Annotated in this window: 43 protein-coding genes (1 of these 43 running past the window's edge); 37 read left to right on the top strand and 6 right to left on the bottom strand. The window is 61.5% G+C overall.

The genetic code is table 11. The features are described from left to right. Positions 1-3,558 carry the 5' portion of a glycoside hydrolase family 9 protein gene (locus VQ071_RS26425; RefSeq protein ID WP_340517489.1) on the bottom strand. 663 nt of this gene lie to the left of the window's left edge, so only the first 3,558 of its 4,221 coding nucleotides appear in the window; the start codon lies at positions 3,556-3,558; its stop codon lies beyond the left edge, outside the window. Between the two features lie 234 nt (positions 3,559-3,792). Here VQ071_RS26425 and VQ071_RS26420 point away from each other — a divergent pair, with 234 nt between their 5' ends. The 12 genes from VQ071_RS26420 (at position 3,793) to VQ071_RS26365 (ending at position 17,646) form a co-directional block, all read left to right on the top strand. Then, on the top strand, positions 3,793-5,439 hold the full coding sequence (locus VQ071_RS26420; protein ID WP_340517487.1) for a response regulator transcription factor: 1,647 nt from the start codon (positions 3,793-3,795) through the stop codon (positions 5,437-5,439). 95 nt (positions 5,440-5,534) lie between these two features. Beyond that, positions 5,535-7,172, top strand: coding sequence for a sensor histidine kinase (locus VQ071_RS26415; RefSeq protein WP_340517485.1), 1,638 nt, complete (start codon positions 5,535-5,537; stop codon positions 7,170-7,172). Between the two features lie 345 nt (positions 7,173-7,517). Beyond that, positions 7,518-8,444 carry an ABC transporter permease gene (locus VQ071_RS26410; RefSeq protein WP_445293343.1) on the top strand — a complete coding sequence of 309 codons (927 nt, stop codon included), beginning with the start codon at positions 7,518-7,520 and terminating at the stop codon, positions 8,442-8,444. Between the two features lie 26 nt (positions 8,445-8,470). Beyond that, complete coding sequence (locus tag VQ071_RS26405) at positions 8,471-9,382, top strand: carbohydrate ABC transporter permease (RefSeq protein ID WP_340517481.1); 912 nt, start codon at positions 8,471-8,473, stop codon at positions 9,380-9,382. Between the two features lie 106 nt (positions 9,383-9,488). Next, entirely contained in the window at positions 9,489-11,105 is a 1,617-nt protein-coding gene (locus VQ071_RS26400) for an ABC transporter substrate-binding protein (protein WP_340517480.1), read from the top strand. A gap of 109 nt (positions 11,106-11,214) precedes the next feature. Beyond that, positions 11,215-12,567 (top strand): hypothetical protein, encoded by a 1,353-nt coding sequence (locus tag VQ071_RS26395; RefSeq protein WP_340517478.1) that lies wholly within the window; start codon positions 11,215-11,217, stop codon positions 12,565-12,567. Between the two features lie 147 nt (positions 12,568-12,714). Beyond that, entirely contained in the window at positions 12,715-14,031 is a 1,317-nt protein-coding gene (locus tag VQ071_RS26390) for a sensor histidine kinase (protein WP_340517476.1), read from the top strand. Positions 14,032-14,046: 15 nt separating this feature from the next. Continuing rightward, positions 14,047-14,691: a response regulator transcription factor gene (locus VQ071_RS26385; protein WP_340517474.1), complete on the top strand. Its 645-nt coding sequence runs from the start codon at positions 14,047-14,049 to the stop codon at positions 14,689-14,691. Positions 14,692-14,727: 36 nt separating this feature from the next. Then, positions 14,728-15,183 carry a GNAT family N-acetyltransferase gene (locus VQ071_RS26380; protein ID WP_340517472.1) on the top strand — a complete coding sequence of 152 codons (456 nt, stop codon included), beginning with the start codon at positions 14,728-14,730 and terminating at the stop codon, positions 15,181-15,183. A gap of 296 nt (positions 15,184-15,479) precedes the next feature. Beyond that, positions 15,480-16,004 (top strand): thiol-disulfide oxidoreductase DCC family protein, encoded by a 525-nt coding sequence (locus tag VQ071_RS26375; RefSeq protein ID WP_340517470.1) that lies wholly within the window; start codon positions 15,480-15,482, stop codon positions 16,002-16,004. Continuing rightward, a complete protein-coding gene (locus VQ071_RS26370) occupies positions 15,998-16,969 on the top strand; it encodes a DoxX-like family protein (protein WP_340517468.1) in 972 nt (323 codons plus the stop codon). Before VQ071_RS26375 ends, VQ071_RS26370 begins: the two co-directional genes overlap by 7 nt. Continuing rightward, the gene (locus tag VQ071_RS26365) at positions 16,966-17,646 is read left to right on the top strand and encodes a DUF4166 domain-containing protein (RefSeq protein WP_340517466.1); all 681 of its coding nucleotides are present in this window, start codon (positions 16,966-16,968) and stop codon (positions 17,644-17,646) included. The genes VQ071_RS26370 and VQ071_RS26365 overlap by 4 nt, the downstream gene beginning before the upstream one ends. Positions 17,647-17,678: 32 nt before the next feature. Here the strand turns inward: VQ071_RS26365 and VQ071_RS26360 are convergent, their stop codons facing one another. After that, complete coding sequence (locus VQ071_RS26360) at positions 17,679-18,119, bottom strand: GNAT family N-acetyltransferase (protein ID WP_340517463.1); 441 nt, start codon at positions 18,117-18,119, stop codon at positions 17,679-17,681. Positions 18,120-18,751: 632 nt separating this feature from the next. On the opposite strand from VQ071_RS26360, the gene ilvB reads away from it, so the two are divergent. From ilvB to VQ071_RS26295, 13 genes are all read left to right on the top strand, one after another. Continuing rightward, the gene (ilvB, locus tag VQ071_RS26355; protein ID WP_340517462.1) at positions 18,752-20,497 is read left to right on the top strand and encodes a biosynthetic-type acetolactate synthase large subunit; all 1,746 of its coding nucleotides are present in this window, start codon (positions 18,752-18,754) and stop codon (positions 20,495-20,497) included. Further along, positions 20,494-20,982, top strand: coding sequence for an acetolactate synthase small subunit (ilvN, locus tag VQ071_RS26350; protein WP_340517461.1), 489 nt, complete (start codon positions 20,494-20,496; stop codon positions 20,980-20,982). The genes ilvB and ilvN overlap by 4 nt, the downstream gene beginning before the upstream one ends. 208 nt (positions 20,983-21,190) lie before the next feature. Further along, positions 21,191-22,183 (top strand): ketol-acid reductoisomerase, encoded by a 993-nt coding sequence (ilvC, locus tag VQ071_RS26345; RefSeq protein WP_340517460.1) that lies wholly within the window; start codon positions 21,191-21,193, stop codon positions 22,181-22,183. A 105-nt stretch (positions 22,184-22,288) separates the two neighbouring features. Beyond that, positions 22,289-23,845, top strand: a complete 1,557-nt coding sequence (locus VQ071_RS26340) for a 2-isopropylmalate synthase (protein ID WP_340517459.1) — start codon at positions 22,289-22,291, stop codon at positions 23,843-23,845. Between the two features lie 69 nt (positions 23,846-23,914). Continuing rightward, the gene (locus tag VQ071_RS26335; RefSeq protein WP_340517457.1) at positions 23,915-25,114 is read left to right on the top strand and encodes an aminotransferase-like domain-containing protein; all 1,200 of its coding nucleotides are present in this window, start codon (positions 23,915-23,917) and stop codon (positions 25,112-25,114) included. Between the two features lie 602 nt (positions 25,115-25,716). Next, entirely contained in the window at positions 25,717-26,979 is a 1,263-nt protein-coding gene (locus VQ071_RS26330; protein WP_340517455.1) for a molybdopterin molybdotransferase MoeA, read from the top strand. Continuing rightward, positions 26,967-27,611, top strand: a complete 645-nt coding sequence (locus VQ071_RS26325) for a molybdenum cofactor guanylyltransferase (protein ID WP_340517452.1) — start codon at positions 26,967-26,969, stop codon at positions 27,609-27,611. Before VQ071_RS26330 ends, VQ071_RS26325 begins: the two co-directional genes overlap by 13 nt. Next, positions 27,605-28,120 carry a molybdopterin-guanine dinucleotide biosynthesis protein B gene (gene mobB / locus VQ071_RS26320; RefSeq protein WP_340517450.1) on the top strand — a complete coding sequence of 172 codons (516 nt, stop codon included), beginning with the start codon at positions 27,605-27,607 and terminating at the stop codon, positions 28,118-28,120. The genes VQ071_RS26325 and mobB overlap by 7 nt, the downstream gene beginning before the upstream one ends. Positions 28,121-28,269: 149 nt before the next feature. Then, on the top strand, positions 28,270-29,349 hold the full coding sequence (gene leuB, locus VQ071_RS26315) for a 3-isopropylmalate dehydrogenase (RefSeq protein ID WP_340517448.1): 1,080 nt from the start codon (positions 28,270-28,272) through the stop codon (positions 29,347-29,349). 209 nt (positions 29,350-29,558) lie between these two features. Beyond that, positions 29,559-30,107, top strand: a complete 549-nt coding sequence (locus VQ071_RS26310) for a peroxiredoxin (RefSeq protein ID WP_277565462.1) — start codon at positions 29,559-29,561, stop codon at positions 30,105-30,107. A 179-nt stretch (positions 30,108-30,286) separates the two neighbouring features. Next, complete coding sequence (locus VQ071_RS26305) at positions 30,287-30,712, top strand: hypothetical protein (protein ID WP_340517443.1); 426 nt, start codon at positions 30,287-30,289, stop codon at positions 30,710-30,712. Between the two features lie 174 nt (positions 30,713-30,886). Further along, positions 30,887-32,266 (top strand): two-component system sensor histidine kinase NtrB, encoded by a 1,380-nt coding sequence (locus VQ071_RS26300; protein ID WP_340517441.1) that lies wholly within the window; start codon positions 30,887-30,889, stop codon positions 32,264-32,266. A gap of 33 nt (positions 32,267-32,299) precedes the next feature. After that, complete coding sequence (locus VQ071_RS26295) at positions 32,300-33,625, top strand: MFS transporter (RefSeq protein WP_340517439.1); 1,326 nt, start codon at positions 32,300-32,302, stop codon at positions 33,623-33,625. 119 nt (positions 33,626-33,744) lie between these two features. On the opposite strand, the gene VQ071_RS26290 is transcribed toward VQ071_RS26295, so the two are convergent. The 3 genes from VQ071_RS26290 to VQ071_RS26280 form a co-directional block, all read right to left on the bottom strand. Then, positions 33,745-33,849, bottom strand: a complete 105-nt coding sequence (locus tag VQ071_RS26290) for a sporulation protein YjcZ (protein WP_340517437.1) — start codon at positions 33,847-33,849, stop codon at positions 33,745-33,747. Positions 33,850-33,932: 83 nt separating this feature from the next. Continuing rightward, entirely contained in the window at positions 33,933-35,435 is a 1,503-nt protein-coding gene (locus VQ071_RS26285; protein WP_340517435.1) for an N-acetylmuramoyl-L-alanine amidase, read from the bottom strand. 295 nt (positions 35,436-35,730) lie between these two features. Next, on the bottom strand, positions 35,731-36,660 hold the full coding sequence (locus tag VQ071_RS26280; protein WP_340517433.1) for an IS1595 family transposase: 930 nt from the start codon (positions 36,658-36,660) through the stop codon (positions 35,731-35,733). A gap of 418 nt (positions 36,661-37,078) precedes the next feature. On the opposite strand from VQ071_RS26280, the gene VQ071_RS26275 reads away from it, so the two are divergent. The 9 genes from VQ071_RS26275 (at position 37,079) to rsgA (ending at position 52,298) form a co-directional block, all read left to right on the top strand. Beyond that, entirely contained in the window at positions 37,079-39,130 is a 2,052-nt protein-coding gene (locus VQ071_RS26275; protein ID WP_340517432.1) for a beta-galactosidase, read from the top strand. Positions 39,131-39,317: 187 nt separating this feature from the next. After that, on the top strand, positions 39,318-40,211 hold the full coding sequence (locus VQ071_RS26270; RefSeq protein ID WP_340517430.1) for an ABC transporter permease: 894 nt from the start codon (positions 39,318-39,320) through the stop codon (positions 40,209-40,211). Positions 40,212-40,244: 33 nt separating this feature from the next. Next, on the top strand, positions 40,245-41,126 hold the full coding sequence (locus VQ071_RS26265) for a carbohydrate ABC transporter permease (protein WP_340517428.1): 882 nt from the start codon (positions 40,245-40,247) through the stop codon (positions 41,124-41,126). A 64-nt stretch (positions 41,127-41,190) separates the two neighbouring features. Next, positions 41,191-42,915 carry an extracellular solute-binding protein gene (locus tag VQ071_RS26260; RefSeq protein ID WP_340517426.1) on the top strand — a complete coding sequence of 575 codons (1,725 nt, stop codon included), beginning with the start codon at positions 41,191-41,193 and terminating at the stop codon, positions 42,913-42,915. A gap of 214 nt (positions 42,916-43,129) precedes the next feature. Continuing rightward, a complete protein-coding gene (locus VQ071_RS26255; RefSeq protein ID WP_340517424.1) occupies positions 43,130-44,911 on the top strand; it encodes a sensor histidine kinase in 1,782 nt (593 codons plus the stop codon). Beyond that, positions 44,904-46,622 (top strand): response regulator transcription factor, encoded by a 1,719-nt coding sequence (locus VQ071_RS26250; RefSeq protein WP_340517422.1) that lies wholly within the window; start codon positions 44,904-44,906, stop codon positions 46,620-46,622. Before VQ071_RS26255 ends, VQ071_RS26250 begins: the two co-directional genes overlap by 8 nt. A 27-nt stretch (positions 46,623-46,649) precedes the next feature. Beyond that, entirely contained in the window at positions 46,650-49,181 is a 2,532-nt protein-coding gene (locus VQ071_RS26245) for an alpha-L-rhamnosidase-related protein (protein ID WP_340517420.1), read from the top strand. Next, positions 49,178-50,797 (top strand): beta-galactosidase, encoded by a 1,620-nt coding sequence (locus tag VQ071_RS26240; protein WP_340517418.1) that lies wholly within the window; start codon positions 49,178-49,180, stop codon positions 50,795-50,797. Before VQ071_RS26245 ends, VQ071_RS26240 begins: the two co-directional genes overlap by 4 nt. Positions 50,798-51,167: 370 nt before the next feature. Further along, entirely contained in the window at positions 51,168-52,298 is a 1,131-nt protein-coding gene (gene rsgA, locus VQ071_RS26235) for a ribosome small subunit-dependent GTPase A (RefSeq protein WP_340517415.1), read from the top strand. Between the two features lie 738 nt (positions 52,299-53,036). Here rsgA and VQ071_RS26230 read toward each other — a convergent pair. After that, positions 53,037-53,906: an AraC family transcriptional regulator gene (locus VQ071_RS26230; RefSeq protein ID WP_340517413.1), complete on the bottom strand. Its 870-nt coding sequence runs from the start codon at positions 53,904-53,906 to the stop codon at positions 53,037-53,039. Positions 53,907-54,052: 146 nt separating this feature from the next. Here VQ071_RS26230 and VQ071_RS26225 point away from each other — a divergent pair, with 146 nt between their 5' ends. The 3 genes from VQ071_RS26225 (at position 54,053) to VQ071_RS26215 (ending at position 57,382) form a co-directional block, all read left to right on the top strand. Continuing rightward, positions 54,053-55,102 carry a Gfo/Idh/MocA family protein gene (locus VQ071_RS26225; RefSeq protein ID WP_340517556.1) on the top strand — a complete coding sequence of 350 codons (1,050 nt, stop codon included), beginning with the start codon at positions 54,053-54,055 and terminating at the stop codon, positions 55,100-55,102. Between the two features lie 160 nt (positions 55,103-55,262). Continuing rightward, positions 55,263-56,225: a sugar phosphate isomerase/epimerase family protein gene (locus tag VQ071_RS26220; protein ID WP_340517411.1), complete on the top strand. Its 963-nt coding sequence runs from the start codon at positions 55,263-55,265 to the stop codon at positions 56,223-56,225. Between the two features lie 23 nt (positions 56,226-56,248). Beyond that, positions 56,249-57,382 carry a Gfo/Idh/MocA family protein gene (locus VQ071_RS26215; protein ID WP_340517554.1) on the top strand — a complete coding sequence of 378 codons (1,134 nt, stop codon included), beginning with the start codon at positions 56,249-56,251 and terminating at the stop codon, positions 57,380-57,382. Positions 57,383-57,671 lie beyond the last annotated feature (289 nt).

Raw genomic sequence — 57,671 nt, 5'->3', positions numbered from 1 at the left:
GCCGGCATCGACCGCCGTCATCGCGTGGACGACGCCGTCCAGGACGAGTTCCATCGCGAACGGCTTCTCGTTGTCCGCGTCCGTATACGTCACGCTGAACGTATAGTCCGTATCCGCGTCACCGGATGCATGGTTCACGCCGCCGGCGGTCAAGGTAGGCGCGGTGCCGCTCGCGACGTTGGTCGCTTTGATCTCGTCGACGAGCAGCTCGCCGTAGCCGACGGCCGTCTGGTTCAGCCAGATCGCCATCGTCGTCTTTTTCTTGTTCACGGCTGGGGACAGCGCGTCGAGATTGATCTGCAGGTCGGTCCAAGTCGTGGGCACCGTCGCCCAGCCGCCTGTCAGGTTATAGGTGCGCGTGCCGTCGTTCAGCTCGATTTTCATGCGCAAGTTCGCATAGCCCGGGTTTTTCACCGTGAAGTTCAAGTAGCGATAGCCCGACAGGTCGACGTAATCGTGCCATGGCTGGAACTTGGCGTAGGAGTTGGTCGCAGTCGGCGTCTGCGTGAACAGGCCGACCGAGCGGCCGTCCGCAGTCGTCTTGGCGAAGGTCGCCGTGCCGCCGTTCTGCGTATACCAGTTCACCCACTCGTTGTTGCCGCCGGCCGAGCCCCAGAGCCCTCCGCCGCCGAAGTCGTCGTACAGCAGCGGGTGAGACGGGTCGGGCAGCGGCGCCGCGACCGTGTAATGCGTCGAGCTGTACGTGTAGTTGCCTGCGCTGTCGGTGCCTCTGACGTCGACCCGTTTGTTCGCGTACGGTACCGATGCGCTCTCGTCGATCGAGGCGGCATAGACGGCGCCGGATACCGACATCGGGACGTAGGGGCCGCTCTGGCCCGCCGTCGAGTAGGACACGTCGGTCAACCCGTTCGCGGGTCCCGCGAACACGGTGACGTTGCCGCGCACGTAGTCGCCGATGACGGGCGAGAGCGTCGGCAGCTGCCGGGGCGCCACTGCGCCTGCGGAGCTGGCCGTCGGATTCGAGCCGAGACCCATGATCGTATACAGCAGCCCCGCCTGGATGCTGATGCTGAACTCGTTGTAGCGCCATTGGTTCGTATCGTCCGCATAGAGCGAGCGGTCCTCGTACCATGGACTGACGCTGGTCTTATCCTTCGTGTCCTTCATATTCGGTCCGCTCACCATGGCGCCGGGGAAGACGATGCCGGAATTGTTTGCGTTGCCGTTCGCCCCTTCGTCGTACCGCGTATGCGGGTAGGTGACGAAGTCGGCGCCGATGCCCGACACCCAGCTGATGTTCCAAGGGTTCTCGCCGAAGATCCAGTACATCCCCTTCTCAACGGCGCGCAGCGCGGCCGGATCGCCGAACAGCTCGTAGTAGCGCATCATGTCGCCCAGATAGGAGGCATGCGGCTCGTTGACGCCGAAGTTTTTGAACTGGTTCAGCACGCCGTACGGCGTATCGTCCGCGGAGGACAGGAAGAAGTCGACCTGCTGCTTAAGCAGCTGCTGGATATGCGTCTTCGTGGCGGTATCGGCGACGGGATAGAACTCCGCCAGAGACATCGGCCGCATATCCCAGTAGTTGGTGGACGCCAGATCGGCGATCGTCAGCGTCCCGATATTGGCCGTCGCGGCGTCCTTGTAGTCGGCATCGCCGGTCAGCAGGTACAGCTCCACGTCCGCTAGCAGCTTCGAGTTCGGGATGCCGCCGCGCGTCGAGTAGGACCCGATGGGGCCGTCCGGATGCGCGACGACATAGTCGTAAAATACGATCGCCGCCGCGAGACAATCGTCGGCGAAGTCTTCGAGCGACGCGATCTTCGCGGTGTCGACGTCGCCCTGCGCGATCGCCTCCCGGATCGCGCGTGCCGTCGCTGCCAGCGCGCCGGCCGCCTTGGCCGAGCCGCCGACGCCGAGTCCGCTGATCCGCCGGTCGTCTGTATTGCCGCTGACGTTGTCCGTCGACTTTTCCGGATGCACGAAGGACGCATTATTTTTAATATCGTACAGCTCTCCGCCGAACTGGTCGGCCCACTTGATCAAGTATTCGCTGCCGAAGACGGCTTCGTCGACGAGATCGGGAATGCCGTTGGCGTCGTTGTCGTACTTGACGGCGGCGGCGTCCGCATGGCGGACATAGGCGAGCGCGATCTCGGCCGCGACCCATTGGTTGCCCGCATATTTGCCGTAGTCGCCGGCGTCGTACCAGCCGCCCTTCAGATCGTAATGCGTCGTGCCGTCGGTCGACGCGGCGTCGTCCAGATGGCCGGCTCCGTGATACAGCTTGGCCGACGGCGCGGCGGTGCTGTAGCCCGCCGGATACGCGTCCTCCGTCGCCACCCCCGCCCGCAGCAGCCGGTAGAACGCCGTCATCTCGTCCTTGTAGTCGGACCAGACGTTGGCTTTGATGGGGAAAGGATAGGACGTTATGCCGTTCGAGACGATCGTGTAGCCGCCGCCCGCTGCGGTTACCGTCGAAAAGTCGATCGTATATACATGACGATTCCAAAAAAAGCCCTTGTAGGTCATCGTGCCGGAGGCCGCCACGGTTCCGCCGTCGTCCTTCACCTGATAGGACAGATCGGTCAGCGGGCTCGTGGACACGACCTGGGCGTCCTTGAACCCGCCGGCATTGTAGCCGGCCTGGCTGACGACGACGTCGAGCGCTTCGCTGGATGACGTGACGACCGGCGTCGCCTGCACCGGCGTCCGCACCTCGTCCGAGGTGAGATCCCCGGCGCGGAAAAAGTGCGTGTGCGCCCCGGCGGAAAGCTTCGTGATGTAATAATAATCTTTGCCGTCCGAATAGGTCGTATCGGCGCTGTCGGTCTCGAGCATATCGTAGGCGGTGTCGTCGACGACGAGCTGCATGGCGAACGGCTTTTCGTTGTCGGCGTCCGTATACGTGGCGCGGAAGGTAAACGCCGTATTCTGGGTGTACGCGGACGAATTGGCGCTCATGCTGCCGGTCAGCGTCGGCGCGGTGCCGCCGGCGTCCGTCGAGGCGAAGATGTCGTCGATGAGCGTCTCGCCGTAGGCGCCGCCCGACTGACGCAGCCAGATTTCCAGCTTGGCCGTCTTCTTCTTGAGCGCTGGCGCGAGCGTATTCAGGTCGTATTGACGCGTCGTCCAACTCGTGGGGACGGATACCCATCCGCCCGTCAGATTGTAGTTGGTCGTTCCGTCGTTTACCGCGACGCGGATGAGCGAGTCCGCGTAGCCCGGATTTTTCATCGTGACGTTCAGATAGCGGTAGCCCGTCAGGTCGACGGTTTCGTTCATCGGCTGGAACTTCGCCCACGAGGAGCCGGAGCTCGGCGTCTGCGCGAATTTGCCGACCTGCCGCGAATCGACGGTGGTTTTGGAGAAGGTGCCGGTGCCGCCGTTCTGGTTGTACCAGTTGGTCCAGTTCTGCTTGAACAGTCCGCCCCCGCCGAAATCGTCGTACACAAGCGGATTGCCCGGACCCGGCAGCGGCGCGACGGCTGCGGAGACGGCACCGAGCGGCGCGAGCAGGCCGAGCAGCAGCGTCAGTCCCAGCAAGCCGGCGAACGATTTCCTGACAGTTCCTTTCTTTTTCTTAAAACCAATCATTAACGAAGCCTCCATTCATTTTATGGAATCGCTTACATAGCTATCGTAATCATGCAGCCTGCCGCGCACGAGGATGTAATCTCGCCCGCTTGTGATTTATTCACGCATGATTATATATCACATGTTGTACGGAAAAAGATCATCGACAGACGCCGCTTCCTGGCTTAGGCTAGACCTGACGGGAGTATCGCCCGATCGGGACGAGACGGCGCGGACAGCGAGGAGGCAGCGGACATGCACAAAATACTGGTCGTCGACGACGAGCCGAGAGTGAGCACGGGCATCAAAAACTTCCTGCTCGGCTCGGATCTGAACATCGCGCACGTAGAGACGGCGCTGAACGGCTTTGAGGCGATCGATTATTTGCGGATGGAGACGTTCGACCTGGTCCTGACGGACATTCAGATGAGCCGCATGAGCGGCATCGAGCTGATGGAGACGATCTATATGGAGCAGCCTCATCTGCCCGTAATCGTCATCTCGGCCCACGAGAAGTTCGATTTTGCGAAAAAATCGCTGCGGCTCGGCGCGCGGGACTATCTCGTCAAGCCGGTCGAGCGCGACGATCTGCTGCGCATCGTAGGCAGCGTGCTGCGCGAGAACGAGGCGATCGGCCGCAAGTCGCTGGCGCTGTCCGAGGCGCAGCGCGCAGGCAGCGGCAAGACGGGCCAGCCGGGCATGGGCGAGCTGCTCGCGGCGCTCGTGACGGAAGGCGATCTGCCGGCCAAGGACGGCGAGGCGCTCGCGATGCTGCTCGGCGATCAGGCTGCGGACGGGCTGTTCGGCGTCGTCTCGATCCGGCTGGATCTCACCCGCGGCGGCTTCAGCGACCGGGAGATCGCGCTGCAAGACCGCAAGCTGCTGAAGTACGCCTCCATTAATATATTGAACGAGTGCCTGGGAGAATGGCGCGGGCTCTCGCTGAGCGGGTACGGCAACGAGATCGTCGCCATCCTCCGGTTCGGCGAGCCGGGTGCGCACGGGCGCGGCGCGGGCATCGAGTCGCAGCTCCATCTGATCGGACAGATGATCCATATGAATCTCAAGAGTTACCTGAACATCGAGACGACGGTAGGCATCAGCTCGGTTCATGCGAACGTGTTCATGCTGCCGAAGCTGATGGACGAAGCGAACGCTGCCGCCGAATGGCGTCATACGAATCCGGGACAGCGGGTGTTCTACTTTGAGGACCGCAAGGCGCGGGAAAATCTCGACATTGCCGCCTGGATCGCGCAGGTGGATGAATTCGTGCAGACGCTGAAGGCCGGTGCCGGCAATGCCGGGCCGGACGAGAACGGCGGGATGCTGCTGCAGACGCTTCGCCGGCTGCAGGACGAAGCGGAGATTTTCAACAGCTACTTCGGCATGCTGGCGTACCGGCTGTACGGTCTGCTGCTGGAGCAAGGCCGGGCGAACGGGATGTCGCTGCAAAGGTTCGATCCGGACGCGTACTTTCGCGGCTCGGATGCGGCAGGCAAGCTGGCGGCGCTGGCGTCCTACATCCCCGACGTGTCGGCGATGCTCGGGCAGTTGACGCAAGACCGCGACCGTTCCATTCTCGCGCGCATCACCGGCTTTATCCGGGAGCGTTTCCGCGATCCGGCGCTCAAGATTCAGGATGTCGCAAGCGAGGTGCATTTCAGCACGGCTTACCTGAGCTACCTGTTCAAGCGGGAGACGGGTAAAAACATGTGGGACTTCGTTACGGAGCTGCGGATCGAAGAGGCGAAGCATTTGCTGGAGACGACCGACAAAAAGCGTTACGAGATCGCGTATGCCGTCGGCTACGAATCGCCGGAGCATTTCGGAAGAATGTTCAAGCGGTACGCGGGCCTGAGTCCGGCTGAATATCGCAAGGAAAGGCAGGGGAACGACGGCTGAAGCTCAAATACAAAGTTGCGATCGCCTTCGCGCTGTTCATCGTCTGTCCGTTCCTCGTCGTCGGCTGGATCTCCGCGTACAAGGCGTCCGATTCGATGCGCGGCGAGGTCGGCATGACGACGCTTCAACTCGTCAAGCAGAACCACATGACGCTGGAGAAGACGCTGTCCGCCGTCAGCGACAAGACCGTCACTCTGCTGGATACGCACTTTTTCAGCGATGAGGGCCAGTACCGCTTCTGGACCAACATCGAGACGCTGGGCCAGATGCGGGAGGCGGACGCCATCCTGGAGCGGTGGTCGTCCGACGGCACGGAGTATTCCCTGTATATGACGAACAAGGAAGGAAAAAGCGCGCCGTTCGACCTGTCCAACAAAACCCGCGGCTTCAGATATATAACATGGGATGCGGCCATGCTGCCGGATTGGGCCGCCCGGGCGCTGAAGGAGAAGGGAGGGGCGACCCTGCTCCCGCTGTCGACCGACGGCGGTCCGCCGACCGTCAGCCTTGTCCGCGCAGTCCTGAACCCCAAGGCATACGACGATACACTCGGCTACCTCGTCGTCTCGAGACTCGAGGCGCTGATGAAGCGCGACCTCGTCTCGGTCGGGCTCGCGGACGATGCGGGCATTTATTTGTTCAACGATTCGGGCGAACAGCTCATTCAGGTCGGAGACGAGCCGCTCGATATGAGCGGCATGCCCGATCGGCTGAAGGGCGAGACGGAAGGTTACTTTTACAAGAGCCGCGGCGGCGAGGAGCTGCTGTACGCTTTTTCCAGACGGACTGCGTTCGGCACCCGGCTCGTCTATCAGATCCCGCTCGGCGCCGTCGCCGACAGACGGACCGCCTTCCAATGGATCATTATGGCCGCCTCGGCGATTTACTTGCTGTGCGTGTTCGCCTTCGTACTGTACCTGCTGCGGATCGTCGTGCGCCCGCTCGTCCGGCTGACGAAGATCACGCGAATTTACGAGCCGGGCAAACGGCTTGACGTCGACGACGGCCTGCTGCGCGGCGACGAGTTCGGCATCCTCTACGGCGCCTTCCTGAAGATGACGGACAGGCTGGACCGGTCCATCGAGGAGAACTACGTCATCAAGATCCAGCAGCGGGAAAACGAGCTCGCCGCCCTCCACTCGCAAATAACGCCGCATCTGCTATACAACACGCTGGATTCGATCTATTGGTACGCGCTCGACAGCGGCAATCCGGGCGTCGGCGACATGGTCAAGGATCTGTCCAAGCTGCTGCGGATCGGCCTCAGCAAAGGGAAGACGGAAATCCCGATCGGCGAGGAGCTCGAGCATGCGCAGGCGTATTGCCGGCTGCAGATGAAGCGGTATCCCGATACGTTCGAGGCACGCTGGGAGGTGGACGAGGGGCTGGTGTCGTTTATGACGCCGAAGGTTATATTGCAGCCGCTCGTGGAAAATGCGATCTTCCACAGCGTGAGCAGCATGGACGGAGAGGGGTTGATCGTCATCCGCGCGCGGAAGGTCGGAGACGACATCCGGCTGGAGGTGGAGGACAACGGCTTCCTGCCGGTCGACATGGAGCGGCTGACGCGTATTGTGAGCGGCGAGGAACCGGGCAAGGGCTACGGCATCCGCAACGTGCACGAGCGCGTGCGGCTGCACTTCGGCGAAGCGTACGGGCTGAGCTACGAGCGTCCCGAGGGGAGCGGGCTGCGGGCGGTCATCACGATTCCGGCGCGGACGGGCGGCGAATAGCGGGAGCAGCAGAATATCACGCAATGAGCCGCCCAGAATCGGAAGCCAACTCCCCCACCTCCGCCAAACTAGTCTCATCCAGAAACAACGAGCGCGCGCTGGCCCCCATCCCCGCCAAACTAGTCTCAGCCAGGAACAACGAGTGCGCGCTGTCCCCCATCCCCGCCAAACTAGTCTCATCCAGGAACAACGAGCGCGCGCTGTCCCCCATCCCCGCCAAACTAGTCTCATCCAGGAACAACGAGCATCTCCCCCGCAGCTACCTCATTTTAGATCACACTCTGACAGGAATACATCATCGTCGCGCATGGGACCGCCAATCTATACTGAAGTCACAGAAAGGATGTGGCGCCCTTGCACGCAAGATGGAAGCTCTTTTGGAAGTACAGGTATCTGACCTTGATGATCGTCCCCGCCTTGGCCGTGCTCGTCCTGAACAACTACCTGCCGATGTTCGGCGTGTTCATCGCCTTCAAGAACATCAATTATATCGACGGCATCTGGAAAAGCCCATGGGTCGGCTTCGACAACTTCGAGTTCCTGTTCACCTCGGGCTCGATCTGGCGGATCGCCCGCAATACGGTGTCGTACAGCATCGTGTTCATGATCGTCAACCTGCTGCTGTCCGTGGCGATCGCCGTCGCGATCAACGAGATCCGCAACCGCTTGCTGGCCAAAACCTATCAGACCTTTCTCATCATGCCCTACTTTCTGTCGATGGTCGTCGTGAGCTATCTCGTATACGGCTTCCTCAACCCGGAGAAGGGCTTCCTCAATCACACGATCGTGGAGTGGCTGGGCAAATCGCATGTGTTCTGGTACTCCGAGACATCGTACTGGCCCTACATTCTGACGATCGTCAGCGCCTGGAAGGGCGTCGGCATCGGCGCCGTCATCTACATCGCGGCGATCGCGGGTATCGATCCCGAGTACTACGAGGCCGCCGTCATCGACGGCGCGTCGAAGTGGCGGCAGATCTTCCACATCACGCTGCCCACGATCCGGCCGGTCATCATCATCATCACGATTCTGAACATGGGTCATGTGTTCAACTCCGACTTCGGCTTGTTCTACCAGGTGCCGATGAATTCCGGCCCGCTCTATCCTGTCACCGACACGGTCGACACCTACGTCTATCGCGCGCTGAAGGAGCTCAACGATATCGGCATGTCGTCCGCGGCGGCGCTCGTCCAGTCCGTGCTCGGCTTTGCGCTCGTGCTGCTGACCAATGCGTCGGTGCGCAGGATCGACAAGGATCAAGCGCTGTTCTAGTCAAAAAAACGAGGTGAAATTTAGCTATGCTGAGAATCGCGAGCCGCCGCGAGAATTCCATCTCGCCGCTCACCAACTTCGTCCTGAACGGCGGCTTCATCGTCTTGGCGCTGGCCTGCGTGCTGCCCGTCGTGCTCGTCATCGTCGTCTCGTTCACGCACAACGACTCCTTGCTGAGCCGGGGCTACAGCTTTTTCCCCGCCAAGTGGTCGCTCATCGCCTACGAGAGCCTGTTCAAGGATTACGGCACGATCCTGCGCGCCTACGACGTCAGCATCGGCATTACCGCCGTCGGCACCCTGCTTAGCGTGCTGCTGATGGCGTTGTACGCCTACCCGATCTCCCGCCAGGACTACCCGCTGCGCCCGTTTTTCACCTTCTTCCTGTTTTTCACGATGCTGTTCAGCGGCGGCATCGTCAGCAAGTACATCGTGTTCACGCAGGGGCTCGGGCTGCTGGACAACTATGCGGCGCTCCTGCTGCCGCTGCTCATCGTGCCGTTTAACGTCATCATCATGCGCACCTTTTTCCAGACGACGATTCACCCCGCACTCATCGAGTCGGCCCGGATCGACGGCGCGGGGGAGCTGCGGATTTTCGTCCGCATCGTCCTGCCGCTCTCGCTCCCCGTCATGGCGACGATGGCGCTGTTCAGCACGATTCTGTTCTGGAACGACTGGTTCAACGCACTGCTGTTCATCCGGGCGGAAGACAAGTATCCGGTCCAGTTCCTCATGATCCGCGTGCTGAACGACATCCAGTATTTGCGGGAAAACGTGCAGTTGGCGGCGCAAAATCCGGAGCTGATGCGGAATTTGCCGAACGAGTCGCTGCAGATGGCGATGGCGGTCGTCGGCATGGGGCCGATCCTGCTCGTCTATCCGTTTTTCCAAAAGTACTTCGTCAAAGGTCTCACCATCGGCGCAGTCAAAGGCTGATCCGATTGCGCTTCGCATACCGGTAGTTCCGGCCGCAGGCACGCTCGCTATGCCGATTCCCGGCCGATCTATATAATCTAATTAAATACCAGGAGGGTTACACGCAATGAAAATGAAAATGAATAAAACGAAACGGCATATCCCGGCATTGGCGCTTGTGTTCGCCTTCGCCACGGTGCTGCAGGCTTGCGCCGGCGGCGGCAACAACAAAGCGGCATCCTCGCCTCCGGCAAGCTCCGCCGCGCCCAGCGCATCCGCTTCGGCGAGCGCGGCGCCGTCCGAGAGTGCTGCGCCGAGCGAGCTCGCTCCGTACGAGGTGTCGATCGTCTACTTCGGCAAGCCGCAGGCGGACGACGCGCTCGTCGAAGCGAAGCTGAACGAGTTTTTCAAGGAAAAAATCAACGCGACGGTCAAGCTGCAGCCGATCGCCTCGAGCGACTACAAAAACCGCACCGAACTGATGATGAATACCGGCGAAAAGATGGACCTCGTGTTCACGGCTTCCTGGCTGAACTTTTTCGGCAACGTTTCCAAGGGCGCCTTTATCGAGCTCGACGACTTGCTGGCGAAGTACGGGCAGGGCATCAAGGACCGCCTGAACCCGCTCTATCTCGAAGCGCCGCGCCTCAAGGGCAAGCTGTATGCGATCCCGACGAACAAGGAGATCACGCAGGGCAAGGCGATCACGTACCGCAAGGACATCGTCGACAAGTATCAGATTCCGGTCGACAGCATCAATAACATGGCCGACCTTGAGCCTTGGATGGAAAAGGTCAAGGCGGGCGAGCCAGGCATCATTCCTTACTATGTAGCCGGCGGCTCCGGCAACTTCGGCGGCGGCTTCATGATGTACGAGACGAGCGGCAACTACCGCCCGATCGGCCCGGCGCCGGCGAAGACGCCGATGTTCCTGCTCGATTACAAATCGTCCGACGAGATGAAGGTCAAGTCGGTGCTCGATCCCGAGATCGTAGACATCAACAAGAAGGAGCTCGGCCTGTTCCGCAGCTTCTACGAGAAGGGCTACATCAACGCCGACGCCGCGACGAGCACGACGACGATCAACGATCTGCAGAAGGAAGGCAAGATCTGGGTGCAGGCCGCCACGTGGAAGCCGGGCGCAGACATCGAGATGAAGCTCGTCACCGACAGCAAGTACGACTACGTATCCCATGTCGTCGAGGAGCCGATCGTCACGACGGACTTGGCCGCAGGCTCGATGTTCGCAATCTCCCGTACGTCCAAGGACCCGGACCGCGCGATGATGGTGCTCAACTACCTGCATACCGATCCGTACGTCATCAATCTGTTCGTCAACGGCATCGAAGACAAGCATTATAAAAAGGTCGGCGACAACCGCATCGAGCCGATCGCCGACAGCGGCTACAACCCCGGCACGTCGTGGGTCGTCGGCAACCAGTTGCTGAACTACCTGAAGCCCGGCCAGCCGGACGATCTGTACACGAGCTGGGAGAAGTTCAACAACGACGCCAAGCGCTTCCCGCTCATGGGCTTCGTATTCGACGATACGAACGTGAAGAACGAGATCACGCAGATGACCGCCGTCGTCACCGAGTACCAGTCGATCTTCACCGGCGCCGTCAAAAATCCGGATAAGCTGCTCGAAGAGCGCAACGCCAAGCTGAAGAGCGCGGGCATCGAGAAGGTGCAGGCCGAGCTGCAGCAGCAAATCGATACGTGGCGGGCGGAGAACAAAAAGTAAGCGCGGCAATTCGCGCCGCTTCACACAGGCTTGCGGCAGAGCGTCCGGGTTTCGGGCGCTCTGTCGGGCGTTTACGGACATTTTCAGCTACCGCAGGGAGGGAACTTTTTTGAAGCCGAAAAATTTGATTTATACGTTCGTCAGCTATGCGGCGCATTACGATACGCCCTGGGGCAAAGGGGTAGCCGTAGAAGGAATCGACCGCACCGCCGCCATCGCGCACAAGCACGGCATCCCCGTCACCTGGATCGTCAACGGCGGCTCCGTGCCCGTCCTGCGCGAACGCATCGTCGATTGGCATGCGCGCTACGGGGACGACGTCATCCTCCAGAGCCCTTTTTTTATCGAGGATACGGGCGCCTCCAAGGAACGCTTCAAGGCGGCGCTGGCGCGGGACTGGCGTATCGTCGAGGAGGCGTTCCCCTGGGTGTCGACGAAGGTGGCGGCGCGCGGGAAAATTTACAGCGAGGTCATCGAAACGCTCGAGGAGCTGGGCTTCGAGGGCATGTGGGGCTATTGCTGGGAGCAGGTATGGTGGGACGGCATCACGCACAAGGGAATTCCGTGGGGCGCCTGGTACGCGGACCCGAGCCGGTACAAGGCGCCGCATCCGGACGGGGGCAGCGTCGTCGCCTTCGAGTGGACGGCCCGCGATTTGCATGCGACCTATCATTCGGGCAGCCCCGTCGTGTATTCGACCGATCCGAACGACGTGCTCCGCGCGGGATTGTGCACGGGGGACGATATCGAATATTGGCGACGCGTGTTCGACGATTATTTGGCCAACACGGCGCACAACGATCAGGTGTTTTTCCTCCAGCAGCAGGAGGCGCACGAGATGGAGTTCACGGAGCGATTCGCCGTCTTTCCGGCCGATCATGTCGAAGCTTGCGCGGGCATGCTCGATCTTTTTTTTGCCTATGTCGCGCAGCATCCGGTGACGCTGACGACGGTGCCGGAGGCGGTGCGGCTGTATCGGACCCGCAATGCGGACACCGCGCCCGTCTACATGCTCACGCAAGATACCGGCATCCGGCCGCAGACGAACGATTATACCGTCGCGCTGGGCGGTACGGGGGGCGGCCCGTGGCCCAAAACATTTCTGTACTATGACAAGGAGTGCCAGATGGCGTTCGTCGAAGGAAGCTGCGTCCCGCACCGGCTGCGCAGCTATGTCGGCAAGGGGAACATGAACGATACATTCGAGGAGGACGTGCCCCAGGTGTTCGTGCGCGACTATGCGAGGGAGGACGGCCGCATCTCCATGACGTTCGAGATCGGACACCATAGCCCCGTGCCGTTCGGACTCGTCTACTGGGACGACCTCGCCGGATACGAGATTGCGGAGTGCGCCGGAGGAGCGGACGCGCGCATCGTCGGAGACGAGCTGGCATTTGTGCGGTTCGCGCTGACGGGCGGTCCTGCGGCGATCGCGCTGTCGCTCGTCAAGAAGACGACCTGACCTGCTCGGGCGAAGGCAGTGTGCGTGCGGTTTAAATTCGGGTATAATCAGCGTTAAACGGTTATGTGCAGCATAGTCTGCGGAATTCGCGGGTCTCGTTCGATCGGATTGACGGATCGGCTGCGCATGGCTTGGCGAGGAGCGACCATGCTTTATTATCTCACGTTGCTGTCGGCGGCGGCGATCGTCCTGCTCGCGGCGAACTTCCGGAGCGCGAGCAACCGCTGGGCGGCTTTTTTCCTGCTCTGCGCTTCGCTCGGCGGCGTCGCGGAGCAATGGCTGTCGGCGCCCGGGCTCGGCACCGCCTACAAGATCGCCCAACTGCTGAACCATACCCTGACGCCGTACGGCGTACTATTGTTCAGCCTGGTCTATGCGGGCGGCCGGGCCGAGGCCGCGGCTCGCGCATATCGCCTCAAAGGCTGGCTGCTGCTCCCGCCGCTCGCGACCGTACTCGAGAGTCTGCTGCTGGAGCGGCTCGCGCCCAATTTTCCGCTGCTGCTGACGTGGACGGCGCCGTATTACTTGATCGCCTGCTGGCTGCTCGTATCGTCCTGTGCGCGCGAGCAGGACCGGCTGCGCCGGAGGAGCCGCATCGTCACCGCGCTGATCACCGTCCCTACGCTGCTCGGCGTTCTCGTCTTCATTAATATCGCGAAGGCGGTGTGGCCTTCGTTCGATTTTTTTCGCTACGTCTCCGTATTTATCGTCTACTCGTTCGCCATCGCGCTGCTGTGCGTGTTCGTGTACGGCGTACTGGGCGTGAAGGTCAAGGTGGAGAATGACTCGCTGGCCGGCGCGATGAAGGCCGCCGGGATGGGGACGAGCCTGCTCAGTCATACGATCAAGAACGAGGCCGGCAAGATCGCGATCAGCGTGGAAAATTTGCGAGGCACGGCCGTCGGCGGCGACACCGCCGCGGAGGAGCATCTGGCGGTCATCGAGCGCGCCGCGTCCCACCTGACGGAGATGGCGGGACGAATTCACAGCCGGACCCGCGACTTCGCCTGGAATCCGGCGCGCTGCGATGCCGGCGTCCTGATGCGCGAGGCGCTCGAGCCGCTCCGGGAGCGCTTCGCCGGGCAAGGCGTGGCGGTCGACGAAGCGTGCGCCGAGCGACTGTATGTGCTCGCGGACCCGGTCCATCTGCGGGAAGCGCTCGGCAATGTGCTGGCCAACGCGGCCGAAGCGATGGAGAGCGGCGGCGCGCTGGAGGCCGGGGTGCGGCTCTCGCGGCGGGACGTCGTGCTGAGCGTGAGGGACACCGGGCCCGGCATGCCGCCCGGACTGCTCGAGCGGGTATGGGAGCCATTCTACAGCACGAAGCCGGGCAAGGACAATTATGGCCTCGGCTTGTCCTACGTCCATCAGGTGATGCGCAAATGCGGCGGCAAGGCCGAGATCGACAGCGAGCCGGGGCAGGGCACGGTCGTCCGGCTGCGGCTGCCGAGCCTGCGCGGTTGACAAGGAGGGATGTCCGTGAAGCCGATCCGGCTGCTGCTCGTCGAGGACGATCCGGACTGGGTCAAAGCGATGAGCGTATATTTGAACCAGCAGGCCGATCTGCTGGTCGTCGGGACGGCCGGCTCGGCCGAAGCGGCGCTGGGACTGGCCACATCGATTGACTTCGACGTGGCGCTGCTGGACGTCCACTTGTCCGATGCGGGCCGCGACGGGATCTACACCGCCCTCGCCCTGACGGAGCTGCGCCCGGTCAGAATCATCATGCTGACGTCGGACGCGTCCGAGCGCACGATAACGGACGCCTTCACGGCGGGCGCGATCCACTATCTGGACAAGTCCCGCTTCAGGGAGCTGCCGCAAGTCATCCGCGGCGCCCATCATCATCCCGAGCCTATGGACGCGCTGCTCAAGGAGCTGCGGCGGCTGAAGCGCGAGGAGCAGCTCCGGTCGCTGACCGCGGCGGAGCGGGAGGTGTTCGAGCTGCTCGAGGAGGGCTATACGCATCCGCAGATCGAACGAAAGCTGTTCAAGGCGGAGAGCACGCTGAAAAACCAGGTCAACCGAATCTTGAAGAAGCTGGGCGTGCGCAGCGGACGAGAAGCGGTGGACAAGGTGCGCAAGGGCGGGCTGGACCACACCGGGGATGCCGATCCCAAGTAGGATGATGCGGCGGAAAAGGATAGAGGAGCGGTAGAGATGGAGATCAAACTGGACGATCTGTCCGGCCCGGAAGTGAGGGCGTTGCTCGAGGCGCATCTGCGGGGCATGGCGGAGGACACGCCGCCCGAGAGCATTCATGCGCTCGATCTCGACGGACTGAGGCAGCCGGACATCACGTTCTGGAGCGTATGGGACGGCGGCGAGCTGATGGGCTGCGGAGCGCTCAAGGACCTGGGCGAAGGGCACGGGGAACTCAAGTCCATGCGGACGGCGTCCGCGCATCTGCGCAAGGGCGTGGCTGCACGCATGCTCGGCCATATTATAGAAGAGGCGAAAGTACGGGGCTACAAGCGTCTGAGCCTCGAGACGGGCTCGCCGGATTCGTTCTTGCCCGCGCGCAGACTCTACGAGAAGTTCGGATTCGTCTACTGCGGACCGTTCGCGGATTACGAGGACGATCCGTACAGCGTGTTCATGACGTTGGCGCTGTGATGGCGTCGTGAGTCGCGATGAGTCGTGATGAGTCGTGGTGAATCGTGATGAGTCGTGATGAGTCGTGATGAGTCGTGATGAGTCGTGATGAGTCGTGATGAGTCGTGATGAGTCGTGATGAGTCGTGATGAATCGTGATGAATAAGCTCATGCAATAGCGATGATGCGATAGGCCTTAGGCTAACTGCCGGGGGCCTATTTTTTATAGTCCCCTCCGGCGGCCGGCTCCTATCGAAGTTGGAACTGACCCGAATCGCCGCGCGCATTTACAATGAGAGACAAGAGGAGGCGGGGATATGGAAAAGCGGGGAGATCGCAAGCGGGCAGCGGGAGATGCGCCGCCTGACAAGCTGCTTCTATTGGTGGACGGGGATTGCGCGATGTGCCGCGGCATTACGCGCTTTGCGGCGAAGCGTGACCGCAGAGACCGGCTTCGCTTCGCCGCGCTGGATTCGCCGATCGGACGGGAGCGGGTGTCCCGGCTGGGCCTGTCGCTGCCGCCCGCAGGCAGCTTCGTCTTGATCTGCGGGGCTGCGGCATGGACTCGCTCCGAGGCTGCGATGCGCACGCTCGCGGCGCTCGACCCGCCTTGGCCGGCCGTCGCGGCGGCGCTCCGGCTCGTCCCGGCGAAGCTGAGGGATGCGGCGTACGACGCGGTTGCGGCGCGGCGCCACCGACTCGCGGGGCTCACCCGCGCATCGCAGTGCCCGGCTGTGCCCGACGAGCGGGTACGTCGAAGGCTGCTGGATGCTGCGGGCTGGCACGAGCAAGAAGCCGGAGTGGAGGGCGATGTCCATCGAGGGGAGGAGCGGACATGGTGAGCGGGACAAGGGACAAGCGCCCGGCTGCGGGCCGTCCGATCTACGTCGAGATCGACGTCGGATCGGATATCGAGGCGCTGTGGCGCCACACGCAAGATCCGCAGCTGCACGAGCAGTGGGATCTGCGCTTCACGGAGATCGACTATTTGCCGAAGGCGTCGCCGGAGGACGATCAATCCTTCCTGTACCGGACCCGGCTCGGCTTCGGTCTCTCCATTCGTGGCACCGGCAAGTCCCGGGCGCCCGCCAGCGCGCCGGACGGCGTCCGGACATCCGTCCTCGCCTTCGGCACGGCCGATCCGCTGTCGCTGATCGGGCATGGCGGCGGCTATTGGCGGTATACGCCGCTGCCGGGAGGCGGCGTGCGGTTCGCCACGAGATTCGACTACAGTACGCGCTTCGGCCGCGCCGGCGGCTGGTTAGACAAGCTTCTGTTCAGGCCGCTGTTCGGATGGGCGACCGCCTGGAGCTTCGATGCGCTGCGTCTGTGGCTCGAGCGGGGCATACCGCCGGCAGCCAGTCTGCTGCTCGCCAAGGTGCATGCGCTGGCGATCGGCCTGCTGACGTTCTGCTGGGCGTACGAGGGTCTGGTGCCGAAGCTGCTGTATCCCGATTCCGGCGAAGCGGAGCTGCTGCGGGCGCTCGGCTGGTTTCCCGGCTTCGAGCGGATCGCGACGGGCGCGCTCGGCATCGGCGAGCTGCTGCTTGCCGCATGGCTGCCGTTTCGGCGCCGTCCATGGCTGCTCAAGACGCAAGCGATCTTGATGTGCGCGCTGACGGCGGCTGCGATCGCGGCCGCGCCCGATAGCCTGCAGTCTCCGTTTAACCCGCTCGTCCTGACCATTCCCATGCTCGGAGCGACGGCGGCCGCGCTCTGGGCCAGAGAAGGGCTGCCATCCGCCCAGTCATGCCGCAGGCGCCCGATGCACGCCGCCGATCAACCTGTCAAGGAGGAAACGAGATGACATCGATATTTGCACAAGCGCTCGGGGAACGTGAATTCGCAAGGCTGCATCCGAAAATCCGCGAGCGCTTCGGCTTCTCGAGCGCGGACGGAATCGCCTCCGTCGGACGCGGCACGATGGAGGAAGTCCGCTACGCGAAGTGGGCTGCGCTGCCGCTCGCGGTAGGCGCTTCCCGGCATATTATGTTCCCGGACGCCGGCCGGCACATCCCTTTTACGATCGAGAATTACGCCTACAGGGACGCGCTCGGCAGAGAGACGCTGACCATTAACCGTACTTTCCGGTTTGCAAAGAGACTGCGGCGCTTCGACGCGACGATGATTTATAGCGCCGGCAGAGGACGTATCGTCGATTTCCTGGGAAATCGCCAGCATCTCGCAGTCGATCTGGACGTCTGGGCCGCGCCGAACGGCGGCATTCAGATCCGCTCGGGCGAGCAGCGCTTTTACGAGGGGCCGCTGGGCTTCCGGTTCCCCGCGCCGCTCACCGGATTCGCGGATGTATGCGAGTGGTACGACGATGTGGACGCGTGCTACAGAATCTCGGTATCGGTGCGCAATCCGCTCCTGGGCGTGATTTTTGCCTACAAGGGTGCGTTCCAGGCGGAGACGGCCCGTACAGGCAGGGACGCAATTCCGCTTCAGGCGATGCCGCTGCGGCTGGAGCGGCGGGATTAAACGTCGGGTTAAGCGGCAGATTAAGCAGCAGATTAAGCGGGAAGCCATTTCAGCATTTCGTAGCATTGCAGCGATTCGTGGTAGGCGACGACCGAATAGCCCAGCCGCTCGTAGAACCGCAAGCCGCGATCGTTGCCCCGGTCCACGTAGAGCACGGCGCGGCGGCAGCCGACGCCGACGGCATGGTTTTCCGCCCGCATCATGAGCTTCGAGCCGAAGCCCTTGCTCTGACGCGAGCTGTCTACGGCCAGCAGATCGACGAACAGCGTCTGCTGCTGTATGATGAGGTGGAGAAAGGCGCAGACGCGGCCCGCTTCCTCCGCCACGAGCGTCGAGCCCTGCTTCAGCCGCGCCTCGATCTCCTTGTGCAGCTTCCGTCCTGTGGGATGTGAATGCGGGGAGAGCGGGATCAGCTCCAGCCGGACGATCCGGACGATTGCCGACCGGTCGCCGCGCTTCAACCAGCGTATCATGAGGCCTCACCTTCCGGTTCGTCCGCGCGCCGCGCGTATGATGAATCATCATATGAAGGAAGGAAGCGCCTCGTCCTCCGCGAATAGGGGGGATCGCCGATTGCTTTGGCGCAGCGGACGGCGTTCGCGCATCTCGGAAAGCATGAGAGCGGCGGCCGACACGGCGCGGCGAGAGTCTCCGGACGGGAATCGGCACAATTCATTCGACTTTAATCCTTGTCTTGACTAACGCTTCACCGGAGCATATAATGGGTAATACATTGATTCATCTTGAACAGCGTTGAAGAGGAAGATGCGGGTGGGCACTATCGCTCAGAGAGCGTCGGGATTGCTGCGACCGATGCCGATAACCCTGTACGCAAGGTCTCCTCGGAGCTGGTCTCCCGAACGGCTGAGCACAGTCTATTAAGGGGAAACGGAATGGCGCACGTTATCGCGCTTGGAGTATGATCGTCCGCCGAGCGCTCGGTTTGACGGCATACTTGATGAGGCGCAGATCGCGAGATCGCGCGCGAATCCGGGTGGTACCGCGGAAGGAACAGCCTTTCGTCCCAGAACGTCGAGCAGACGTTCGGACGAAGGGCTTTTTATATTTTTGATACGCATAGATAATTCACGGAGGAGGAAGAAGGATGGTCGCGAACAGTGCCACGCTGAAGTCCAAGGAAGAGTTGATCGAGAAATGGGGCAAACACGAAGTCATTACCGGCTCCGAGATGCTGCTCCGCAGCCTTTTGCTTGAAGGTGTCGACTGCGTGTTCGGTTATCCGGGCGGCGCCGTTCTGTATATTTACGACGCGATGTACGGCTTCGAAGACTTCAACCACCTGCTGACCCGCCACGAGCAGGGTGCGATTCACGCAGCCGACGGCTATGCGCGCAGCACCGGCAAGGTCGGCGTCTGTATCGCCACGTCGGGCCCGGGCGCGACCAACCTCGTCACCGGCATCGCGACGGCGTACATGGATTCGGTGCCGCTTGTCGTCATCACCGGCAACGTCGCGACGACCTTGATCGGCACGGACGCCTTCCAGGAGGCCGATATCGTCGGCATCACGATGCCGATCACGAAGCACAGCTACCTGGTGCGCAAGGCCGAGGATCTGCCGCGCATCATCCATGAGGCGTTCCACATCGCCAACACGGGACGCAAGGGGCCGGTGCTGATCGACATTCCGAAGGACGTGTCGAACGAGAAGGCGCTGTTCAAGCCGCACACGGAGGTCAAGCTTCGCGGCTACAACCCGACCGTGCAGCCGAACAAGCAGCAGGTCGACAAGATGCTGCGCGCGATCGAGCAGGCCGAGCGGCCTGTGCTGCTCGTCGGCGGAGGCGCCGTCTACTCCGGCGCTCACGAGGAAGTGCTCGCGTTCGCCGAGAAGACCGGCATCCCGGTCACGACGACGCTGCTCGGACTCGGGGCGTTCCCGAGCGGTCACGAGCTGCACATGGGCTTCCCGGGCATGCACGGCACATGGACGGCCAACATGGCGATCCAGGAGTCGGATCTGCTCGTCAACATCGGCGCACGGTTCGACGACCGCGTGACGGGCAAGCTCGCAGGCTTCGCGCCGCATGCGAAGATCGTGCACGTCGACATCGACCCGGCCGAGATCGGCAAAAACGTGCCGACCGACATTCCGATCGTCGGCGACGTCAAGGCGGTGCTGCAGCAGGCGGTCGCCGGCGCCAAGTACGCGGCCAAGGCGGACGCCTGGCGCGCGCTCATCTCCGAACGCAAGGCTGCCAAGCCGTTTGCGTACAACGACTCTGACGAGGAGCTCAAGCCGCAGTGGGTCGTATCGATGATTCACGAGACGACGCACGGCGACGCGATCGTCACGACGGACGTCGGCCAGCATCAGATGTGGGCGGCCCAGTACTACCCGTTCAACAAGCCGCGCTCGTGGGTCACCTCCGGCGGCCTCGGCACGATGGGCTTCGGCTTCCCGTCGGCGATCGGCGCGCAGATGGGCAACCCGGACCGTACGGTCGTCTCCATTAACGGCGACGGCGGCATGCAGATGTGCTCGCAGGAGCTCGCGATCTGCGCGATCAACAACATCCCGGTCAAGGTCGCAATCCTGAACAATCAGGTGCTCGGCATGGTTCGCCAGTGGCAGGAGCTGATCTACGACAACCGCTACAGCCACATCGACCTGGCAGGCAGCCCGGACTTCGTCAAGCTGGCCGAGGCGTACGGGGTCAAGGCGTTCCGCGCCTCCAACAAGGAAGAAGCCCGCACCGCCTGGGAGGCCGCGCTCGCGCATGACGGCCCGGCCGTCGTCGAGTTCGTCGTCCGCAAGGGCGAGAACGTCTATCCGATGGTTACGCAGGGCAGCACGATCGATCAAATGCTGATGGGGGATGCCGAATGAACGGAAGACATACGATCGCCATTCTCGTGAACGACCAGCCGGGCGTTCTTCAGCGGGTGTCCGGCCTGTTCGGACGCCGCGGCTTCAATATCGAGAGCATCACCGTAGGCTCGTCCGAGGAGCCAGGGCTGTCCCGCATGGTTATCGTCACGACGGGCGACAATCACACGCTCGAGCAGATTGAAAAGCAGCTGTACAAAATTATCGACGTCATCAAAGTCGTCGATATCGGCAGCGGCCCGATGGTCGCCCGGGAGCTCGGCCTGATCAAGGTCACGGCCGACCCCTCGGCCCGTCCGGAAATTCTCGGCATCGTCGAGACGTTCCGCGCATCGGTCGTCGATATCAGTCCGAACAGCCTGATCGTCCAGGTCGTCGGCGGCTCGGACAAGATCGACGCCATGATCGAGCTGCTCAAGCCGTACGGCATTCGCGAGCTGTCGCGGACCGGCGTGACGGCGATGGCGCGGGGCAGCGCACGCTAAGACAGGCGTTTGCGCACACGGCCGTCCGCGGCATCATTCACTTCATCCGCTATCCCTGGAGCGGGTGTTCGAGGGGAGAACGCCCACGGCGCGGCAGGGGCTGGTACGCATGAACCTGCGCGCCGCGCTTGCGGTTCTCCCTTGGGACGCCCGTTCCATGAGGGTCGCCTATACATTCCAGCTTCACATTATAAGGAGGATCTTACCAATGGCAGTCAAACTGTTCCACGAAAAAGACGCCGACCTCGGCGCCCTGCAAAACAAAACGATTGCGGTCATCGGCTACGGCAGCCAAGGCCACGCGCAAGCGCAAAACCTGCGCGACAGCGGCCTGCAAGTCATCATCGGCCTGCGCGAAGGCAAGTCCGCCCAAGCGGCGCGCAACGACGGCTTCGAAGTATTCCCGGTCGCCGAAGCGGTATCCAAGGCTGATGTGGTACAGATCCTGATGCCTGACGAGACCCAAGCTCGCGTATATCGCGAAGAGATCGAGCCGAACCTGAAGAAGGGCGCTGCCCTCATGTTCTCCCACGGCTTCAACGTTCACTTCGGCCAGATCGTCGCGCCGAAGGATGCCGACGTCCTGCTCGTCGCGCCGAAGTCGCCGGGCCACATGGTTCGCCGCACGTACGTCGAAGGCTTCGGCGTTCCCGGCCTGATCGCCATCCACCAGAACGGCACGGGCAAGGCATTCGAGATCGGCATGGCTTATGCCAAGGGCATCGGCTGTACCCGCGCGGGCGTCATCGAGACTTCGTTCCGCGAAGAGACCGAGACCGACCTGTTCGGCGAGCAAGCCGTTCTGTGCGGCGGCGCGACGGCGCTCGTCAAAGCCGGCTTCGAGACGCTGGTCGAAGGCGGCTATGCGCCTGAGATGGCATACTTCGAAGTGCTGCACGAGCTCAAGCTGATCGTCGACATGATGTACGAAGGCGGCCTCGCTTCGATGCGCAGCTCGATCTCCAACACGGCCGAGTACGGCGACTATGTCACCGGCCCGCGCGTCGTGACCGACGAGACGAAGAAGGCGATGAAGGCTGTGCTGACGGACATCCAAACGGGCAAGTTCGCACGCGACTTCATCCTCGAGAACCAATCCGGCAACGCGTTCATGACGGCAACCCGCCGCATCGAAGCCGAGCACCCGATCGAAGTCGTCGGCGCGCAGCTGCGCGGCATGATGCACTGGATCAAAAAGTAAGCACAAGCTTTTTCTATGTTATAATCGGGAGAAGGTCGGAGCATTTCGGCCTTCTCTTTCTCTCATCCGCCTGATGATCGGAGGTGCGGACCGACAGGTCCAGCCATGCGCAAAATTTATATGTTCGATACGACGCTTCGCGACGGAGAGCAATCCCCGGGCGTGAACTTGAATACGCAGGAGAAGGTCGAGATCGCCCTGCAGCTCGAAAAGCTCGGCATCGACCGGATCGAAGCCGGCTTCCCGATCGCTTCGCCCGGCGACCTCGCCGCGGTGAACGCGGTTGCGCGCGCCGTCAAGAACGCGTCCGTCACCGGTCTCGCCCGCTCGCGCGATAAGGATATCGATGCAGTCGTGGAGGCGCTCAAGGGCGCTCAAGATCCGCGCATCCACATCTTCCTCGCGACCTCTCCGATCCATCGCAAGCACAAGCTGCGCATGGAGAAGCACGAGGTGCTCGAGACGGCAGAAGCGATGATCAAATACGCCAAAAAGCATTTCTCCCAGGTGGAGTTTTCCGCCGAGGACGCGGGACGCACGGAGATGGACTTCCTTGTCGAAGTTACAGCGCTTGCCGTAAAGCTGGGCGTATCTGTCGTGAACCTGCCCGACACGGTCGGCTACCTGTCGCCTTATGAATACGGCAACATTTTCAAGACGATGAAGGAGCAGGTGCCGGGCATCGAGAAAGTCCAGCTGTCCGCGCACTGTCATGACGATCTGGGCCTCGCCACGGCCAACGCGCTGGCGGCGATTCAGAACGGCGCCGACCAGATCGAAGGCACGATCAACGGCATCGGCGAGCGTGCGGGCAACACGGCGCTCGAAGAAGTCGCACTGGCACTGTACACGCGCGGAGAGTTCTTCCAGGCGACCACCGGCCTGAATCTGCAGGAGATCGCCAAGACGAGCCGCCTCGTCAGCAAGCTCACGGGCATGCCCGTGCCGGGCAACAAGGCGATCGTCGGTGCCAACGCGTTCGCGCACGAGTCCGGCATTCACCAGGACGGCGTGCTGAAGGAGAAGACGACGTACGAGATTATTTCTCCCGCGACGATCGGCATGAAGGACAGCAAGCTCGTCCTCGGCAAGCACTCCGGACGCCATGCGTTCCGCGAGAAGCTCGTCGATCTCGGCTTCGAGGGCTTGTCCGAGGAGCAGGTCAACGCCGCCTTCGGCAAGTTCAAGGATCTGGCCGACCGTAAAAAGGACGTCTCGAACGAAGATATACTGGCGCTGCTCGAAGAGAAGCTCATCGAGACGCCAGAGGTGTTCGCGCTTGAGCAGCTCGTCGTCTCGTTCGACAGCCACGCTGTGCCTAGCGCGACGGTCAAGCTCAAGACGCCCGCCGGCATCGGCTCGCATACGGCCGAGGGCAACGGTTCGGTCGACGCGATCTATCACGCGATCAACGCCCAGACGGGTGAGGTCGTCGAGCTCGACGACTATACGATCAAGTCGGTCACGGACGGTACGGACGCGCTCGGCGAGGTTCATGTCGTGCTGGTGCAAGGCGAGTACAGCGCCCAGGGCCGCGGCGTGAGCACCGATATTCTCGAAGCCAGCGCACGCGCCTATGTAGACGCGCTGAACCGTCTCGTCGAGAAGCGCCAAGAGCCGCCCCGCGTGAAGCGGGATCGCGACAACGTCACTTTGATCTAATCTATCCAAAGCGGAGGCCCGCCGCATTGCAGCCACGGACCGCCGTCATTTGAGAAATGGGGATCCCGTATGAACTATAGATACTCCTCCAGACTCGGGAGCTTCTCCTCCTCGGCAGTCCGGGAAATTTTGAAGCTGACGCAAGGAGATTCGATTATCTCCTTCGCAGGCGGGCTGCCCGCAGAGGAGCATTTTCCTGTCGCGGCGGTGTCCGAAGCGTTCCAGCGCGTCATGACGCAAGGCAACAAGGCGCTGCAGTACGGCCTGACCGAAGGCTATCTGCCGCTTCGCGAAGCGCTCTGCGAGCGGATGGCCCGCAAAGGCTGCACCGTCACGCCGGACGACATGCTGCTCACGACCGGCTCCCAGCAGGCGATCGATCTGCTGACCCGCATCTATATCGACCCGGGCGATACGATTCTGGTCGAGCGCCCGACCTACCTGTCGGCGCTCCAGGTGTTCCGTTCCTACGGCGCGGAGACCGTGTCCGTCGAGGGGGACAGCGACGGCCTCGATCTAGCGGATCTTGAAGCCAAGCTGCTGCAGTACAAGCCGAAGATTTTGTACGTCATTCCGACATTCTCGAATCCGACCGGCAAGGCATGGAGCATCGAGCGCCGCAAGGCCGTACTCGAGCTGTGCCAGCGGACGGACACGCTCATTCTCGAGGATGATCCCTACGGCGAGCTCAAGTTCGGCGACGCCTCGCTTACGTACCCGTCCATCTTCTCCATGGCGCCGTCCGTCGCGGGTTCCTGTGTCGTGTACACGAGCACGTTTTCCAAGACCGTCGCGCCGGGTCTGCGGACGGGCTGGGTGATGGCCGATCCGGATCTCATCCGCAATCTGGCCCGCGCCAAGCAAGCGGCGGATCTGCAATCCAGCACGCTGGACCAACAGACGCTCTACCAGCTGCTGAAGCACTTCGACCTGGATGCGCATATTGAATTCGTGCGTCGGGAGTACGAAGCGCGTATGGAAAATATGGTCGGTTTGCTGCAAAAGGAAGCCTGGCCGGGCGTACGATGGGAAGTGCCGAAGGGCGGCATGTTCATCTGGATCGAGTTCCCCGAGTCGGTGAATACGGCCGAGTTGCTCAAGACCGCCGTCGAATACGGCGTCGCCTTCGTACCGGGCGTATCGTTCTACGCGGAGCGTCCGGAGCTGAACAAGGCGCGCTTCAACTTCTCGTATACCGACGAAGAGCGCTCCACGCAGGGCATCGCCCGTCTGTCCCAGGCGCTCGCGCACGCCGGCGTCGGCGTGTAGAGCGAAGCCGAGACTTAAGCCCGTTTGCACGCCGCAGTACGGATCGCCCCTCCGCGTCGACGCTGATCGACGGGTGGGGCGATCTATTTTTATGGGAGTATTTGGTTTTTTTTGGGCCGGAGATAACCTAATTTCTAGAGTCATCCCATTATCCCATCGACTCAGCCGCATCCGTAATCAACAACGTACTGGTGTCTAGTCACTCGTATCCCATCGACTCAGCTGCTTACCATCGTCAAGTTGATCGTATCCCATCGGCTCAGCTGCTTACCATCGTCAAGTTGATCGTATCCCATCCCATCCCATCCCATCCCATCGACTCAGCTGCATATTGTCACCAAGTCAGTCGTATTCCACCGACTTGGCTGCCTGTCATCGTTGTCAAAGTGTCTGAAGGAGTGAACTTGCTGAGCCGATGGGATAATGGTACGACGATGGCAGATAGGTGCTGCTATCTGAGCCGATGGGATAATGGTACGACGGTGGCTGATAGGTGCTGCTATCTGAGCCGATGGGATAATGGTATGCTTGTTGTAAAGCTATATATTCGCTTGACGAATGTAAAAAAATGCAAAACATTAAGCGTAAGGAGCAGTCTATCTATGAATGGACGTCGGGCAGCGATATCCCTGGAGGAAGCACAGCGACGTATCTTGGCGCTCGCCGAGCCAGTGGGCACAACGTGCATACCGCTGAGGGAAGCGATCGGGCTGAGGCTGGCCGAGGCTCTCGCAGCCGACGCACCGATACCGGCATTCTCCCGCGCGGGCATGGACGGGTATGCGCTGAGAGCGGCGGATCTGACGGGGGCTGCGCCGCATAGTCCCGTGAGATTGTCCGTTGTCCGGCCGGCGGAGCTCGGGCATGCTCCGGGGAGGCTGCAGCCGGGGGAGGCGATGCGGGTCGGGACGGGCGGGCCGTTGCCTGCAGGTGCCGATACGGTCGTCATGCAGGAGGCGGTGACGCTAGAGACGAGTGACAACGGTGCGCAGCTGGCTGTGTTCCTGCGCGAGGAGACGGCCGGCAGGCATGTGACCGCCGCAGGAAGCGAAGCGGCCGCAGGCTGCGAGGTCGTCGCGGCCGGTACGCGCATCGGGCCCGGGCAGGCGGCGGTGTTGGCTTCTCTCGGGCTGCATATGCCTCGCGTGCACCGCAGGCCTAGGGTTGCGATCGTCACCGCAGGCGACGATATCGTGCCGATTGAAGCGGTGCCGCGGAGCGGTGAGGTGCGCAACGGCAATCTGCCGATGCTCCGGGCGCTCGTGGAGACGGCGGGGGGGAGTGTCGTACGCGAGCAGCATGTGCGGGACGAGCCGGCGCATGCCGGCGACGCGCTGCGGCGAAGCCTGCACGAGGCGGATATCGTGCTCTCCTCGGGCGGCATCTCGGTGGGCGAGTCGGACGTCATGGGCGCGTTGTTCCGCGAAGCCGGCGCAGGTCTGTTGTTCGACAAGCTGGCCATTCGTCCCGGAAGCGCCACAGCCGCCATGCAGGTCGAGGGCAAGCCGGTGATCGGGCTGTCCGGCAATCCAGGCGCCTGCTTCGCCGGATTCGAGCTGCTGGTCCGCCCGGTGCTTGAAAAGATGGGCGGAGGTAGCGGCCGACTCGTGTGGTGCCGGGCGTTGCTTGCCGAAGGAAGCGTGAAGAGCAATGCGTATCCGCGTTTTCTCAGGGGCGTGGCGTGGCTGGAAGACGGTCTGCTGAAGGCGCGGCCCTGCGAGGAGAACAGTTCGTCCGGATTAGTCTCGATCGGACAGGCCAACGCGCTCCTCGCAATTCCGCCTTCGAATGAGGAGACGCGTGCAGGCGCAAAAATCGATGTGAGGCTGCTGCCCGGTTGGGAGGGGACGCTATGGCGCAAGTGAACGAGTTCATGCAGCAGACGGGGCAGCCGGAACAGCGCATAGCGGGATGTCATGCGATCGTATTGTCGGGCGGCGCCAGCCGACGAATGGGCGAGCGCAAGGAGCTGCTGCAGATTGCGGGCGAGCCGTTGCTTCTTCGCCTTTGCCGGAGTCTGTCGGAGGCTGCCGAGGAGGTGACAGTGGTGGCGGATCGCGAACGGTCGTATGATTTCTTGCCTTCTCATGTCCGAATTGCAGTGGATCAAGTTGCGGATTACGGTCCGATCGCGGGCATATGCGCGGGGATGACGAACTCCAGGCTGCCGCTGCAACTGGTCGTCGCTTGCGACTATCCGCTGACGAGTCCGCGCATATGGACGGAGCTCGCCCAGTTGCTGACGTCACATCCTGAGGTCGACACTGTCGTGCCCGAGGCGGGCGGCAAGCTGCATCCGTTGTGTGCCATCTATCGCAGCACGACGCTCCCTGTCTGGGAGGCGGCGCTGCGCAGCGGGAATAGACGCGTGATGGAAGCTATGCAGGCGATGCGTATGCTCGCATGGCGTCCGGAAGCTGCGGGCGCTGCCGGTCTTATGAACATGAACACGCCGGAGGACTTCCGGCTGGCAAAGGAGCGATTGGGCGAATGTTGACGCCGCCTCCGATATTCCAGATCGTCGGTTATTCGGGCTGCGGCAAGACGACGCTGCTCTGCGCGCTGGTCCGGCATCTGACGGGCCGCGGCCTGACGATTGCGACGCTCAAGCATCATGGCCATGGTCCCGGGCAGGATGGAGCTGCCGCGGCTTCGCTGGATTTGCCCGACAAGGATACATGGCTCCATCTGCAAGCCGGCTCAGCCGGCACGGGCGCATCCTCGGGCGCGTTGTCGGCGGTCTGGACGCAGGGCGAGACGGGAGTCGAGGAGCTGACGCGTCGTTTGCCGCCCGCCGATGCGATATTGGCCGAAGGTTTCAAGCGCGCGGCTTACCCCAAGTGGGTGCTGCTGCGGAGACCGGAGGATGCGGCGCTGCTGGATGTATTGACGAATATTGTCGGCGTGTCCGCCGCTTTTCCTTTCGAGCATCCGGAGCTTCCGGTCGTGGGCAGAGACGATGTGGAGCGGATCGCGGAGTCGGTCGTGCAAGCGCTGAAGCTGTGATCAAGCCGCCAATATTACGTTCGTCTATGGGTTCATAGGTCGGGCCTATTAACGGCATAGTTTTTATGTTTTGGACGTGCTCACCGATATATGCTACAAATAAACATAGCAATCGGAATGGAACTTAAGTCGGGAGTGAACCTAAAGTTATGACAGAAGTGAAGAAGATCGCGGTCATCGCCGGCGACGGCATCGGCCCTGAAGTGGTAGGAGAAGCGATTAAGGTACTGAAGAAGACCGAAGAGCTGTTCGGCTACAAGTTCGAGCTTGAGCACGGCTTGTTCGGCGGTATCGCCATCGACGAGAAGGGCACGCCGCTGCCGCAGGAAACGCTGGAGATCTGCCAGCGCGCGGATGCCGTACTGCTCGGCGCCGTTGGCGGTCCGAAGTGGGACAACAATTCGAAGGAGCTGCGTCCTGAGACCGGCCTGCTCGGCATCCGCAAGGCGCTCGGCCTGTTTTCCAACATCCGTCCGGCCGTCGTATTCGACTGCCTGAAGGACGCTTCGACGCTGAAGCCGGAAGTGCTTGAAGGCACCGATCTGATCGTCGTGCGCGAGCTGACGGGCGGTATCTACTTCGGCGAGAAGTTCCGCCGCGAGGGCGCCGGCGGCGAGGAAGCGGTCGACACCTGCGTCTACAACGTCCAGGAGATCGAGCGCATCGTACGCCAGGGCTTCGAGATCGCGCAGAAGCGCCGCAAGAAGCTCGCGTCGGTCGACAAGGCGAACGTCCTCGAGACGAGCCGCCTGTGGCGCGAGACGGTCAACAAGATCGCGCCGGAATATCCGGACGTCGAGGTCGAGCACGTCCTCGTCGACAACTGCGCGATGCAGCTGCTGCGCCGTCCGTCGAGCTTCGACGTCATCGTCACCGAGAATATGTTCGGTGACATTCTGAGCGACGAGGCCGCCATGCTGACCGGCTCGATCGGGATGCTCTCATCCGCTTCGCTCGGCGAAGGCAGCTTCGGATTGTACGAGCCGGTCCACGGCTCCGCGCCGGACATCGCGGGCCAAGGCATCTCCAACCCGATCGCGACGATCCTGTCCGTCGCGCTGATGTTCCAGCTGACCTTCGGCTATGCCGAGGCGGCCGAAGTGATCGAGCGCGCCGTCAAGCAGGTGCTCGACGCAGGCCACCGCACCGGCGATATCGCGGTCGACAAGAGCCAGGCGATCGGCACGACGGCGATGGGCGATCTGATCGTAGCCGCGATGGTACGCTAACCGGCCGCGATGGTGCGCTAACCGGCAGCCATGACGGCGAAAGCCCCGCAGATCTCATGATCAGCGGGGCTTTTTAATCTGCCTTAACAGATTAGAATCGTTATAAACAAGTAATGACTACAGCTTGATTTTGATTCTCAATCTATGTTACTATCGTTTATATCTTATAGGCCGGCTCTGGAGTCGGAATTACAGGAGGGTATATATTCATGGCAGAGCGTTTGGTAGGCCGCGAGGCCCCGCACTTCAACCTGGAGACGGTATCCGGCGACGGCAAGGAATTCGGCAGAGCGTCGCTCACGGATTACAAGGGCAAGTGGCTCGTATTCTTCTTCTACCCGCTGGACTTCACCTTCGTATGCCCGACGGAGATCGTCGCGCTGTCCGAAGCGTACGATCAATTCAAGGCGCTGAATACCGAAGTGCTCGGCGTCAGCGTGGACAGCGTTCACAGCCACAAGGCTTGGATCAATACGCCGAAGAACGACAACGGCCTCGGCCAACTGAACTTCCCGCTCGCTGCCGACATCACCAAGCAAGCGGCGCGCGACTACGGCGTGCTGATCGAAGAAGAAGGCATCGCGCTGCGCGGCTTGTTCATCATCGATCCGGACGGCGTCCTGAAGTATCAGGTCGTTAACCATAACGACGTAGGCCGCAGTGTCGAGGAGACGCTGCGCGTACTCCAAGCGCTTCAATCCGGCGGTCTGTGCCCGATCAACTGGAAGCCGGGCGACAAGAACCTGGTTGCCAACTAATCGAATATCGCTTATGCTCAAGGCGCATGCACCCGCATGCGCCTTTGGCATCCCGGTAGACGCCAGCCCTTTTATTCACTTGCAGCCTTCCGGCAGGAATTTGCCGTTTTGAAGGAGAATATAGTGGATTAAATCCGGCATTAAGCAGGAAGATTACATCCATAAGGGAGGGGAAGTCGATGTCATTCTGCTGCGGAGCCAGCATGATCGGGACGAAGGGCACGCTCAAGCACTATCGCACGAGGATCCACAACGTGCCGATTCTGTTCTGTCCGGTATGCCACCGCGTCGACGTGCACTATATGGTGGAGAACGAATACGAAATTCTCGCGGACTACGCGCACGGCGACGGCGCGTCGGAAGTTGACTTCCAGGACTACGTGGATGAATCGGACAAGGAACTGCACGAGAACTCGGTCAACAATGAGGACGAGGATCCGCTCCTCATGGTGCAGAATCAGATCGATATGGGGCTGGACCTGCTGACGTTCGCCAAGAAGATCGGGGACGAGGAGTGGGAGCGCCAGCTTAAGCGCCGGCTGGGCGTACTGAGTCAGCGGAGGCACAAGCTGCGACTCAAGCGCACGACGGGTGGTACGCTGTAACTAGAGGACGCGAATCGACGATACACCGTTCAGGTCATGAGACTTTTTGCTCAAAAGTCCATGTCCTTGGGCGGTGTTTTTTTGTTCGCGTTATTCGACAACTTCTCCGATTGACATAATTCCCATTCCTTAACTATGATGGATTTGATGTGAGGGAGCCTGGAGGCGTCTGGCATGGAGCGATGGAGAACGAGATACTTCCCAATTCTTGCGGAGTATGTGCTGCACGTGGACAAGAGGGAGGAAGATGATCTGAACGAGCTGCTTGAATTGCTGGCCGGTGTTCCCGTCGAGCACATATTCGAGCAGCACGAGGACAATGTTCGCCTGCTCGTCTCGCATGCGGACAGCGAGGATAGGCTGGCGCTCATGCATCGGAGCCTGCTGTTCCTGCATGAGATCATGGGCAGCCGTTCGCTCTCCGAGACGGCCGCGGCCAAGGAGGAACCTCTCAGCGAGGATTGGCGGCAGGCGGCGGCCAAGGCCGTACCACTGCAGGAGGAGAAGCCCAGCCGGTTCGAGACCGTGCTGCAGCATCTGGACAGCGGGATTGCGCTGTTCGAGCCTGGCGGCACGCTGCGCTTTTTAAATGTGCCGATGGCTCGACTGCTGCAGGTGCCCAGACGGATGCTGATCGGGCAAAGCCTTCGTCAATTGCTGTTTCACCCGAGCTTGAGCCGCTCGCTGCGGCTTATTTTTATACGCATGTACAGGCAGCTGAAGTACGATCGCCGGGCCCAAGGCGAATTTCTGGACGGGAGCAGGTATCTGCTCATCAGCATATCCCGGATCGAGGAGCTCGACGGGGATATTCTCGTGAGCATCAAGGACGTGTCGGAGCACAAGCAGATCGAGCAGAGCGCATTCCAGAACGACAAGCTGGCGATGCTGGGCAAGATTGCGGCCGCGATCGCCCATGAGATCCGCAATCCGCTGACGAGCATCCGGGGCTTCATCCAGTTGCTGAAGCCATATCTTGAATCTATCGGCAAGCAGGACTATGCGAGAATCATATTGTCCGAGATCGACCGGGCGAACGAGATCATCTACGAGTTTCTCAATTCGTCCAAGCCCTCCGCGCCGATGACGCAGACCGTGCTGGTCGGACTGCTGCTCAAGGAAACGATACTGCTCACGGAGAGCGAGGCGCATATGCGGGGCGTAGAGCTGTACTGCGAAGTGTTCGATCCTTATCTCATGATCTCGATCGATGTGAAGCAGATTAAGCAAGTCATCCTGAATATCGTCAAAAATGGTTTGGATGCGGTTGCAGACGTAGGCGACAAGCGCAGGCCGATGATTCGTCTGTCGGCGAGAAAGGAGCGCCAGTACGCCGTCATCAGCATTTCCGACAACGGCAGGGGCATGGACCGCACGACGCTCAGCCGGCTGTTCGATCCGTTTTTTACGACGAAGTCGGATGGGACCGGACTCGGGTTGTCCGTGAGCTATCGAATCATCCGCAATCACGGCGGATCGATTCAGGTGGACAGCGTGCTCGGCGAAGGCACGGAATTCATGATTTATTTGCCAGCGATAGGCGAGAGGGAGTAGAATCGGATTGACGAACATCACGGGGGAACGACGATGGCCCATCGTAAACGATTCGCAGGCATGGACGTGCAGCGCATGCTGCGCAGCCGAATCAACGATTCCAGCACCCGGCGGGGACTTCGCGCCTCCTTGATGGAGGGCATCCCCGCCATGATTATTGCCAACCTGCTCGGCGGGCCGCTTCAGACGGCCTTTTTGTTGTACCTGGGTTTCAGGTCCGAGCAGATCGGGTTCATCGCCGCCATCCCTTCCCTGACGCTGATCGCGCAGATCTTCATGGCGTTTGCGATGCAGCGTTACAGAGACCGGCGCAAAGTCACGACCATTCTCGGCGTCAGCCACCGCGTACTGTGGGTCGGCACGGGCCTTATCCCGCTGCTGTTCCCGTCCGCGGCATGGGCTCCGCTTTATATGGTCGTCTTTCTGTTTTCCTTTGCCTGTGCGCAGGCGAGCGGCGTCATCTGGACGTCCCTTATGGCGGACATCGTTCCTCCGGCCGTGCGCGGCCGCTACTTCGGCATCCGCAACACAATACACTGGGCGGTAGCGAGCTTGACGCTGCTGCTCGGCGGACAATTGATGGAGTGGCTGCCCGGCAGCCTCGGCTTTGCCATCCTGTTTTCAGTCAGTTCGCTGTGTGTCGTCTGGAACGGTATCGAGCTGTCCCGATACGCGAACCCTCCTTTTGAGAGCGGGCAGGACAGCATGTCTGCGAGGATGATGCTGAAGCCGATTTTGGACAAACCTTTCATAGCGCCCGCTGCGTTCATTACAGTATTTATTTTGATCCAAAATGTCGCAGTGCCGCTGTTCGCTTATGCCATGTTGAACCAATTGAACCTGAGCTACAGCAGCGTCACGATGATCACCATGCTGCAAAATATCGTGATGATGATCAGCTACATTTTCTGGGGTAACCTCAACACCCGCTATTCGGCGCGCAAGCTGCTGCCCTGGACATTTCCGATCATCGGGCTGTCCTGCGTAGCCTGGCTGGGCATGTCCGCATTGCCGGTGCTGCTCGTCCTAGGGCTGTCGCATATGCTGCTCGGTATCGGCCTTGGCGGCTACAACCTGCTCGTATTCAACTTCCTGATCGGCGATACGCCCAAGGCCGACCGTCCGATTTACATCGCGGTATTCTCGGCCCTTACCGGGATTGCGGGCTTCATCGGACCGAATATCGGAGGCTGGCTGTTCAAGGCTGCCGAGCGGTCGCCTGCGTGGGTTCAAGATTACGGCATTGTCGGACTGACGGGCATGGCGCTGCTCGTGCCGGCGATCGCGGTCGCGCCGCTCGTATTCGGGGGCTCGGCGAGAAGGCGTCCCCGCGATAACGACCTGGTTCATAGACCGTAGACCGCAAGCCATGGACCACATACATGTCGAGAACGCAGTCAACAGTCGATAAACGCAAGAAAAAGCCTGTCGCGCTGGGCGCGGCAGGCAGCAGGAGGAATTGCCAGAGGCTAGAGCTCTTAGTACAGGCCGATGCCCGCACGCAGAATGATCACGAGAAGAATGAAGATGACGAGGGCGAAAGAAGCACCGCCACCGTAACCTACGCCAGCTACTCCGCTCATTTGCTACACCTCCGGATTTTGGATTGTGGTGACTTCCACATCCTTAATATATGTGCATAGACGGATTTGGACTGTCCATTCGCCTATTTCCCGAAATATTCCTTCAGCCCATCCACGATCGCCTGTGCGACGCGATTCTGGAAGCTGTCGCTGAAAAGTATCGATTCCTCGGTCGCATTGGAGAGGAATCCGACCTCAAGCAGCGTTGCGGGCATCGCGGTCTCTCGAAGCACTTTGTAATTGGCGGACTTGACTTTGCGATCCGTGAAGCCCGTTGCGGCGAGCACATGCTTGTGCATGACTTTGGCCAGCGAACTGGTGCCGCCCTGGAAGTAGTACGTCTCCGTGCCGCGCACGCTCGGTTTGCCGGGCGCGATATTGGCATGGATCGAGACGAAGGCGTCCGCTCCCGCCTGATTGGCGAGATCGGCGCGATCCGACAGCGGGATGAAGGTATCGTCGCGACGGGTCAGGATTACATAAAATGCCGACTCTTTTTGCAGCAGCTTCTCGACTTTTAGCGCCAGCGACAGATTAAAGATCTTCTCCTGTTTCTTGGTGGCGCCGATGCCGCCGGGATCGCCGTCGCCATGTCCGGGATCGATGACGACAACCTTCTTGCCATTGCCTGGCTTCACGGGGGCGGGAGTCGGCGTCGGCGATGCATTCAGATCAATGACATAGACACTCGATTCGACATCGGCTTCCTGATAAGCGCGATAGGACTTGTCGCCTGTCAGTTCTATCGTGACCGTGACGGCTCCGGCTGTTGGATCGGCTGCGTCGGACGTCGCGTACGCGTAGGTTACCTTGGTCGCGTCTAAGCTGTCCGTGACTGCGAATTCGCCCGAGCGGGTGGCAGGGTCCAGAGGCTGCAGCGTGCCGAAGGCAGGATCGAACGCGGTCTTCGGCAACTGTACGACGATACGCGCGGGATCGGTAGCGGCGTACGTGTTGGGTACCAGACTGCCGCTGAACGAGATTGCGAGCCTGCCATCGCTCCAGCCGATGCCTTTGATCAGGCCGGCCGCGGCCGGGGTCGGCGAAGGCGACGGCTGGGAGGTGCCCGGCGAAGGTGTCGGCTCCGTCGGAGCGGGAGTCGGCGACGGCGCGGGCGATGGAGAAGGAGACGGTGTCGGCTGAGGAAGCTCCGCAGATACCAGTGTGACGGTCTTCTTCAAATTGTTCCAGCCGACCTCGAGTCCGGCCGCTTGTCCGACGAAGCGAAGCGGGACGAGTGTCGTGCCCGAGCGGATGACTGGAGCGGCGTTCAGCTTGATGCTGTCGCTGCCGACGCTTGCGGTTGTCCGACCGATCGTCAGCGCGATGTCGCCGGCGCCATTCTGGATCAACACTTGTTTGGTGCCCGGATTCCAGGAGACGGGCATGCCGAGGTTCTCTGCAATGACGCGGATGGGAACGAGGACGCTGCCATTAACGATTTCGATCTTATCTTTTTTCTGGAGTGACAGGGCTTGTCCGTCCAGTATGATGGTTGGCCCGGTGGTTTGGGCGCTGGCTTGTCCGGCGAACGAAAAACAGAAGAAAAACGCTGCGAGCAGTACTAAGAAGCCGATCTGTTTCAATTCTCCACCTCTTCTATGATGTTGTATTACGTTTAGGTTAAGACGCCCACTTCAGGCAAAAAGTTTCGGAATTAGTGGAATCGAGGCGGGAATTACGATAAAACAGGAAAAAAGACCGTCTCCTCCAGTGCGCCGGGCCAAGGTTGCTAGGAGATGAGGTCTATCGTGTGATCGTGGCGGTGGGCTGGTGCCCCCTATCGTCCTATTTTTCCGCGTCATCCCATTATCCCAACGGCTCAGCTAGGAGCGACAATTAAACGAACTGCCTCCACTAACCTAAGTAACCAGGTACTCGCTATGCCCCCCACCTGCTGAAGTGATAACCTTTCCACCGGGATTTGCTGCCGAAATAGAGCCATGGAACGCTTAGAACCGGCTTGGATCTCGTAAGTTCATTGTACTGAAGCGCGCGCGTCACCGAGCACCAGCGCAGCGTCATATTCAAGATAGGGGCGTCGTGCAGCATCCGATTCACCCGAAATGCGAACTCATCCACATAGGCTTGCAGATGCTTGGCGCCGATTCCGTTAAAAGTGTAATTAAGCCAGCTCGTCACGGCTCTGGCGATCGGAAATGCGGCGGGATGGAGCTTGCCGGAACGATCGCTGTCCGGGATAGCTGACGGCTGAGCATATTGTTGTCTGAAAGCGTGATACCCCGAGGGGAGAACCCGTCTGGTGTCTGCATCTACATGCTCCGGGTGAGGCTGGTGGAGGACGACGCGCGTCGGCCGATCCTCCTCGTCAATCGAGGTCCCGATCAACAGCGGCTGCCGAGCGTCCGGATATAGAGGCGTGCCGTAAAAAAACGCGTCGAGTCTGAAATTATTATCGAAAGATTGTGAAGCTTCGGCCGATTGCAGGGCAAACCGGATCTTGTGCGCGAGATGCCAGGCGGTCTTGTAGGTGACGCTAATCAGGTCGGACAAACGGAGGGCGCTGATGCCGTCGGGCTGAGAGAGCAGGTACATCGCTTGAAACCAAATCGGCAACGGCGTGCGGCTTCCCTCCATGATCGTGCCGGAAATGATAGAGGTCTGCCGGCGGCAGGAGGAGCATTGGTAGAGGGGAAGCCTGCGTGTCCGAATAAGCGAAAAGAGCCGGCAATCGCAGGACGGGCAGCGAAAGCCAGCCGGCCAGCGAAGCGCGTACAGAGCTTCGGCACATTTTATATCCGTAGCGTGCTGTCCGCAAAATACTTCGAAAGACATCGAATCCCCTGTCATATGCGCTCCCTCCGGCAACTGGTCGATTGTGGTAAGTTACTTCCATTATATCGAACAAATGTTCCTATTTCAATCTCATTTTTACTTCAAATGCGAATATCAGCTGAGCCGATGGGATAGTGGGATGGACTCTGAAAATAGCTGGTTAGCTGAGTCGATGGGATAGTGGGATGGACCCTGAAAGAGACTTCTAAGCTGAGCCAATGGGATAGTGGGATGGCGACGGGGAAGAGAGGTATACGGTCAGTTGGTTGTAAAAAAATGGATAAACGTCTGTACTGGCAGCTCTGCCTTGAGGGGTTATATCGTCCGATCTCTCGGGTGTCCGCCGATTCGGCTCGCGCTGATAATAGAGGTAGCCTGCGGGAAATCGACGTGAGGCGATTAGAAGGCTTTGTGCCGAAAGGAAGGTAGGCTCATGCTGTACGGAGCTTGTTATTATCCGGAGCACTGGCCGAGAGAGCGTTGGCCGATCGATGCCGCGCTGATGCGTGAAGCGGGCATCAACGTCGTGCGCATCGCGGAATTTGCCTGGTCGAAAATGGAGCCGCGGGCAGGAGAATACGATTGGTCGTGGCTGGACGAAATTATAGGCTTGCTGGAAGCTCACGGCATAAAGGCTGTATTGGGAACGCCGACCGCAACGCCGCCCAAGTGGCTCATGGACCGGCATCCGGACCTGTATATGAGAGATGCTCAAGGGCATGCGCGGGGCTTCGGCAATCGCAGGCACTATTGCTATAATCACGCGCGCTATCGGCAGCTCGCAGCAGGCATCGTAGAGCGGATGGCGCAAAGATACGGGCGGCACGCCAACGTCGTTGCCTGGCAGATCGACAATGAATTCGGCTGCACGGATACGGTTCGCTGCTACTGCGACAATTGCCGTGAGGCGTTTCAGCGATGGTTGCAAAGGAAGTACGGCGATGTCGGCAAGCTTAATGAAGCTTGGGGAACGGTGTTCTGGAGCCATATCTACAATAGCTGGGATGAGGTCGTTCTGCCTTCGTATACGGTGTTTCCCATGCACAATCCAGGGCTGCATCTCGACTATTTGCGGTTCGCGTCGGACGCGGTCGCGGAGTTCCAGCAGGTTCAAGTGGACGTATTGAGGCATCTGTCTCCGGACAAGCCGATTACGCACAACTTCATGGGCTATTTTGCCGAAGTCGACGCGTACAGGCTGGCCGAGCCGTTGGACTTTGCTTCCTGGGACAACTACCCGAACCTGCACTTCGACAAAAAAGCGGATCCGCTAAACTCGGCCGTTCAACACGATATGACATGGGGGCTCAAGCGGCAGCCGTTCTGGGTGATGGAGCAGCAGAGCGGATCGCCGGGCGGCAACTTCATCTTTGCTATGCCGAAGCCGGGCGAACTGCGCCGGTGGACGTATCAGGCCGTAGCGCATGGCGCGGATGCGATTGTATACTTCCGCTGGCGGACCTGCCTGTTCGGGGCGGAGCAATATTGGCACGGCCTGCTGCCGCACGACGGTCTACCGGGACGGCGGTACGAAGAGGCCAAGCGGACGGGCGAGGAGCTGCAGCGGCTGTCGGGCAGATGGCTGGGCGCCGGGGCCGGCGCGGAGGTCGCGGTCATTCGGTCGTACGACAACGAATGGGCGATGGACATCCAGCCACAATCGTTCGGTCACAGCTACATGGCGCATTTCAAGACGTATTGCAGGTATTTTTACGACCGTCATATTCCGGTGGAGATCGTCTCGGCGGACGCGCCGCTTGAGCGCTATCGCCTGGTCGTCGTGCCGCATGACCTGCTGACGCATCCTGCATCCGTGCAGGCGCTGCATGAGTATGCGGCGGCCGGCGGCATAGTCGTGCTGGACTTCCGCGCGGGCATCAAGCGGCCGGACAACCGGATGGAGGAGCGGACGATTCCCGGCGCATACCGCGATCTGCTGGGCATTCGGGTGACCGACTACGGTTCGCTGAGGCAAGAAGACAGTCGCGCGGTGACACTGACAAAGGGTGCGCCGGCGAAGGAAGGTCAAGGCGGACGCATCTGGTACGACGTCGTGGAGCTTGAGGGCGCAGAAGCCATGGCTTGGTATGCTGCGGATTACTTCGCGGACACGCCGGCCGTCACCAGGCATGCATACGGCGGGGGAGCCGCTTATTACCTAGCGACGGAGCCGACGCCGGCGTTGATGGACGCGCTGATGGAGCGCATCTGCGCGGAAGCCGGCGTCGGGGCGATCACGGGCATATCCGCTCCGCCCGGCGTGGAGATCGCCCGAAGGACAGACGGGCATACAGAATATATCTTCGTCATCAATCATGCCGAAGAGCCGGCCGAACTCCGACTCGACAAGCCGCTAAGCGAGCTGATCGAAGGCTTCGTTGCTGAGGGCGAGGTGCAATTGGAGGCGAACGGCGTTCGCGTCTTCGAACGTGCCCGGAAGCAGGAAGGCCGAGCCGCAGAAGATTCGGTCACGGCACCTGCTTGACAGGTGATTCCCGCGGATCGGACGGGTGGTCGGCGGCGGGCAACCGAGTGCATAATCAGATCAAAGACACCTGACAGACAGGGCAAGAAAGAGGGAAAGAGAGATGGCCGATACCGCGAAAAGCCTTGTCCCATCTCAAACGGAGGTCGATCGGCGGCATCCTCGACGAAGACGGGGACTGGGCGCATTGATCGCAAGCCAGCATCAATTGCTGGTTATGTCCGTTCCATTCGTACTGATTGTCATTTTGTTCTCCTACGTCCCGCTGTGGGGCTGGATCATGGCATTCCAGAAGTACACGCTGGGCAAAGGAATCATGCACAGCCCGTTCGTCGGGCTGGACAATTTCAAGCTGCTGTTCAAGGACGAGCAGTTCTATCACGTGCTCCGCAATACGCTCGTTATGGGCGTGCTCAACCTGGTGGTATCGTTCGTAGGCGCCATCGCGCTCGCGCTGCTGCTGAACGAGGTCAGAGCCCGGTTTTTCAAGCGGACGATCCAGACCATCACGTATATTCCGCACTTCGTATCGTGGGTTGTCATTGCCAATATCGTCACGCAGCTGCTGTCTCCGGACGGCGGGACGTTGAATCAAATTCTCGTCCAGCTCGGCATATTGAACGATCCCTACTACTTCATGTCCAATCCGAAGCTGTTCTGGCTGATCCATACGATCGCCAACTTGTGGAAGGAAGTAGGCTGGAACACGATTATTTATCTGGCCATCCTGGGCGGACTTAATCCTGAACACTATGAAGCGGCAGAGGTGGACGGGGCGAGCCGATGGGCGAAAATGCGCTACATCTCGATTCCTGGACTTATGCCCACGGCGGTCCTGCTGCTCATCATCTCGGTCGGCTGGATCATCCAGAGCGGATACGAATCGCAGTTCTTGCTCGGCAATGCGATGACGATCGACTACTCGGAGGTGCTCGACCTGTACGCGCTCCGATATTCGCAGCAGCTCGGCGACTATTCGTACGGCGTTGCCATCAGCATGTTCAAATCCGTCGTCAGCGTACTTATGGTGCTCGGCGTCAACTACTTGGCACGCAGAACCAATCAGAGCCGGCTGCTGTAGCAGCGTCCGGCTGCAAGAAAGGAGAGTCGATCCATGAACCGCACTCGCGGCGATTACGCGTTCAATACGCTGAACTACGCTTTTCTGACGCTGCTCGGATTCGCCACGGTGTTTCCTTTTCTCAATCTGCTCGCGATCTCGCTCAACGATACGCTCGACACGATGCGGGGCGGCATCTACCTCCTTCCCCGGAAGTGGACGCTGCTGAACTACGAGATTATCTTCCGTGAGAACGGCCTCCTGATGGCGGGCGTGCGTTCGGTCATCCGGACGGTGCTCGGCACGGTGCTCGGCCTGTTCTGCACGACGCTGCTCGCCTATGCGCTTAGCCGCAAAGAGTTTTTCCTCCGCAAGCAGCTGAACGCCGTGCTCGTGCTCACGATGTACATCAACGGCGGCCTGATTCCGACGTACCTGCTCATCCGCAACCTGCATCTGATGAACCACTTCGCCGTTTACATTTTGCCGCTGCTCATCAGCGTCTACAACGTCATCATCATGCGCAGCTACTTCGAGCAGCTGCCGGACGGCATTATCGAGTCGGCGAAGATCGATGGCGCCAGCGACTATCAGGTATTGTTCCGCATCGTGCTCCAGATCAGCCTGCCGGTCCTCTCAACGATCGCCTTGTTCATCGCCGTCATGCACTGGAATTCCTGGTTCGACAATTATTTGTACGCCAGCCGCAATCAGAACCTGAGCCTGCTCCAGTACACCCTGCAGAAGGTGCTGATCCAGTCGGCCAACGAGATCGTCAGCGACAACGGCCATGCCAACATCCAGGCCATCCGCAACAATCCGGAGTCGATCCGGGCGGCCATCACGATGGTCGTGACGTTGCCGATCCTGTTCGTCTATCCGTTCCTGCAGAAGTATTTTGTCAAGGGAATTACGATTGGCGCCATGAAGGAATAGCGGTATCATACGGGAGAGCCCTTCCGTTGATATAAATCTAACACACAGATTGAGAGGGTGTCCTATGACAATGGTCAAACGGAAATACGGCTTCGCGCTCGGCACTTCGATGGTGCTGCTCGCCGGACTGGCCGCAGGCTGCTCGGGCAGCAACAACGAAGGCGCCGCGCCTTCCGCAAGCACATCTGAAAGCGCTCCCGCATCCGGCTCCGCCTCTGCCAGCGCCGCGCCGTCCCAGGATCTGTCGCCGATCACGTATACGATCAATACGTCGGACGACAAGCTGACCTGGGACTCGCCGATCACCAAAAAGCTGACGGAGAAAACCGGCGTCAGCCTGAAATACGATCTGACCGTCGGCGACCAGTTCCAGAAGTGGGATCTGTGGCTCGCCTCGAACGATTATCCCGACATTATCTCGCTCGACCCCAAATACACGCAAAAGTACAAGGACGCGGGCGCTATTATCCCGCTCGGCGATCTCATCGATCAATACGGACCGCATATCAAGGAGAAGTTCGGCAAGTATTACAACCTGCTGAAAGACAAGGACGGCAAAATCTATGCGCTCTACAACGTCAACGCCAGCCAGGAAGCTTCGCCGGATGCGACGGGCAGCTTCATCATTCAGCAGGACGTGCTGAAGGAAGCGGGTTATCCGCAGGTCAAGACGCTCGACCAGCTGTACGAGCTCATCAAAGCTTACAAGGAGAAGCATCCGAAGGTGGACGGCAAGGAGACGATCGGCTTCGCGGCCGCCATGCTGAGCTATACGATGAACATCTCCTTCAACAATCCGATCGTCAGCTCCAACGGCTGGCCGGACAATGGCAACTTCAAGGTAGAGGACAACGGGGACGTGAATTACATCCCGGTCACGGAGGACGCGAAGAGCTATTACAAATTCCTCAATAAGCTGTATCGCGAAGGCTTGTTCGACAAGGAAGCGTTCTCGATGGACAGTATTCAGGCGAAAATCTCCCAAGGCCGCGTGCTCGCCGCCTATGCGCCGGGCTGGTTCCTCGGGGATTCGGAGAAAGCGCTGCGCGCGGCCGGCAAGCCGGGCAGCACATACGCCCATCTGCCGATCTACGCGAACGAAAATGTCGAGGACCACTCCAACGCGATGACCCCGACCGCCGGCGGCGGCCTCTCCTGGACGATCAGCGCCGGAGCCAAAAATCCGGAGCGCATCATTCAGTTCATCGATTACCTGTTCTCCGACGAAGGCCAGGTGCTGACGCAGTGGGGGATCGAAGGCGAGGACTACAATGTGGAGGGCGGCAAACGCGTCGTCGCCGAAGGCTTGCTGGCGCAGCGCAACGCGGATCCGGACGTCGATTACAAGCGCGGCTTCAAGAGTACGGGCACCGGCGGCGCGCCTTGGTTCGGCATCGGCAACGGCGCCAAGCTGGCGGATGGCGACTATGCGACGCCGCTGACGAAGGATTCGGTCGTGCAGACGTACGACGATACGACCAAGGAGACGCTTGCCGCATACGGCAAGCAAGTATGGGCGGACTTCCTGCCGCAGGTCAACTTCGTGCCGGGCTATCTGTGGCAGCTCACGCCGCCGGAGAGCGTCAAGGTGCAGCAGCAGAAGATCGACGATGCATGGCGCAAAAATCTGCCGAAGATCGTCATGAGCAAGAGCGATACCGAGTTCGAGGGCGCATGGACGACGATGGTGAATTCGATCCAGAAGAGCGGGCTCGACGACATGAACAAGGCCTACACGCAGCTGTGGGCGGACTTCAACGCGACGTACGAGAGCACGATCGGCGGCTGATCGGCTGACCTGACCATGCCCGATACCCGGGCCTCGAACGCCGGCGGCGCCGGCTAAGGTCCAGATCGGTGCGGGTGCTTGGCCGACGGATGGCCGCAAGCGATGCGTCGGCGTCCTGCGGCAGGAAATACGCCTTGCCCGGCAAGACGGGCAGGGCGTATTATCTTTACCAAGAAAGGGCTTGCACAAGCCCGGTATGCCGGGAGAGGCGCACATGAAAATTCGGACCAAACTCATTCTCGCCAACCTGTTTATCGTGCTGTTCCTGCTGGGCTCGGTGACATACGTGCTCGTCAGGCGCAGCACCGAGCTCGTCTACGAGCGGGTCATCGAGAACGCCTCGCTGTCGCTCTCCCAGGTCGCCAACAATCTGGACAACAAGCTCGAGTCGTACGAGCTGATCCCCAACACGCTGTTCCTGAACAATACGCTAGACAGCATTCTGGAGACGCGCTACGGAGATTACAAGGATGCATATGCGGACTATGCCGAATATTATCAGCCGTTCATCTCCGCGGTGCGCACGACACGGGACGTGGCGCATCTCAATCTGTATACGACCAACGACAGCTTCCTGTTCGGCGATATTCTGCTGATCGACGACGAGGTCAAGCAGTCAGACTGGTACAACAAAGTCATTAACGGCAAGACCGGCGGCTATTGGACCGGCGCCTATCGGATCGTCGGGGAGAATCAGCCGGTCATCAGCTTCCGCAAGCGGCTCAACAACTATGCCAGCGAGTCCTTCAAGATCGTATCGCTCGAGATCAAGCAGCAGATGCTGTTCGATCTCATCAACGAGGAGGGCAAGAGCAAGCGCTACCTGTTCGCGCTCGCGGACGGCACGGTGTTCATGGACAGCGACAGGAACGCGCCGGAGCCGCTGGCGAGGCTGCAGGATTTGCCCTTCTACGACGCAATCGGCACCGATGCGGGCAACTTCCGGTACGAGCTGGACGGAGAACCGTATGAGATCGTCTACCGGACGCTCGCCTCGCGCAACGTGGTGAAGGGCATGAAGGTCATTACCTTCATCCCGGTCGCTCAGCTCCAGCCACGGGTCGAGCAGCTGCGCTCGCTCGCGATCGCGCTGTTCCTGCTGGCCTTCCTCATCTCCGCGCTGCTCATCTCGGCTATCTCGGTCGGCATGACCCGCCGGCTCTCCGAGCTCGCTTCCAAGATGAAGCGGATTCACAAGGACAACTTCCAGAGCTTCGTCGAGGTGCGGGGCAGGGACGAGGTCGCCCAGCTCGGGGAGATGTTCAATGTCATGGTGCGACGCGTCGGCACGCTGATCCAGGAGGTGTACCAGTCGGAGATCGACCGCAAAGGCCAGGAGTTGCGGACCAAGGAGGTCGAGCTGTACGCGCTGCAGACGCAGATCAACCCCCACTTCCTGTTCAACGTGCTGAACATGATCCGCGGCAAGCTGCTGATCGTCGGCGAGCGGGACACGGCGAAGGTCGTAGGCCTGCTCGCCAAGTCGTTTCGCATGATGCTCAGAAGCGGGGGCCAGACGGTCGCGCTGGCAGACGAGCTGGAGTTCGTCGACAGCTATCTGCAGATCCAGCAGTACCGGTTCGGCCACAAGTTCACGTACCGGATCGAGGTGCCGGAGGAAGCGCGGGGCGTGCGTCTGCCCAAGCTGAGCCTCCAGCCGCTCGTCGAGAACGCGATCACGCACGGCATCGAGCTCAGTGCGGCCGACTGCACCATCTGGATCGAGGGCCGGATCGCGGGAGACGAGCTGCGGCTGACCGTGGGCGACGACGGTCTGGGCATGACGCCCGAGCGGCTGGCCGAGGTAGAGCGGTCGCTGGCGGAGGACGCGCTGGGTCAGGAATCGCATATCGGGCTGCGCAACGTTCACGGCAGGCTGAGGGCAAGGTACGGCGAGAACAGCGGTCTGAAAATCATATCGGCGCCGGACGCGGGAGTCATCATAAGCTTCGTCATCCCGCTGGCGCAGGGCATGGAGGTGGAGCGCGATGTATAGCGTGCTGATCGTGGACGACGAGCCGCTCGCCAGGCAATCGCTGCGGTATCTGATTGACTGGAAGTCGCTCGGCTATCATATCGCCGCGGAGGCCGCCGACGGCGCGGAGGCGCTCGAGGTCATGAAGTCGCAGCCGATCTCGCTCGTGCTGACGGACATCCGGATGCCGGTCATGAACGGCCTCGCGTTCGTGGAGCGGCTGCGCGAGTTCTCGGAGGCGCCCGTCGTCATCTTGAGCGGCTACGACGACTTCGAGTACGCCCGCCGGGGCATGAAGATGGGCATCAAGGATTATCTGCTGAAGCCTGTGGACGAGGAAGATCTGGAGGTGCTGCTCCGCCGCACCTCGGAGGAGCTGGCGGCCAGAAGCCGGCTCGACCGCCAGCAACTGCTCGGCGAGTCGATGCAGCGGGAGGAGCTGCTGCGGAACTGGACGCAGGGGCGGATCGGCGAAGCCGAGCTCGAGGCGGAGCGCCATCTGCTGCCGTGGCCGGCTCGCGGGGGCGTCTATGCCTGCCTGCTGATCGAGATGGACTTCGTCTATGGAGGCGGGGGAGCGTCGCTGTCGGAGCGGGATATCGCGCTCAAGCGGTTCGCCGTGCTGAATATCGCCGAGGAGCTGTGCATGGGGCTCGGCTCGCTGTTCGAGGCCGGCGAAGACCGCTATGGCATCGTGCTGCGGGCGGAGGGGGAGGATTGGATGACTAACGAAGCAGGGCGGGCGGAAACGGATATGGCGGTCATGGGCGAGCGCCGGGGCATAACGGCGAGGCTGGCGGAGGCCGATCGGTCCGCGGAGGCGATGGCGGTCCGCATCGCCGATTCGGTCGCGCTCTACGCCAAGGAGACGGTGGCCGTGGGCGTCGGACACGCGGTGGAGGGGCCGCTGCGCGTGGACGAATCCTGCGCGGCCGCCGAGGAAGCGCTCGCGGCCAAGTTCCTCCAGGGCGGCGGCCCGGTGCTGCGCCGCCTCGAGCCGCTTGCCGAGGACGGCGGCAGGGCTGCCGGCGGCGCAGGCGCACCCGCGCCGGGTGCTGCCGAGCGCCCGGCGGAGCCCGTCAAGGCGGTCCTGGCCTTGCTCGAGCAGGCGCTGGCCGCGGTGCGCAGCCAGGACCGCGCGGGCGCGGCGCAGGCGCTGTCCGGCCTGCGCCGGGCGCTGCCGCAGAGCGGCATGAGCGCCGGCGCGATGCGCACGGCCGTCCTGTACGCGCTCGCGCAGCTGCTGCAGCTGCTCAAGGAGCAGGGCGCCGATCCCGCTCCGCTGTTCGCCCGCGAGATCGGCGATTATGCCCGCGTCATGACGTCCAGGACGGCCGACGAGCTGCTCCGTTTCGCGGAAGGCAAGTATCTGGGCGTCCTGGACCAGCTGGCGCGGATGCGCGCGATGAAGCCGAACCGGGTCATCGCGGAGGCCAAGGCGATGATTGACGCGCATTACGGCGACAATATCAGCCTGAAAAGCATCGCCGACCGCGTATACCTCAATCCGAATCATCTCGGCAAGCTTTTTAAATCCGTCACCGGTCTGTCGTTCAACGACTATCTGCTGCAGGTTCGGATGGAGCAAGCCAAGCGCATGCTTCGCGAGACGGATCTCAAGGTGTACGAGGTCGCGGCGAGCGTCGGATATACGGAGCTGGACTGGTTCTACAAGCGCTTCAAGGCCTTCACCGGGGTCAGCGCAGGCGAATATCGGGCGGGTGCGGGATGACCGCGCTCCAGAAAAGAGGCGACAAGCATGGATGAAATCAGGGAATGGCGGGCCGGCTGGATCTGGCCCGAGACGCTGCGCAGGGAGCAAGGCGGGGGCATGCGGCAGCAGCGCGCGCTGTTCAGGCGCGCATTCGAGGTGCCGGAGGGCGGAGCACGGCTCAAGCTCGACGTGTCGGCGGACAGCAAATACCGTCTGTATCTGAACGGCAGGCTGCTGCTGAGGGGACCGGCGAAGGGGGACGCGTGGGCGCAATATTACGACACGCTTGAGGTGCGCGAGGCGCTCGTGGCCGGTCCCCATGTGCTGTCGGCCGAGGTCGTGCACTATCCGCGCTTGGCCGCGCTGCCGGGCGCACAAGCCGGTCCCGCGTCGGAGTGGCGCGCGGACTGCGGCGGTCTGTGGGTCCAGGGCGCGCTTGAGGACGAGAGGGGCGCGGTGCTGGAGACGATCGACACGGACGGACGGCGATGGCGGGCGCTGCCGCTGGAGGCGGTGTCCATCCGGCCGGAGACGCTGACGCTGTTCGTCGGCGGCACGGAGGAGGCCAGAGGCGCCGAGATTCCGGCGGGCTGGCAGGACGCCGGCTTCGACGATGCGTCGTGGCCGCATCCGGGCGTGACCGAGCCGCTCGACCGGTTGTACGGCCAGACCAGCCCCTGGCAGTTGACGGCGCGCACGATTCCGCCGCTGCGGGAGACGCCGCGCACGTTCGCCAGGGTCATGCGAAGCGAAGGCATGCCGGCGGCCGGAGGAGCGTCGCCAATCGAAGGGACATCCGGCGAAGGCGAGGCATTGGCCGGCGCGATGCCTGGCGAAGACGCGGCCACCGCCGGTGGATTATCCGACATAGGCATTGGCAGTGGCATTTGCAGTGGCAGTCGTAGTGAGCTGCCGTTTCCGCTGATGCTCGCGCCGGGGCAAGCCGTCAGCGTCGAGCTGGACGCCGGGCTCATGACGACCGGCTATGTCCGTCTCGCCTGTGCCGGCGGCGCCGGGGCAGCGGTCGCGCTGCTGTATTCGGAAGCGTACGAATACGAGCATCCGGCCGAGCACGGCGGGCAGCGCCGCAGCGTCCGTGACGATCCGGAGGGCAAGGTGCTGCACGGCAACGAGGACATGTTCCTGCCGGGCGGAGGCGGTACGGCTGCAAAGCCCGAAGTTTACGAGCCGATGGGCAGGCGGGCGTTCCGATTCGTACGGCTGTCCGCGCAGGCAGGGGAGGCGCCGCTGACAATAGTCAATCTGGACTATGCGGAGGCCGGCTATCCGCTCGAGGCGGTCTCCCGCGTGACGACATCCGACCCGCTGTCCGCCGCGCTGTGGGACATCAGCCTGAATACGCTGCGCCGCTGCATGCAGGATACGTACGAGGACACGCCTTATTACGAGCAGATGCAATATGTGATGGATGCCAAGTCCCAGGCGCTGTTCACCTACGCCGTCAGCGCGGACGACCGTCTGGCGCGCAAGACGATTCACGACTTTCACAGCTCGCTGACGCCTTCCGGCATGATCCAGAGCCGCTATCCGTCGGTGAACGGCCAGTTCATCCCCGGCTTCGCGCTCTACTGGATCATGATGGTGCACGATCATTACCGCCACTTCGGAGACGGGCAGCTCGCGCGCAGGTACTTGTCCACGGCCGACGCGATTGTCGGCTGGTTCGATCGCCGGATCGACGCGGACGGCCTCGTCGGCGCCATGCCGGAAGCCCACTGGTCGTTCGTCGATTGGGTGGAGGAATGGAACGCCACCGCGGGCTCGCCGGCCGCCAAGTGGCAGGGACCGCTCACGGTCTACAATCTGATGTACGCGGCGGCGCTGCGTCAGGCGGCGGACTTGAACGCATGGTCGGGACGCGGCGACACGGCTGCCGAGTACCGTCAGCGGGCCGAGCGCGTGCTCGCCGCGGTACGGCGGCTGTGCTTCGACGATGCGGAAATGCTGTACCGGGACGGTCCGCAGGTCGCGCAGTTCAGTCAGCATACGCAAATATGGGCCGTGCTGGCCGATGCGGTGCAGGACGGCGATGCCCGCGCGCTGATGGAGCGCATGCTGACGCGGACCGACCTGCCGAAGGCGTCGTTCTCGATGGCGCATTATTTGTTCCGGGCGGCTGCCAAGACGGGGCTGTACGGGTACGCCGACGCCTTCTGGCAGCCGTGGCGGGAGCAGGTCGGCCTGCATCTGACGGCCTGGGTGGAGGACCCTGTGCAGCAGCGCAGCGACTGTCACGGTTGGGGCGCCTTGCCGCTGTACGAGTACGTCGCCGAGACGCTGGGCGTCCAACCGGAGGAGCCGGGCTACCGGACGGTCCGGATCGCGCCGCGCATCGGCGGGCTGCAATGGGCGAGCGGAGAGGCGCTGACGCCCGTAGGGCTCGTGAAGGTGGCATGGCGGATCGAGCAGGGAGACGGCGCGGACCGGTTCGTGCTGAAGGGCGAGGCGCCGGACGGCGTTCCGGTTGTGCTCGTGCTGCCGGACGGTTCCAGGCACCGGACGGCGGGGTCTATTTTCACATATGAATGCGACTTGAAGGAGGATGCGACCGCATGAAGCTGGCGACGGCATATTATCCCGACTATCATCCGCGAAGCGAATGGGCCAGGGACTACCGGCTGATGCGGGAAGCGGGCATCGAATGCATCCGCATCGCGGAGTTCGCCTGGGCGAAGATGGAGCCCGAGGACGGCGTCTACGACTGGGGCTGGCTGGACGACAGCATCCGCGAGGCAGAGGCGCACGGCCTCTCGGTCATGCTCTGCACGCCGACGGCGACGCCGCCGATCTGGCTCACCGAGCGTTATCCGGACATTCTGCCCGTCGGACGCAGCGGCAGGACGATCGCCCACGGCGCCAGGCAGCAGCGCTGCTACAGCTCGGACCATTACAAGAAATATTCCTTGCGGATCGTCGAGGAGATGGGCAAGCGCTACGGCGGCGACCCGGCCGTCATCGGCTGGCAGATCGACAACGAGTTCGGCGGCGAGACGAAGTACGACTACGGGGACACGTCCAGGAAAGGCTTCCAGGCCTATCTCGAAGCGGAGTTCGGAGAGATCGGCGCCCTGAACGAGCGCTGGGGCACGGCTTTCTGGTCGCAGACGTACCAGCGCTTCGACCAGATCCCGCTCCCGGCTCCGATCGACTGCGACGTCATGATGTGGCCGCACCCGAGCCTGGAGCTGGCGTTCCGCCGCTTTTCCTCCAAGGTCATGACGGACTTCCACCGCAGTCAGATGGAGACGCTGCGCAAGTACACATCGGCGCCGATCACGACAAATGCGTTCATGTTCAATTGGGGCGACAACGTGGACTGGTCGAAGCTGTTCGATGGCACCGACGTCGTCGGCATCGATATTTACAGCAGCGACGAGGAGGAGATTGCCTTTTATGCGGATGCCTGCCGCTCGCTGCTGGATCGTCCGTTCTGGGTGATGGAATATGGGACGGGGAGTGCGGCGCTGCCTGCCGAGATGGATCTGATGCGCGCGCGAGGATGCGAATGGTTCAGCCTGTTCAAGTTCCGCGTATTCCCGTGGGGACAGGAGCAGGAAAGGGCGCAGGGCGCGCTGCTCGCCGTCACGGGCGATCCGAGGCCCGGCTACGAAGCGGTCAAACGCTGGGCCGGCAATCGCGACTTCTCGCCACATCCGCAGCAGGCCGTATCCTCGGGCGTCGGCGTCTACTACGACTTCGAGTGCGCCTGGGCCTATCAAATCTCGAAGGCCGATCCCGTCGATTATTTTAGCTATGTGCATCGGACCGTCTACAGCAGCGCGTACGACCGGGAATCCGCCGTCAAGGTGGCGTTCGAGCCCGGCGCGATCGCGGGACTGCGTACGCTGCTGCTGCCGCTGCAGCTTCTGCACGACGATGTGCTCGAGCAAGCGCTGATCGAATTCGTGAAGACGGGCGGTCACCTGATCGCCACGTCGGACCTGTTCAGGCGCAACCGCGACAATGTCTACTTGAGTCGGGTACCCGTAATCTTCCGCGAGGTGCTCGGATGGACGGACAGCCGCTTTATCGACGATGTGCCGGAGCTGGAGTCGTCGCCGCATCCCGTGCTGGCGGAGCGCGCCTGCGGACAGGGCAGGATGACGATCGTCCGGCGAGACTTGGACAAGGAAGGCTGGGCGGCACTGCGCAAAGCCGACGTCAAGGCTTGATCCTACAATTGACATTCATTGAGGCACATGGCTATAATGGGAACCAACGATACAACAGAGGAGGCTGATGTAAAATGTCCAACGCAGCGCTGATTGTGAAGCTGTCGTCCGTCGCATATGCATCGGTCTCGAACGGAGCGGGCTTGGGAGACTGAGCCTATTGAGCCATTACGGCTTGCGCCGCGGAGACCGACAGGTCTCCGCGGTTTTTTTGTTGTACGCGCAGCATGGTCCGTGACCGGCGCATTCGTCAGCGTTGACGATGTCCGGTTGCTATGGCCATGCTCCGTCCGGCCGCAGGGAGACCTGGGGCTTTTTGTGTTTTTTATACGCGCCAACATATTAACTGTTAAAGGGGTTATCCGATCGAATGAATGTGAATTCAAAGACAGCTTGGCCGGAAATGGAAGTATACGGTTGGAACGAACAATGGGAGAAGGCGTACCTGTCGCTGCCGCCTTCGGGCAAAGCGCTCGCGCCCGCGCGTATCATCGCGCAGTACAGCCACCAGTATGGGATCGCGACGCCTTGGGGAGACCGGCTGGCCGAGGTGTCCGGCAAATATGCTTATGCGGCGCTGTCTCCTGGGGATTATCCGGCGGTCGGCGATTGGGTGGCGGCGGAGGTGCCGGGCGGCGATTCGCATGCCGTCGTCCATGCGCTGCTGCCGCGGCGGACGGCCGTCGTCCGCAGAGCGGCGGGGAGCCGTCCGGACGAGCAGATTATCGGCGCCAATCTGGATACGGTGTTCATCGTCGTATCGCTGAACGGGGATTGGAACCTGCGGCGCATCGAGCGGTATCTGATCGCCGTGCGCGAGGGCGGAGCGCAGCCCGTGCTGCTGCTGACGAAGGCGGACCTGTGCGAGGAGCCGGACCGCTATATCAAGGAAGCAGGGGCTGTCGCGCCGGACGTGCCGGTGTTCGCGGTCAGTGCGCTGCTGGATCGGGGGCGTGAAGCGCTGGCCGGCTACTTGGCGCCGGGGAAAACTGTGGGCGCGGCGGGATCGTCGGGCGTCGGCAAGTCCACGCTGCTGAACTGGCTGGCGGGGGAGGACCGGCAGGAAGTGCAGGGAATCCGGGAGGACGACGCGAGAGGACGCCACACGACGACGCACCGCGAGCTGTTCGCACTGCCGGGCGGTGCGCTGTGGCTCGATACGCCGGGCATGCGGGAGCTGCAGCTGTGGGAGTCGGAGGAAGGCTGGCAGTCCACGTTCGCCGATATCGAGGCGCTGGCGGGCGCTTGCCGGTTCCGGGATTGCCGGCATGAAGCGGAGCAGGGCTGTGCCGTGCGGGAGGCGCTTGACAGCGGCGAGCTCGATGCTGCGCGCTACGCGAACTACCGCAAGACCGAGCGCGAGCTGGCGCGGCTCGCCGGCAAGGAGCAGCGGGCCGGCAAGCGGCTCGCCAAGGAAGCGGCCGCGCGCAGCGGCAAGTCAGGGGCGCGGAGCAAGAAGTCCGAACGCCGTTATACGGTGACGATGGCGGACGAGGACTGAGCAAGTCGCGAGACGGGGATGCCAGCGTGCGCTCGCCTGCTGGCGCGGGGGCGATTGGGTGTGCTGGCGCGCTGACGGGAGCGGTGAGGGAGCGCCGGGAGTGCAATCGCCTCTCGTAGTGGAGGCGATGCGCCCCGAGAGAGCGCCTGGAGAGCGATCGCCTCTCGTAGTGCAGGCGATTCGCCCCGAGAGAGCGCCTGGAGAGCGATCGCCTCTCGTAGTGCAGGCGATGCGCCCCGAGAGAGCGCCTGGAGAGCGATCGCCTCTCGTAGTGCAGGCGATGCGCCCCGAGGGAGCGCCTGGAGTGCGATCGCCTCTCGTAGTGCAGGCGATGCGCCCTGAGGGAGCGCCTGGAGAGCGATCGCCTCTCGTAGTGCAGGCGATGCGCCCCGAGGGAGCGCCTGGAGAGCGATCGCCTCTCGTAGTGCAGGCGATACGCCCCGAGGGAGCGCCTGGAGTGCGATCGCCTCTCGTAGTGCAGGCGATGCGCCCCGAGAGAGCGCCTGGAGAGCGATCGCCTCTCGTAGTGCAGGCGATGCGCCCCGAGGGAGCGCCTGGAGAGCGATCGCCTCTCGTAGTGCAGGCGATGCGCCCCGAGGGAGCGCCTGGAGAGCGATCGCCTCTCGTAGTGCAGGCGATGCGCCCCGAGAGAGCGCCTGGAGAGCGATCGCCTCTCGTAGTGCAGGCGATGCGCCCCGAGTGAGCGCCGCACTCCGATTGTCGTCCGACGCCGACAGATTACCTCCCCCAAGCGAGCATTTTGCGCTGGAACTCCTTGGGCGAGCAGTGGTTGAAGCGTTTGAACATTTTGTAGAAATGCGCCATGTTCGGCATGCCGATGCGGTCGCCGACTTCGCTGACGCTGAGGTCGCGGGTGAGGAGCAGCTGCTCGGCGGTCTTGATCTTGCGGAAGTTGACGTATTCGGTGAACGAGATGCCCATCGACTTTTTAAAAAACTTCACGAAGTAGTAGTAGCTCATGTTCGCCAGCCGGCAGGCGTCCTCGACGGTGACGCGGCCGGTGATGCCCGCTTCGACGTAATCGAGCACGGGCTTGAGCCGCATGCGTTCGACGCGGTCCTGTCCGGCGAGCAGGCCCATCTTGTCGTGACGGATCAGAGTGAGCAGAATTTTTTTGATCAGCAGGTTCACCGCCAGCTCGTAGCCCGCTTCCTTCCGCCGCGCCTCCTCATAGATCTCCGCGATGCAGGCGGCCGCTTCCCGTCTGGCCGCTTCATTTTCCTTGAACAAGTAGTTCATGGCGCTTAATGGCACCTTGGTCTCGTTGAAGTATTGAAGATATGAGATCGTGCTCTGGTCGAAAAAAGCCTGCAGGTCGAACTGCAGCACCAAATACTGCACCTGCGAATCGTCGTAGCTACGGTCGCGATGGAGCTGCGAGCTGCCCAGCACGACGACGTCGCCTTCGCCCATAATATGGGTCTCGCCGTTGACCTCGACATCGAGGCGGCCTTGCTGCACGAGCAGCAGCTCGCATTCGGGATGATGATGCCACGTATATAAGATATCCGCGTTGCGGATCGCCTGCCACACCTTGATCGACAGCAGGGGGTTCTCGTATTCGATTTTCTCCTGTCTCGCCTGCATGCCGGAGAGCCTCCCTGACCAAAATCGCATAATGACCGCGCACCATTGCACATGGGATTCTGAACGATGAGTGTTATACTTGAATTGTAGTTGGAACTGCGCGAACATTCAAGGAGGACAACCTGTTGAACTACGTTCATATCGGCATGATCGGCTGCGGGGGCATCGCCTTCGGCAAGCATCTTCCGTCGCTGGCCAAGATCCCCGAAGCCAAAATAACCGCATTCTTCGATGTGTCCCAGGAGCGGGCGCACGATGCCAAGTCCAAGTTCGGCACACCGGATGCGCGCGTATACGACAATGTTCAGGCGCTGCTCGCGGATCCGGACGTCCACGTCGTGCATGTGTGCACGCCGAACGATACGCATGCCGAGATCTCGATCGCTGCGATGGAGGCGGGCAAGCATGTGCTCTGCGAGAAACCGATGGCCAAGACTTCCGCCGACGCCCAGCGTATGCTGGAAGTGTCCGAGCGTACCGGCCGCAAGCTGAGCATCGCCTACCAGAACCGCTTCCGCGCGGACAGCCGCTGGCTGCATGCGGCTTGCCAGAGCGGCGAGCTTGGCGAAGTTTACCTCGCCAAGGCGCACGCGGTTCGCCGCCGCGCCGTGCCGACGTGGGGCGTATTCCTCGACCTGGAGAAACAGGGCGGAGGCCCGCTGATCGACATCGGTACGCATGCGCTGGACCTGGCGCTGTGGATGATGGACAACTACGAGCCCAAGACGGTGCTCGGCACGACCTACCGCAAGCTTGCGGAGCAAGGCAGTCCGGCGAACGCATGGGGCAACTGGAATCCCGAGGCATTCACGGTCGAGGATTCGGCATTCGCGATGATCACGATGAAAAGCGGTGCGACCGTATGGCTCGAGTCGAGCTGGGCGCTCAACACGCTTGATGTGGACGAGGCCAAGGTGACGCTGCACGGCTCCAAGGCTGGTGCGGACATGAAGGGCGGTCTGCGCGTCAACGGCGAGGAGCACGGCCAGCTTTACACCAAGGAGATCCTGCTCGGCAACCAGTTCGATCCGTCGATGCCAAGCGATTCGGCGGAGCGCGAGGCGCGTGCATGGATCGACGCGATCCTGAACGATCAGTCGCCGGTCGTCACTGCGCGCCAGGGCTATGTCGTACAGCAGATTCTCGAAGCGATCTACGAATCCGCGAGCAAGGGACAGGCGATTTCGTTCACTTAATCCTTTGCTTGCAGCACAGAGTTCCACCGCGCCGCTGGAAGTCATCTCCGCCGGCTCGCAAAATCGGAGATGACTTCCGGCGGCCGATCCTGTAAACTATGTTTGCTGGATAAACAAAGACAAATCCATATCGATTCTCGAAAGGTTGGGTGAAGCGCTCGTGAAATTGGGAGTATTTCTCGTATTGTTCGGCCAGCAGGACTTGGAAGCCGCGCTGGACACGGCCAAGTCGGCTGGATTGCAAGCTGTGGAGCTGGGCTGCGGCGCATTTCCGGGCACCGCGCATGTCAACGCGAAGCAAATGGTGAACGATGACGCGGCTGTGGCCCGCATCAAGGAAGCCGTGGAGTCGCGCGGCCTGACGATCAGTGCGCTGAGCGTGCACGGCAACCCGCTGCACCCCGATGCAAGCGTTGCCAAGGAACATCACGAGGACTTCGTCGCAACCGTACAATTGGCGGAAAAGCTGGGCGTAGAGACGGTCATTACGTTCTCCGGCTGCCCGGGCGAATCCGAGAATTCCAAATATCCGTCCTGGGTCACCTGCCCTTGGCCGCCGGACTTCCTCACCGTGCTCGAATGGCAGTGGAGCGAAGTGGCGATTCCGTATTGGAAAGAGCAATCCGAATTTTGCCGCAAGCACGGCGTTCGCGTCGCGATCGAGGCGCACCCGGGCTTCCTCGTCTACAACACCGAGACCGCACTGCGTCTGCGCCGCGAAGCCGGCGACAATATCGGCGTCAACTTCGATCCTTCCCACCTGTTCTGGCAGGGAATGGACCCGATCGAGTGCGTGAAGGCGCTCGGCGATTCGATCTACCATGTGCATGCCAAGGACACGAAGATCGACGCACGCAACACCGCGCTGAACGGCGTGCTCGACACAAAGCATTACGGCGACATCCTGAACCGTTCGTTCGTCTTCCGCACGGTCGGCTACGGGCATGACGACGACTTCTGGAAGCATCTTGTCAGCACGCTGCGCCTCGTCGGCTACGACGGCGTCATCAGCATCGAGCACGAGGACGGCATCATGAGCGTGAGCGAGGGCTTCACCAAAGCCGCTAACTTCCTGAACGGCCTCATTCTGAAAGAAAGCGCGGGTGAGATGTGGTGGGCGTAAGCAAAAAAACGTTGAACGTCGGCATGGTCGGCTACAAGTTCATGGGCAAAGCCCATAGCCATGCCTACAAGGACGTCGGCATGTTCTTCGACCTCGAAGCGCCGGTCGTCATGAAGGCGATCTGCGGACGGGACGAGCAGGGCGTGTCCGAAGCGGCCGACAAGTTCGGCTGGGAAGGCTACGAGACCGACTGGAAAAAACTCGTCGCGCGCGACGATATCGACTTCATCGATATCAATGCGCCGAGCGACGCCCACAAGGAGATCGCGCTGGCCGCGATCGCGGCGGGCAAGCATGTGCTGTGCGAGAAGCCGCTGGCGCTCAACCTGGCGGACGCGCGCGAGATGCTGGCGGCGGCCGAAGCGGCGGGCGTGAAGCACGCGATCTGCTTCAACTACCGCTTCCTGCCGGCCGTGCAGCTGGCCAAGCAGATCATCGACAGCGGCAAGCTCGGCGAGATCCACCACTATCGCGCCACCTACCTGCAGGATTGGCTCGTCGATCCCGAGGCGCCGCTCGCATGGCGGCTCAAGAAGGAAGTCGCCGGCTCCGGCACGCACGGCGACCTGAATGCGCACAGCATCGACCTCGCCCGCTTCCTGATCGGCGAGTTCGACCGCGTCGTCGGCCATAGCCGCACGTTCGTCAAGGAACGGCCGATCCCTTCGTCGACGTCGGGTCTGTCCGGCAAGGGCACGTCCGAGATGGGCGAAGTGACCGTGGACGACGCCACCGGCTTCCTGGCGGACTTCAAGAACGGCGCGATGGGCGTGTTCATCGCCTCGCGCTTCGCTACCGGCCGCAAAAACCACAATACGTTCGAAATCCACGGCAGCAAGGGCACGATCCGCTGGGATCTGGAGCGTCTCAACGAGCTTGAGGTGTATTTCCGCGAGGACGAGCCTGAGCTGGCGGGCTTCCGCCGCATTCTGGCGACCGAGCCGCAGCACAAGTATGCGGGCAACTGGTGGCCGACGGGTCATATCATCGGCTACGAGCACGGGTTCGTGCATATCGTGTACGAATTCTTGCAGCATATGGCGACAGATTCTCCGTTCGCGCCGACGTTCGCGGACGGCGTGCGCTGCCAGGAGGTGCTCGAGGCAGTCGATCTGTCGATCGAGCGCGGCGCCTGGGTCGGCATCGAAGAAGTCTAATGAAGCTTCGGCGGCGTCTCGTCCGCCGGCAAGTGCAAGGGGCTGTCTCAAAGGTCATCGCGACCTGAGAGGCAGCTTTTTTTGTTTGGGAGGACAAAGAAGAGGCTGCTCTCGGTGGAGGCGCCATCCAATCGAGGGAGCGATCGCCTCTCGTAGTGAAGGTGGAGTTGTCAAAAAAAGTGCAGTTTGAAAACACCCTCATACAGAAATCCCGTTACTAAGCAGCTTGTGATAGCATTCTTTCACGATAAATAGCTGGGGGCCATCCCCCTGGATTAGAAGTGTAGAT

Origin of the sequence: Cohnella sp. 56, from assembly GCF_037963805.1 — a bacterium.
Classification (GTDB): Bacteria; Bacillota; Bacilli; order Paenibacillales; family Paenibacillaceae; genus Cohnella.
Note: the sequence above shows the minus strand (reverse complement) of the source record. Positions and strands in the feature narration are given on the sequence as shown.

What these genes read in the sequence shown, in the direction of transcription:
- leuB (WP_340517448.1), top strand. Translation starts at nt 28,270, where the DNA reads ATGACAGAAGTGAAGAAGATCGCGGTCATCGCCGGCGACGGCATCGGC.
- VQ071_RS26250 (WP_340517422.1), top strand. Translation starts at nt 44,904, where the DNA reads ATGTATAGCGTGCTGATCGTGGACGACGAGCCGCTCGCCAGGCAATCG.
- mobB (WP_340517450.1), top strand. Translation starts at nt 27,605, where the DNA reads ATGTTGACGCCGCCTCCGATATTCCAGATCGTCGGTTATTCGGGCTGC.
- ilvB (WP_340517462.1), top strand. Translation starts at nt 18,752, where the DNA reads ATGGTCGCGAACAGTGCCACGCTGAAGTCCAAGGAAGAGTTGATCGAG.
- VQ071_RS26275 (WP_340517432.1), top strand. Translation starts at nt 37,079, where the DNA reads ATGCTGTACGGAGCTTGTTATTATCCGGAGCACTGGCCGAGAGAGCGT.
- VQ071_RS26400 (WP_340517480.1), top strand. Translation starts at nt 9,489, where the DNA reads ATGAAAATGAAAATGAATAAAACGAAACGGCATATCCCGGCATTGGCG.
- VQ071_RS26420 (WP_340517487.1), top strand. Translation starts at nt 3,793, where the DNA reads ATGCACAAAATACTGGTCGTCGACGACGAGCCGAGAGTGAGCACGGGC.
- VQ071_RS26390 (WP_340517476.1), top strand. Translation starts at nt 12,715, where the DNA reads ATGCTTTATTATCTCACGTTGCTGTCGGCGGCGGCGATCGTCCTGCTC.
- VQ071_RS26340 (WP_340517459.1), top strand. Translation starts at nt 22,289, where the DNA reads ATGCGCAAAATTTATATGTTCGATACGACGCTTCGCGACGGAGAGCAA.
- VQ071_RS26380 (WP_340517472.1), top strand. Translation starts at nt 14,728, where the DNA reads ATGGAGATCAAACTGGACGATCTGTCCGGCCCGGAAGTGAGGGCGTTG.
- VQ071_RS26255 (WP_340517424.1), top strand. Translation starts at nt 43,130, where the DNA reads ATGAAAATTCGGACCAAACTCATTCTCGCCAACCTGTTTATCGTGCTG.
- VQ071_RS26415 (WP_340517485.1), top strand. Translation starts at nt 5,535, where the DNA reads ATGCGCGGCGAGGTCGGCATGACGACGCTTCAACTCGTCAAGCAGAAC.
- VQ071_RS26295 (WP_340517439.1), top strand. Translation starts at nt 32,300, where the DNA reads ATGGCCCATCGTAAACGATTCGCAGGCATGGACGTGCAGCGCATGCTG.
- VQ071_RS26375 (WP_340517470.1), top strand. Translation starts at nt 15,480, where the DNA reads ATGGAAAAGCGGGGAGATCGCAAGCGGGCAGCGGGAGATGCGCCGCCT.
- VQ071_RS26265 (WP_340517428.1), top strand. Translation starts at nt 40,245, where the DNA reads ATGAACCGCACTCGCGGCGATTACGCGTTCAATACGCTGAACTACGCT.
- VQ071_RS26335 (WP_340517457.1), top strand. Translation starts at nt 23,915, where the DNA reads ATGAACTATAGATACTCCTCCAGACTCGGGAGCTTCTCCTCCTCGGCA.
- VQ071_RS26310 (WP_277565462.1), top strand. Translation starts at nt 29,559, where the DNA reads ATGGCAGAGCGTTTGGTAGGCCGCGAGGCCCCGCACTTCAACCTGGAG.
- VQ071_RS26230 (WP_340517413.1), bottom strand. Translation starts at nt 53,906, where the DNA reads ATGCAGGCGAGACAGGAGAAAATCGAATACGAGAACCCCCTGCTGTCG.
- rsgA (WP_340517415.1), top strand. Translation starts at nt 51,168, where the DNA reads ATGAATGTGAATTCAAAGACAGCTTGGCCGGAAATGGAAGTATACGGT.
- VQ071_RS26330 (WP_340517455.1), top strand. Translation starts at nt 25,717, where the DNA reads ATGAATGGACGTCGGGCAGCGATATCCCTGGAGGAAGCACAGCGACGT.
- VQ071_RS26305 (WP_340517443.1), top strand. Translation starts at nt 30,287, where the DNA reads ATGTCATTCTGCTGCGGAGCCAGCATGATCGGGACGAAGGGCACGCTC.
- VQ071_RS26215 (WP_340517554.1), top strand. Translation starts at nt 56,249, where the DNA reads ATGGTCGGCTACAAGTTCATGGGCAAAGCCCATAGCCATGCCTACAAG.
- VQ071_RS26290 (WP_340517437.1), bottom strand. Translation starts at nt 33,849, where the DNA reads ATGAGCGGAGTAGCTGGCGTAGGTTACGGTGGCGGTGCTTCTTTCGCC.
- VQ071_RS26260 (WP_340517426.1), top strand. Translation starts at nt 41,191, where the DNA reads ATGACAATGGTCAAACGGAAATACGGCTTCGCGCTCGGCACTTCGATG.
- ilvN (WP_340517461.1), top strand. Translation starts at nt 20,494, where the DNA reads ATGAACGGAAGACATACGATCGCCATTCTCGTGAACGACCAGCCGGGC.
- VQ071_RS26240 (WP_340517418.1), top strand. Translation starts at nt 49,178, where the DNA reads ATGAAGCTGGCGACGGCATATTATCCCGACTATCATCCGCGAAGCGAA.
- ilvC (WP_340517460.1), top strand. Translation starts at nt 21,191, where the DNA reads ATGGCAGTCAAACTGTTCCACGAAAAAGACGCCGACCTCGGCGCCCTG.
- VQ071_RS26365 (WP_340517466.1), top strand. Translation starts at nt 16,966, where the DNA reads ATGACATCGATATTTGCACAAGCGCTCGGGGAACGTGAATTCGCAAGG.
- VQ071_RS26300 (WP_340517441.1), top strand. Translation starts at nt 30,887, where the DNA reads ATGGAGCGATGGAGAACGAGATACTTCCCAATTCTTGCGGAGTATGTG.
- VQ071_RS26370 (WP_340517468.1), top strand. Translation starts at nt 15,998, where the DNA reads ATGGTGAGCGGGACAAGGGACAAGCGCCCGGCTGCGGGCCGTCCGATC.
- VQ071_RS26405 (WP_340517481.1), top strand. Translation starts at nt 8,471, where the DNA reads ATGCTGAGAATCGCGAGCCGCCGCGAGAATTCCATCTCGCCGCTCACC.
- VQ071_RS26325 (WP_340517452.1), top strand. Translation starts at nt 26,967, where the DNA reads ATGGCGCAAGTGAACGAGTTCATGCAGCAGACGGGGCAGCCGGAACAG.
- VQ071_RS26280 (WP_340517433.1), bottom strand. Translation starts at nt 36,660, where the DNA reads ATGACAGGGGATTCGATGTCTTTCGAAGTATTTTGCGGACAGCACGCT.
- VQ071_RS26245 (WP_340517420.1), top strand. Translation starts at nt 46,650, where the DNA reads ATGGATGAAATCAGGGAATGGCGGGCCGGCTGGATCTGGCCCGAGACG.
- VQ071_RS26360 (WP_340517463.1), bottom strand. Translation starts at nt 18,119, where the DNA reads ATGATACGCTGGTTGAAGCGCGGCGACCGGTCGGCAATCGTCCGGATC.
- VQ071_RS26225 (WP_340517556.1), top strand. Translation starts at nt 54,053, where the DNA reads ATGATCGGCTGCGGGGGCATCGCCTTCGGCAAGCATCTTCCGTCGCTG.